Annotated in this window: 53 protein-coding genes and 1 riboswitch (1 of these 54 running past the window's edge); of the genes, 20 read left to right on the forward strand and 33 right to left on the reverse strand. The window is 64.8% G+C overall.

Features of this window, described 5'->3' with window-relative positions; genetic code table 11:
* Positions 1–479 precede the first annotated feature (479 nt).
* The gene (locus M2432_RS03110; RefSeq protein ID WP_280825306.1) at positions 480–3,656 is read left to right on the forward strand and encodes an adenylate/guanylate cyclase domain-containing protein; all 3,177 of its coding nucleotides are present in this window, start codon (positions 480–482) and stop codon (positions 3,654–3,656) included.
* A 277-nt stretch (positions 3,657–3,933) separates the two neighbouring features.
* Here M2432_RS03110 and M2432_RS03115 read toward each other — a convergent pair whose 3' ends face one another.
* Entirely contained in the window at positions 3,934–4,461 is a 528-nt protein-coding gene (locus M2432_RS03115; protein WP_280825307.1) for a hypothetical protein, read from the reverse strand.
* On the reverse strand, positions 4,445–4,816 hold the full coding sequence (locus M2432_RS03120) for a hypothetical protein (RefSeq protein WP_280825308.1): 372 nt from the start codon (positions 4,814–4,816) through the stop codon (positions 4,445–4,447). Before M2432_RS03120 ends, M2432_RS03115 begins: the two co-directional genes overlap by 17 nt.
* A gap of 249 nt (positions 4,817–5,065) precedes the next feature.
* Between M2432_RS03120 and M2432_RS03125 the strand changes: the two genes are divergently transcribed.
* The 4 genes from M2432_RS03125 to M2432_RS03140 all read left to right on the forward strand — a co-directional run bounded on the left by M2432_RS03125 (position 5,066) and on the right by M2432_RS03140 (position 10,386).
* Positions 5,066–6,379: an adenylate/guanylate cyclase domain-containing protein gene (locus tag M2432_RS03125; RefSeq protein WP_280825309.1), complete on the forward strand. Its 1,314-nt coding sequence runs from the start codon at positions 5,066–5,068 to the stop codon at positions 6,377–6,379.
* 218 nt (positions 6,380–6,597) lie between these two features.
* Positions 6,598–6,864 carry a hypothetical protein gene (locus M2432_RS03130; RefSeq protein WP_280825310.1) on the forward strand — a complete coding sequence of 89 codons (267 nt, stop codon included), beginning with the start codon at positions 6,598–6,600 and terminating at the stop codon, positions 6,862–6,864.
* A gap of 24 nt (positions 6,865–6,888) precedes the next feature.
* On the forward strand, positions 6,889–8,964 hold the full coding sequence (locus tag M2432_RS03135) for a serine/threonine-protein kinase (protein ID WP_280825311.1): 2,076 nt from the start codon (positions 6,889–6,891) through the stop codon (positions 8,962–8,964).
* 240 nt (positions 8,965–9,204) lie between these two features.
* On the forward strand, positions 9,205–10,386 hold the full coding sequence (locus M2432_RS03140) for a DUF4328 domain-containing protein (RefSeq protein WP_280825312.1): 1,182 nt from the start codon (positions 9,205–9,207) through the stop codon (positions 10,384–10,386).
* A gap of 421 nt (positions 10,387–10,807) precedes the next feature.
* On the opposite strand, the gene M2432_RS03145 is transcribed toward M2432_RS03140, so the two are convergent.
* Together M2432_RS03145 and M2432_RS03150 are read right to left on the reverse strand one after the other, a co-directional pair.
* Entirely contained in the window at positions 10,808–11,341 is a 534-nt protein-coding gene (locus M2432_RS03145) for a hypothetical protein (RefSeq protein WP_280825313.1), read from the reverse strand.
* Positions 11,325–11,696: a hypothetical protein gene (locus M2432_RS03150; protein ID WP_280825314.1), complete on the reverse strand. Its 372-nt coding sequence runs from the start codon at positions 11,694–11,696 to the stop codon at positions 11,325–11,327. Before M2432_RS03150 ends, M2432_RS03145 begins: the two co-directional genes overlap by 17 nt.
* A 217-nt stretch (positions 11,697–11,913) precedes the next feature.
* On the opposite strand from M2432_RS03150, the gene M2432_RS03155 reads away from it, so the two are divergent.
* Both M2432_RS03155 and M2432_RS03160 read left to right on the forward strand, forming a co-directional pair.
* Complete coding sequence (locus tag M2432_RS03155) at positions 11,914–13,218, forward strand: adenylate/guanylate cyclase domain-containing protein (RefSeq protein ID WP_280825315.1); 1,305 nt, start codon at positions 11,914–11,916, stop codon at positions 13,216–13,218.
* A gap of 173 nt (positions 13,219–13,391) precedes the next feature.
* A complete protein-coding gene (locus M2432_RS03160) occupies positions 13,392–13,859 on the forward strand; it encodes a DUF4333 domain-containing protein (RefSeq protein WP_280825316.1) in 468 nt (155 codons plus the stop codon).
* A gap of 329 nt (positions 13,860–14,188) precedes the next feature.
* On the opposite strand, the gene M2432_RS03165 is transcribed toward M2432_RS03160, so the two are convergent.
* Positions 14,189–14,689: a nitroreductase/quinone reductase family protein gene (locus M2432_RS03165; protein WP_280825317.1), complete on the reverse strand. Its 501-nt coding sequence runs from the start codon at positions 14,687–14,689 to the stop codon at positions 14,189–14,191.
* 494 nt (positions 14,690–15,183) lie between these two features.
* Between M2432_RS03165 and M2432_RS03170 the strand changes: the two genes are divergently transcribed.
* Positions 15,184–15,579 carry a DUF732 domain-containing protein gene (locus tag M2432_RS03170; RefSeq protein ID WP_280825318.1) on the forward strand — a complete coding sequence of 132 codons (396 nt, stop codon included), beginning with the start codon at positions 15,184–15,186 and terminating at the stop codon, positions 15,577–15,579.
* 34 nt (positions 15,580–15,613) lie between these two features.
* Here M2432_RS03170 and M2432_RS03175 read toward each other — a convergent pair whose 3' ends face one another.
* Entirely contained in the window at positions 15,614–16,639 is a 1,026-nt protein-coding gene (locus M2432_RS03175; protein ID WP_280825319.1) for a hypothetical protein, read from the reverse strand.
* 221 nt (positions 16,640–16,860) lie between these two features.
* Between M2432_RS03175 and M2432_RS03180 the strand changes: the two genes are divergently transcribed.
* Positions 16,861–18,009 carry a hypothetical protein gene (locus tag M2432_RS03180; protein WP_280825320.1) on the forward strand — a complete coding sequence of 383 codons (1,149 nt, stop codon included), beginning with the start codon at positions 16,861–16,863 and terminating at the stop codon, positions 18,007–18,009.
* Positions 18,010–18,050: 41 nt separating this feature from the next.
* Here M2432_RS03180 and M2432_RS03185 read toward each other — a convergent pair whose 3' ends face one another.
* The 4 genes from M2432_RS03185 to M2432_RS03200 all read right to left on the reverse strand — a co-directional run bounded on the left by M2432_RS03185 (position 18,051) and on the right by M2432_RS03200 (position 20,423).
* Complete coding sequence (locus tag M2432_RS03185) at positions 18,051–18,617, reverse strand: hypothetical protein (protein WP_280825321.1); 567 nt, start codon at positions 18,615–18,617, stop codon at positions 18,051–18,053.
* Positions 18,618–18,778: 161 nt separating this feature from the next.
* Positions 18,779–19,195: a hypothetical protein gene (locus M2432_RS03190; protein WP_280825322.1), complete on the reverse strand. Its 417-nt coding sequence runs from the start codon at positions 19,193–19,195 to the stop codon at positions 18,779–18,781.
* Entirely contained in the window at positions 19,192–19,773 is a 582-nt protein-coding gene (locus tag M2432_RS03195; protein ID WP_280825323.1) for a hypothetical protein, read from the reverse strand. The genes M2432_RS03190 and M2432_RS03195 overlap by 4 nt, the downstream gene beginning before the upstream one ends.
* 62 nt (positions 19,774–19,835) lie before the next feature.
* Positions 19,836–20,423: an MspA family porin gene (locus M2432_RS03200; protein ID WP_280825324.1), complete on the reverse strand. Its 588-nt coding sequence runs from the start codon at positions 20,421–20,423 to the stop codon at positions 19,836–19,838.
* A gap of 462 nt (positions 20,424–20,885) precedes the next feature.
* On the opposite strand from M2432_RS03200, the gene M2432_RS03205 reads away from it, so the two are divergent.
* Positions 20,886–21,626 carry a glutaminyl-peptide cyclotransferase gene (locus M2432_RS03205; protein ID WP_280825724.1) on the forward strand — a complete coding sequence of 247 codons (741 nt, stop codon included), beginning with the start codon at positions 20,886–20,888 and terminating at the stop codon, positions 21,624–21,626.
* 13 nt (positions 21,627–21,639) lie between these two features.
* Here M2432_RS03205 and M2432_RS03210 read toward each other — a convergent pair whose 3' ends face one another.
* Entirely contained in the window at positions 21,640–22,233 is a 594-nt protein-coding gene (locus tag M2432_RS03210) for a GNAT family N-acetyltransferase (protein WP_280825725.1), read from the reverse strand.
* Positions 22,230–22,673 (reverse strand): hypothetical protein, encoded by a 444-nt coding sequence (locus M2432_RS03215; protein ID WP_280825325.1) that lies wholly within the window; start codon positions 22,671–22,673, stop codon positions 22,230–22,232. Before M2432_RS03215 ends, M2432_RS03210 begins: the two co-directional genes overlap by 4 nt.
* A 74-nt stretch (positions 22,674–22,747) precedes the next feature.
* Between M2432_RS03215 and M2432_RS03220 the strand changes: the two genes are divergently transcribed.
* Complete coding sequence (locus M2432_RS03220) at positions 22,748–23,185, forward strand: cupin domain-containing protein (RefSeq protein WP_280825326.1); 438 nt, start codon at positions 22,748–22,750, stop codon at positions 23,183–23,185.
* A gap of 11 nt (positions 23,186–23,196) precedes the next feature.
* A complete protein-coding gene (locus M2432_RS03225) occupies positions 23,197–24,900 on the forward strand; it encodes an NAD-binding protein (RefSeq protein ID WP_280825327.1) in 1,704 nt (567 codons plus the stop codon).
* A gap of 58 nt (positions 24,901–24,958) precedes the next feature.
* On the opposite strand, the gene M2432_RS03230 is transcribed toward M2432_RS03225, so the two are convergent.
* The 6 genes from M2432_RS03230 to M2432_RS03255 all read right to left on the reverse strand — a co-directional run bounded on the left by M2432_RS03230 (position 24,959) and on the right by M2432_RS03255 (position 30,789).
* Entirely contained in the window at positions 24,959–25,720 is a 762-nt protein-coding gene (locus tag M2432_RS03230; protein WP_280825328.1) for a VOC family protein, read from the reverse strand.
* 86 nt (positions 25,721–25,806) lie between these two features.
* Positions 25,807–26,244, reverse strand: a complete 438-nt coding sequence (locus tag M2432_RS03235; protein WP_280825329.1) for an SRPBCC family protein — start codon at positions 26,242–26,244, stop codon at positions 25,807–25,809.
* A gap of 3 nt (positions 26,245–26,247) precedes the next feature.
* Positions 26,248–26,460 (reverse strand): antitoxin, encoded by a 213-nt coding sequence (locus M2432_RS03240; protein ID WP_280825330.1) that lies wholly within the window; start codon positions 26,458–26,460, stop codon positions 26,248–26,250.
* 56 nt (positions 26,461–26,516) lie between these two features.
* Positions 26,517–28,883: an HAD-IC family P-type ATPase gene (locus M2432_RS03245; RefSeq protein ID WP_280825331.1), complete on the reverse strand. Its 2,367-nt coding sequence runs from the start codon at positions 28,881–28,883 to the stop codon at positions 26,517–26,519.
* A 50-nt stretch (positions 28,884–28,933) separates the two neighbouring features.
* The gene (locus tag M2432_RS03250; RefSeq protein WP_280825726.1) at positions 28,934–30,052 is read right to left on the reverse strand and encodes an MBL fold metallo-hydrolase; all 1,119 of its coding nucleotides are present in this window, start codon (positions 30,050–30,052) and stop codon (positions 28,934–28,936) included.
* A 2-nt stretch (positions 30,053–30,054) separates the two neighbouring features.
* Positions 30,055–30,789 carry an enoyl-CoA hydratase gene (locus M2432_RS03255; protein ID WP_280825332.1) on the reverse strand — a complete coding sequence of 245 codons (735 nt, stop codon included), beginning with the start codon at positions 30,787–30,789 and terminating at the stop codon, positions 30,055–30,057.
* A gap of 27 nt (positions 30,790–30,816) precedes the next feature.
* Here M2432_RS03255 and M2432_RS03260 point away from each other — a divergent pair, with 27 nt between their 5' ends.
* Together M2432_RS03260 and M2432_RS03265 are read left to right on the forward strand one after the other, a co-directional pair.
* Positions 30,817–32,310, forward strand: coding sequence for a carboxyl transferase domain-containing protein (locus M2432_RS03260; protein ID WP_280825333.1), 1,494 nt, complete (start codon positions 30,817–30,819; stop codon positions 32,308–32,310).
* 14 nt (positions 32,311–32,324) lie between these two features.
* Positions 32,325–33,017 carry a hypothetical protein gene (locus M2432_RS03265; RefSeq protein ID WP_280825334.1) on the forward strand — a complete coding sequence of 231 codons (693 nt, stop codon included), beginning with the start codon at positions 32,325–32,327 and terminating at the stop codon, positions 33,015–33,017.
* Between the two features lie 10 nt (positions 33,018–33,027).
* Here M2432_RS03265 and M2432_RS03270 read toward each other — a convergent pair whose 3' ends face one another.
* Positions 33,028–33,570: a TetR family transcriptional regulator gene (locus tag M2432_RS03270; RefSeq protein WP_280825335.1), complete on the reverse strand. Its 543-nt coding sequence runs from the start codon at positions 33,568–33,570 to the stop codon at positions 33,028–33,030.
* 96 nt (positions 33,571–33,666) lie between these two features.
* On the opposite strand from M2432_RS03270, the gene M2432_RS03275 reads away from it, so the two are divergent.
* Positions 33,667–34,806 (forward strand): FAD-dependent monooxygenase, encoded by a 1,140-nt coding sequence (locus tag M2432_RS03275; protein WP_280825336.1) that lies wholly within the window; start codon positions 33,667–33,669, stop codon positions 34,804–34,806.
* Between the two features lie 46 nt (positions 34,807–34,852).
* On the opposite strand, the gene M2432_RS03280 is transcribed toward M2432_RS03275, so the two are convergent.
* From M2432_RS03280 to M2432_RS03300, 5 genes are all read right to left on the reverse strand, one after another.
* Entirely contained in the window at positions 34,853–36,535 is a 1,683-nt protein-coding gene (locus M2432_RS03280) for a divalent metal cation transporter (RefSeq protein ID WP_280825727.1), read from the reverse strand.
* 196 nt (positions 36,536–36,731) lie between these two features.
* On the reverse strand, positions 36,732–36,884 hold the full coding sequence (locus M2432_RS03285) for a hypothetical protein (protein ID WP_280825337.1): 153 nt from the start codon (positions 36,882–36,884) through the stop codon (positions 36,732–36,734).
* Positions 36,885–37,165: 281 nt separating this feature from the next.
* Positions 37,166–37,338, reverse strand: a riboswitch (M-box (ykoK) riboswitch).
* Positions 37,339–37,472: 134 nt separating this feature from the next.
* On the reverse strand, positions 37,473–39,086 hold the full coding sequence (locus M2432_RS03290) for an AMP-binding protein (protein ID WP_280825338.1): 1,614 nt from the start codon (positions 39,084–39,086) through the stop codon (positions 37,473–37,475).
* 18 nt (positions 39,087–39,104) lie between these two features.
* The gene (locus M2432_RS03295; RefSeq protein ID WP_280825339.1) at positions 39,105–40,919 is read right to left on the reverse strand and encodes an ABC transporter ATP-binding protein; all 1,815 of its coding nucleotides are present in this window, start codon (positions 40,917–40,919) and stop codon (positions 39,105–39,107) included.
* Positions 40,916–42,844: an ABC transporter ATP-binding protein gene (locus tag M2432_RS03300; protein WP_280825340.1), complete on the reverse strand. Its 1,929-nt coding sequence runs from the start codon at positions 42,842–42,844 to the stop codon at positions 40,916–40,918. Before M2432_RS03300 ends, M2432_RS03295 begins: the two co-directional genes overlap by 4 nt.
* A gap of 85 nt (positions 42,845–42,929) precedes the next feature.
* On the opposite strand from M2432_RS03300, the gene M2432_RS03305 reads away from it, so the two are divergent.
* On the forward strand, positions 42,930–43,631 hold the full coding sequence (locus M2432_RS03305) for a response regulator transcription factor (RefSeq protein WP_280825341.1): 702 nt from the start codon (positions 42,930–42,932) through the stop codon (positions 43,629–43,631).
* A gap of 163 nt (positions 43,632–43,794) precedes the next feature.
* On the opposite strand, the gene M2432_RS03310 is transcribed toward M2432_RS03305, so the two are convergent.
* Positions 43,795–44,799, reverse strand: coding sequence for an OmpA family protein (locus tag M2432_RS03310; RefSeq protein ID WP_280825342.1), 1,005 nt, complete (start codon positions 44,797–44,799; stop codon positions 43,795–43,797).
* Positions 44,800–44,934: 135 nt separating this feature from the next.
* A complete protein-coding gene (locus M2432_RS03315) occupies positions 44,935–45,300 on the reverse strand; it encodes an FKBP-type peptidyl-prolyl cis-trans isomerase (RefSeq protein ID WP_280825343.1) in 366 nt (121 codons plus the stop codon).
* Between the two features lie 31 nt (positions 45,301–45,331).
* On the opposite strand from M2432_RS03315, the gene M2432_RS03320 reads away from it, so the two are divergent.
* Complete coding sequence (locus M2432_RS03320) at positions 45,332–46,870, forward strand: NAD(P)/FAD-dependent oxidoreductase (RefSeq protein ID WP_280825344.1); 1,539 nt, start codon at positions 45,332–45,334, stop codon at positions 46,868–46,870.
* Between the two features lie 2 nt (positions 46,871–46,872).
* Here M2432_RS03320 and M2432_RS03325 read toward each other — a convergent pair whose 3' ends face one another.
* From M2432_RS03325 to pdxH, 5 genes are all read right to left on the reverse strand, one after another.
* On the reverse strand, positions 46,873–47,292 hold the full coding sequence (locus tag M2432_RS03325) for a MarR family transcriptional regulator (RefSeq protein WP_280825345.1): 420 nt from the start codon (positions 47,290–47,292) through the stop codon (positions 46,873–46,875).
* A complete protein-coding gene (locus M2432_RS03330) occupies positions 47,282–48,730 on the reverse strand; it encodes an MFS transporter (RefSeq protein ID WP_280825346.1) in 1,449 nt (482 codons plus the stop codon). The genes M2432_RS03325 and M2432_RS03330 overlap by 11 nt, the downstream gene beginning before the upstream one ends.
* A gap of 153 nt (positions 48,731–48,883) precedes the next feature.
* A complete protein-coding gene (locus tag M2432_RS03335) occupies positions 48,884–50,173 on the reverse strand; it encodes a citrate synthase (protein WP_280825347.1) in 1,290 nt (429 codons plus the stop codon).
* 119 nt (positions 50,174–50,292) lie between these two features.
* Positions 50,293–51,564, reverse strand: coding sequence for an MFS transporter (locus M2432_RS03340; RefSeq protein WP_280825348.1), 1,272 nt, complete (start codon positions 51,562–51,564; stop codon positions 50,293–50,295).
* Positions 51,565–51,580: 16 nt separating this feature from the next.
* Complete coding sequence (gene pdxH / locus M2432_RS03345) at positions 51,581–52,246, reverse strand: pyridoxamine 5'-phosphate oxidase (RefSeq protein WP_280825349.1); 666 nt, start codon at positions 52,244–52,246, stop codon at positions 51,581–51,583.
* 140 nt (positions 52,247–52,386) lie between these two features.
* Between pdxH and M2432_RS03350 the strand changes: the two genes are divergently transcribed.
* A complete protein-coding gene (locus M2432_RS03350; RefSeq protein WP_280825350.1) occupies positions 52,387–52,836 on the forward strand; it encodes a VOC family protein in 450 nt (149 codons plus the stop codon).
* Positions 52,837–52,943: 107 nt separating this feature from the next.
* Here the strand turns inward: M2432_RS03350 and M2432_RS03355 are convergent, their stop codons facing one another.
* Both M2432_RS03355 and M2432_RS03360 read right to left on the reverse strand, forming a co-directional pair.
* Positions 52,944–54,614, reverse strand: a complete 1,671-nt coding sequence (locus tag M2432_RS03355; protein ID WP_280825351.1) for a 4Fe-4S binding protein — start codon at positions 54,612–54,614, stop codon at positions 52,944–52,946.
* Between the two features lie 15 nt (positions 54,615–54,629).
* Positions 54,630–55,646 (reverse strand): diiron oxygenase, encoded by a 1,017-nt coding sequence (locus tag M2432_RS03360; RefSeq protein ID WP_280825352.1) that lies wholly within the window; start codon positions 55,644–55,646, stop codon positions 54,630–54,632.
* A 208-nt stretch (positions 55,647–55,854) separates the two neighbouring features.
* On the opposite strand from M2432_RS03360, the gene serC reads away from it, so the two are divergent.
* Positions 55,855–56,961: a phosphoserine transaminase gene (gene serC / locus M2432_RS03365; protein WP_280825353.1), complete on the forward strand. Its 1,107-nt coding sequence runs from the start codon at positions 55,855–55,857 to the stop codon at positions 56,959–56,961.
* A 134-nt stretch (positions 56,962–57,095) separates the two neighbouring features.
* Positions 57,096–57,671, forward strand: the 5' portion of a protein-coding gene (sepH, locus tag M2432_RS03370) for a septation protein SepH (protein WP_280825354.1). 339 nt of this gene lie beyond the right edge of the window; 576 of the gene's 915 nt are visible here — the first part of the coding sequence; the start codon lies at positions 57,096–57,098; its stop codon lies beyond the right edge, outside the window.

Here is a 57,671-nt window from a genome sequence, read left to right on the forward strand (position 1 = left end):
GACTGTGGCGAAAAGTGCTGATATAAAACAACTTTCGTGGTCAGCGGCATAACCCGATCATAGCACTGGGCAGATTCGAATCCTGCCGGGGGCACTCAAGTTTTCCCAGTTCAGACGCCATTTTCTGGCTTCGGATGAAACGATGGGCTACATATGGGCCACGTCGTTTCCCGAGGTCAGCGCCGCCAAGGCCCTGTGCCGTGTTTGCCGCCGAAGATCGGCCTGCCCCAAGGCCGGCGCCGAGAGGCCCATTCCCGGCCCCCAGAGCCACGTTCGCGAGTCAAACGACTGGCCCTCATCCAGGGCACGGGATCGTGTTGTACACCAATGGATGCTTCGGTCGTGCACCCTAGGTGGAGGCACCGCCACCAGCGCCACTTTCGGAAGTGCGCCCCAATAGGACGCATGGACGGAGAGTGTGGCCCAGCGGAGGGTCTAGCGCCCTATGATGGTGAACCGGGAACTCGGGGGGAGGTCGGATGACCGCAGCGTCCGAGTGCCGCACCTGTGGCACCGAGCCGCGTGAGGGTGCGCGATTCTGTGACGGCTGTGGTGCACCTGTCGCGGAGCGCGACGCCCGTGCGGAGTACAAGCAGGTAACCGTGCTGTTCGCCGACGTTGTCCGCTCGATGGATATTGCGGCAGCGGTGGGTGCCGAGCGGTTGCGTGAGATCATGACCGACCTGATCGACCGTGCGTCGGCAGTAGTGCAGCGTTACGGCGGCACGGTGGACAAGTTCACCGGCGACGGCATCATGGCCGTGTTCGGTGCGCCGGTCACGTTGGAGGACCACGCTATTCGTGCCTGTCTGGCGGCCTTGGGTGTTCAGGAGGAGGCCAAACGGCTTGCCGTCGAAGTCGGCGAGCGCGACGGCGTGGAGCTGCGGGTGCGGGTCGGGCTGAACTCCGGTGAGGTGATCGCCGGTGGGTTGGGGTCGGGCCAGTTTGGCTACACCGCCGTGGGCGAGCAAGTCGGCATGGCCCAGCGGATGGAGTCGGTCGCGCTGCCGGGTGGGGTGATGCTCAGCGCGTCCACCGCGCGGCTGGTTGAGGGCGCAGCGGTTCTCGGTGAACCGGAGAGGGTTCAGATCAAGGGTGCCAACGAGCCGGTGCCCGCCCGTCGACTGTTATGGATGGGCGATGGGTCTCGCGCTGGCGGGCGTGCTGAGTCGAATCTGGTTGGTCGGCAATGGGAAATGTCTGCGGTTGAGGGCTTGTTCAGCCGCGCCATTGAAGGCCACGGCGCGGTGGTGGGCGTGGTGGGCTCACCTGGAATCGGTAAGAGCCGTCTGGTGCGCGAGGTCTCTGCGCTGGCAGCGACTCGGGGTGTGGAGGTGTTCAGCGCCTTCTGCGAGTCGCACACCAGCCAGGTCCCCTTCCATGCCGTGGCGCGGCTGCTGCGTGCGATCACTGGCATCAAGGGTCTTGACCCGCAGGCCGCCCGAGCGCGGATACAGGCGCAGTTTCCCGACGCGGAGCCCGAGGACTTGGTGCTCTTCGACGACATGCTCGGTGTGGCCGATCCCGAGGTGGCGCTGCCCAAGATAGACCCGGATGCCCGGCGGCGGCGGTTGACCGCACTGGTCAACGCCGCCTCGTTGGCCCGCGAAACCCCGAGGGTCTACGTCATCGAGGACGCCCATTGGATCGATGAGGTCAGCGAGTCGATGCTGGCCGACTTCGTCAGGGTTATCCCGCAGACGCCCTCGCTGGTGCTCATCAGCTACCGACCCGAGTACGACGGGGCGTTGGCAAGGGTGCATGGTGCTCCAACTATCGCCCTTGCGCCGCTAAGTGATTCAGAAACCACAGCACTGGTCTCCGAACTGCTCGGCCCCGACCCCTCGGTTGGTCCGCTGGGTCAGACCATCGCTGAGCGGGTCGCCGGGAATCCGTTCTTTGCCGAGGAGATAGTCCGTGAACTGGCCGAGCGCACTGTCCTGCGCGGGCACCGCAGTGCCTACTCCTCGACAGCCGCTCTGGACAAGGTCAGCATCCCCGCCACCGTGCAAGCCACCATCGCCGCCCGCATCGACCGGCTTGACCCGCCGGCCAAACGCACGCTGAGCGCAGCAGCGGTCATCGGCTCGAAGTTCAGCCGAGACCTGTTGGAAACGCTGGGTATTGATGCCGTCCTAGACGATCTGGTGAGCGGGGAGTTGATCGATCAGATCACGTTCACCGACGATCCCGCGTATGTGTTCCACCACCCGCTGATCCGCACGGTGGCCTACGAATCACAGCTCAAATCCGATCGCGCCGAGCTGCATCGGAGCGTCGCAGCCGCCATCGAATCAGGTAACCCGGCAGCGGTCGAGGAGAATGCGGCCCTGATCGCCGAACATTTGGAGGCCGCCGGTGATCTGCAAGCCTACGGCTGGCACATGCGCGCGGCCACGTGGGCGAACAACCGCGACATCGCGGCAGCGCGACTGAGTTGGGAGCGCGCCCAAACGATCGCCGACGCCCTGCCTGCCGTTGACCCGCACCGAGCAGCAATGCGCATCGCCCCGCGTACTATGCTGTGCGCGACCGCCTACAGAGTCCACGAACATGTGGCCGGCGCCCCCTTTGATGAGTTGCGGGAGTTGTCCGCTGCCGCCGGGGAAAAGGGATCACTGGCCATCGGCATGGCCGGGCTGGTAACTGATCACGCGTTCCGGGGCCGGGTGCGCGAGGCGTCGCACCTGGCATCGGAAGCCTGGACCCTCGCCGAGTCGATCGGTGATCCGTCCCTAACGGTGGGACTGTCCTTCCCCCTGATCTACGCCAAGATTCACAACGCCGCGTGGACTGACGTGCTGTGGTGGTCACAGACAGTCATTGACCTGGCCGACGGTGACCCCTCAAGAGGCAACTTCATCATCGGGTCTCCGCTAGCACTCGCCTTTGCGTCGCGGGCTATGGCCGGTTGGTGCCTGGGTCGTCCGGGATGGCGTGACGACCAGCAGCAAGCCCTGGCCATGGCCCGCAGCGCCGACTCCATGTCGTACGCCTACGCGATGGTTGTCACCTATGTCTACTTCCCGGGAATATCCCTTGGCGTGCTGCGGGCCGACGATTCTGCGATGCGCGAGATCGAGGATGCCCTACAAGCAGCCGAACGATCCAGTGATGACCATGCGGTGCACATCGCGCAGATGACCCTAGGCATTGCGCTGGTACACCGCCAAACGGCTGCCGAGCATGACCGCGGACAAAAGCTGCTGGCCGAGCTCAGCTACGAGTTCGCGAGCCTGGAAACCCTGACGTCAGATTTACCGATCATCGACTTGTGCTTGGCACGTGAGGGGGCTCGGCGTGGGGATCGCAATAACGCCATACCGGCCATGCGCACCGCCGTCGACGACCTGGTCCGCGAGGGACAGCTGCTGCAGTGGGGCATTCCTGCGACGGGCGTTCTGGTGGACACACTGCTGGACCGCGGAGCTGAGAGTGACGTAGCCGAAGCCCAGGCCGCGATCACCAGGTTGTCGGACGCGCCAGCCGATGAGGGCCTGGTGATACGCGACATCTGGCTGCTGCGGCTCCGCGCTCTTCTGGCCCGCGCTCACGGCGATGACACGGCTTATGCGGACTTGCGGGATCGCTACCGCGAGATGGCGAGAACGCTTGGCTTCGAGGGGCATATCGAGTGGGCCGAGGCGATGCCATGATGGCGATCGGTCGGGAAGCATGCCAACCATGTGCCAAAAAAAGACGTGTGGGACGCTAAGTTCTCGCATCGGTAATTCTCCTGCCTCAGCGGGGTGGTCCGGCAACAATGACGACGTCGGGGTCGCGACAGCCTCACCGAGTGGAGATGATCCATGAGTGTCCTCGACGGGCTCGACTGTGAAAGTCGGCGCGTAGGGGGTCGTTCGCTCACCGGCTCCGTAGCTCTCGTTCCTCGAGGGGGTCGGGCCTTACTTACTCTCGCTGCTCGTAACTTGGTTACCACGCGATCACGTGGTCGTTGCGCGCTCCGGCGAGGTACTGCGCCATCGGCATGCCGGTGCCCGTGGTTTCGACCCCGTCCAGCTCCCAATACCGTTGCGGCCCAGGCGGTTCCCCGTAGTGCGCGGTGATGGTGTCTGTGCGGTCAACGATCCAGCCGGTGATCTCAAGCCCGACGTTCGGCACGGAAAGCCTTGGCCCGCAGAAGAAGTCGACACCGTCCAGCGCGGCGCGGCGCATCGACCCCGACCCGGACGAGTCGGGCCAGCCGCCGACGATGGCGGCGTGGGTGCGTTTCACCAGCACCGCCTCACCCGCCCTCAAATGCGGTAGGAGCCTTGATCTTTCGATGGGCCAAAGTTCACGTTCGGGGTCATCGGCATCGAGGTGGTTGATGCGCGGGTCTTGGTTCCCGTCGACCAGCTCTTCGAGGGCGGTCAGCTTGGCGTACACCCCGTCGAGGTGATGCGTCTCGGCCACGCCGGGTCGACGCCTGACGCTGCTGCCGTCAGCGTTGCGCGGCACGACGTGCCCTCTCGCGGTCCCATCGGGTCTGCGCTGCCTTGCGGGCCTTGATCGAGGTGGCGGTCAGCGGTGCGTCCTCGGGCACCTCGGTGTCGATGAGCTTGAGCAGCCGCGCTACCGACACCTCGGTCAGGCGCACCTCGGTCGCCAGCGCGATCTTCAGTCGGGTCTGATCGGCTTCGTCGTACCGCTGGGCCAGTTCCACCTTCCGGTCGATCTGCGCCGCGATCAGGTCGAGCACCTCGCGCTCAGCGGCGCTCCAAACCAGCTCTCTGCCCGCCTCTTTCGCCGCCTTCACCAGCTCGTCGTCCAGGGAGCGTAGAACACGTTGTGCCTCTTTGCTTTTCGCTTCCATCAGCCAAGCATACCGCTCGGCAGCTCAGCGCGGCGCCAGCCAGGCCCAGCCCCCTCTGACGCGCTCTCACGCGCGCTAACTTTGCGATCCCCTATCCGGTCGGGTCGCGGCGTCGGCGCGGCGGATGTACGGCCACGAGTTCAGGTCGTCTCTGACACCAACGGCAATCGCGCGTTGTTCAGCCGCCTGCCAAGCCTCGGCGGCGGCAAACAACCGAGCTCGACCCGCTCCTTGGCTTACACTTCTGCGGTGTTCTCCGAGACGCGCTATGCGCTGAACGGGGACTTGCGCGTCGCCTACCGCGCGTCGCCCGAGGGCGCTCGCGACATCGTGTTCGTCTCTAACTGGTTCACGTGCTGCGAAATGGTGCCGGAGCTGCCCTTCCTTCGAGGATGGGTCGAGGCGATGACATCGCTGGGTCGGCTCATTTTCTTCGACCAGCCAGGCACCGGGGTGTCCGATCCCGTCACGCCGGGTGCACTGCCGACCTTGGAGCAATGGGCCGACACCATCACCGCCGTGCTCGACGATCTCGGCAGCCGCGAAGCGGTCCTTCTTACCCATGACGGCGCGTTCGCGACGGGTGCGCTGTTCGCGGCAACACACCCATCTCGCACCACCGCGCTGGTTGTGCTCGATGGTTACGCAGAGGCGGGCGGCACCCCACTCGTTGAAGACGACGCAGCCCGAGCGGCGTTTATCGGCATGTGGGGCACCGGGGAGTGGCAACATCGGGTAAATCCCGATGCGCCGTGGAACGAGGACATCCGGGCAACGTGTGCCCGACACGAACGAATGGCAGCAAGCCCCGCGACAGTAGCTCAAATGGTCTCGCTCACAGCCGAATTGGACGTGCGGGCGGTGCTTCCCACAGTCCGCGTGCCAACCCTCGTGGTCCAGCACTCCGACGACCGGCTCGCACCGCCCGCGAAGGGCAAGTACATCGCCGAGCGCATATCGGGCGCAAAGTACGTAGAGCTGCCGGGGCGCAACTTCTACCACTTCGTCGAACCGTGGCGCGATTCGTTCCGGGAGATCGCTGAGTTCCTCACCGGCGAGCAGGCCGAGGTGGCCGATGATCGGGTCCTGGCCACGGTGCTGTTCACCGACATCGTGGACTCGACGCGCCGAGCCGCCGAAATGGGTGACCGTGATTGGCGTGCGCTGCTCGACGCGCATGACGCCATCGTCCGGGCACAACTCAACCGCTTCAGGGGCCGCGAGGTGAACACGTCCGGCGATGGCTTCCTCGTCATGTTCGACGGCCCGCAGCGAGCGATCCGCTGCGCCATGGCGATCCGCGACGCGGTGCAGGCACTCGGCATTCAGGTGCGCGCCGGGTTGCACACAGGCGAGTGCGAGATTCGCGGCGACGACATCGGCGGGATTGCGGTACACATCGGCGCGCGGGTGAGCACGTTGGCTGGGCCGAACGACGTGATCGTGTCCAGCACGCTGCGCGACCTCGTCATCGGATCAGGGCTTGAGTTCGAGGATCGCGGCGCTCACCAACTCAAGGGCGTGCCCGGCGAATGGCGGCTTTTTGCCGTCGCTTCTCCGTAGTACTGGGTTTCGGCGAAACTCGCCCCTCCCGCACGCCGATCCGGAAGCTTGCGAAACCCGCAGACCCCAACGGCCGGGCGCTCCACCAGCTCGGGCTCAGGAGAGCCGTCATGGCTGGCGATCGAACCACCGCACGCGCGCCTAACGTACCGAATTGCGCTATGCGGGCAGCGCGTTTGACGACCGGCCCGTCGAGGCTGCCTTGTTAGCTCCCGCCGATGCTGCTCGGCAAGCCGCTGATCTTCAACAACGCGGTGGGCCGTTCAATGGCCTGGCACAGCCGTTCCTCGAAAACCCACCGCACCAGGTTCTCGACGAAGTCATCATTCTGCGCGCCGCTGCGGATGACCATCGATTCACGCACCAGCACCGTGCCGAATGACCGTCGTGGAGATAACCGGCACACCCTAGGTCGGCGTCGACGGCTAGCGAAATACATGCTGCCAAAAGACATCGGTTTGGTTGAAATGACCCAGCCGGTGTGACCCAGGGTTTTATATCATTCGCCCATGCCGTTGGCCGATGGCGAAGTTTTCGCTGGATACACCATCCTGCGGATGCTGGGGTCTGGCGGGTCGGGCGAGGTCTACCTCGCCCAGCACCCCCGGCTGCCCCGCCACGACGCGCTGAAAATTCTGTCGTCGGCTGTGACAGCTAACACCGTATTCCGCGAACGGTTCACCCGCGAAGGCGACATCGTCGCCGCGCTCTCGCATCCGCACATCGTTGTTGTGCACGACCGGGGCGAGTTTGAGGGGCAGCTGTGGATTTCGATGGAGTATGTGGACGGCACCGACGCCGCCCGGCTGGTGCGTGACCGTTACCCGGTCGGCATGCCGGCAGACGAGGCAATCACGATCATCACCGCCATCGCGGGGGCCCTCGACTACGCCCACCAACGGGGTCTGCTGCATCGCGACGTCAAGCCAGCCAATATCTTGCTCAGCAAGCGAGACAGCGACGGCGAGCAACGGGTATTTCTGGCCGACTTTGGAATAGCGCGAGAACTGGCTCACTCCGGCGGACTGACAGCCACCAACCTAACCGTGGGAACGGTCGCCTACGCGGCCCCCGAGCAGTTGATGGGTGAAGACCTGGACGGGCGGGCCGATCAGTACGCGCTGGCTGCCACCGCGTTCCACCTGTTCGCCGGTGCGCCGCCGTATCAGCATTCCAACCCGGTTGCCGTGATCAGCCAGCACCTCAACGCGGCTCCCCCCAAGCTCAGCGACCATCGCCCAGGTCTGGCGAGCCTCGACAGTGTCTTGTCGACCGCGATGGCCAAGAATCGTGACGACCGCTTCGCACGATGTGGTGATTTCGCGAAGGCCCTCAGCGAGCACGTCAGCACTGGGCGGATCGGTGATCGCGGCACCGAGGCCGCCATCAGCGTGGCCTTCTCGGCAGCGGAGTCCGAGATCGACCGCAGCTCTCGAACCCACGCGCCGCGCTGGCGGCGTCGGATCGTCCTCGCGGCGGTGATAGCGGTGGCTGTGCTCACCGCCGTTGGCCTCATCGGCTATGTAATCCAGCGCAAGCACAACAACACAACCTCAACTCCGCCTGTTGCCGTGCTCGACGGCACCTATCGCCTCGACTTCGACAATTCCAAGCGGACGACCAACGGGTCGCCCAATCCGCCGCCGGCCTCTCAGCCTCAAACCGATACGGTTTGGTGGGCTTATCGTTCAACATGCACATCAACAGGATGTGTTGCCACCGGGACACCACTCGATAAGATCAACCACCAAATAGTGAGTACTCCAAGCGCTATAGCCGAATTTCACTTTGCCGATAAGCATTGGCAGCGCGTACCCGTGCGAGACCGACGGCAGTATGAGAAATGCTCGGTGCAAGACGATAAGGAGGCAGCGCATTCGGACACCGAACTGTACGCCTGGTCATTGGAGCCGCAACCCGACGGGACCCTACGAGGTCTTCTGACCAACACGGTTCTCACTAGTGAATGCAACTTGCAGGGTGTGGTAAGGCAGGCGCCGTTTTTGATGACGCGGATAGGTGATGTACCCCGCGGCGTCGCTGTCGCCGATCCAGCGACTGTTGCCCCTGCGCCGACGAGTACCTCCCCGCCCGCGGTTGTTGGTCCGGTGCTCGACGGCACCTATCGTTTGGACTTTTTGTTTTTGAACACGACAAACAACAAGGGGCTTCGGAATGACGCTTCACGCAATGACACAAAATGGTGGGCGTTCCGTTCGAGATGTACAGCTGCGGGATGCGTGGCCACAGGGGCAGAGGTGGACGCCGCCAACCGCCAAGAGCACACCGGTCGTGCAAAAGTGCTTCGCTTCACCGATGGCGACTGGCGAGATCAGCCCATACCTGACCGGATAGAGTGCGGAACAACCCGGGTAGGGACAGCCGCCGCCACGGACCAAAATACAGTCAGCTTCAGTTGGGCTTTGGAGCCTCAGCACGACGGCACACTTAAAGGCGTGGATACGCTTAAAACGGAAAGCGATGAATGCGGCTTTAGGGGGCTCGTGATGAGCGTGCCTTTGGTGGCGACGCGGGTTGGTGAGGTGCCACCCAGCGTCGTACTGGCCGATCCCGCGCTGTTCTAGGCCACCGGCTTGCGTGGCATGGTCTTTCGCTCATCGAATCTTGACCTTCCGCCCGTTGCGCCCGCTCGCCAGGTACTGCGCCATCGGCATGCCCGCGCCCGTGGTTTCGACCCAGTCCGGTTCCCAATACCGTTGCTGCCCAGGCGGTTCCCCGCAGTGCGCATGCGGCGAGCCGTTTGTATGACATCATCTGCCAACATACGCAGTGCCTGGGACTAGAGGAAGGGACTGTGGAAGGTCATGCCAGACGGTCCCCCACGGGTTTTCCTAAGTTATCGGCGAGAGGAAACGGGTCACCTAGCCGGACGGCTAAGTGACCGGTTGGTTGCTCGTTTCGGACCGGGTCAGGTTTTCACAGACGTTGATTCGATCGGGCCGGGAGTGGACTTTGCGCAGGAGATCGAACGCGCAGTCGGAGCCTGCGATGTGCTGCTCGCCTTGATCGGTAGGACGTGGACCACCATCCCCGACGAGCGGGGACATCGTAGAATCGACGATCCCGACGACTGGGTTGCGCTGGAGATTCGAACGGCCCTTCAACGCAATATCAAGGTCGTACCGGTGCTGGTTGACGGAGCTGCGATGCCGCGTCAGGACGAACTTCCCATCGCTTTGCAGAACTTATCATTGCGTCAGGCCGCCAAGATTCATTATGAAACGTTCCGATCCGATGTGGAAACGTTGTTGCTCGAGCTTGGCAAGAATTTGCCGGTCCTCAAATCCTCGCTAACCTCGCAGCGACCCATTCTGCGTCTCCGGAAATTAAGCACAGCCGTAACCATACTTCTCGGCCTCTCTGCCGCTCTTACCTTGATACTAGGGATTGTGAATCTCGGGTGGCCTGCTTCCGAGTCACACGGCGAGTACACCCTAGCGGACGTTATCCGGACGCAGTTTGGCGTAGTGGTCGGCTTTATTATCCCTTGTACGATCGTCCTATTTCTCGTGTACGTGTACCTCGCCCGTGTCAACGCTGAAGCCTTGGCTCCTTCTGCGAAGCATCGTCACGCTCGTCTAATGGTCGTCTTTGCCTGGTTCATCCCGGTCGTTCAGTTTTGGTGGCCCAAACAAATTGTCGATGACGTGTGGTGGGCTAGCCGCCCGGACACTCCGCGCAACGTCACCGATTTATCGGCTTTGCCCAAACCCGGCTTGGTTCGGGTGTGGTGGTTCTTCTTTGCGACATTGTTCTGGGGGGTCTTTTGGGTCGAATTAGCGATGTCAATGTTGGAGGATTACTGGACCAAATTGACCCACGTCGCAGAATCCGCACACCCGTGGACGCCGTTCTTGAATGCCGTGTTCGATATAGATATTTTTCTGTTATCGTCATTGGCTGCGATCCCGGCGATTCTGCTGGTTCATCGGATCACCGTCATGCAAGAGGCCCGATCGAAGATTATTGAGAGAATGCAACGCTGAATTGGGAACGATGTATGGATTCGTTCAAAGAATCCGCAAATCGACCCGATGTGCGCGGCGACGATGCCCGACACGCGCGCAGGCCTGGGCAGCCACAGCACAAAAGGATGGAAATCGCCGAAGGTCGTGCCGTTATTGGCCGCGATGGCCTCCTTGATACCAGTAAAGAAAGTTTTCACGCCTCCACTGTTTGACGCTGGGACTCAAGGGCTGTGTCGCGGCGCTCGTGAATTTACGAGAATTTTCTGACCGCAGCCGATGGGCCAGTGAGGTCGCGAAAGCCGTTGGCGTATTAGGGCGTTCGGTGCCCGACAGGGATCGGTAGGCCCCGCAAAGGCGACGAGAAAATTGAGGAGACTTCTCCTCAATTTTCCGAGCGCAACCCGCAGGCCCGCGAGCTGGACGCGAACGACGTTGCGGCTCAGCAAATCTTGACTTTCCGTCCGTTGCGTCCGCCCGCCAGGTACTGCGCCATCGGCATGCCCGCGCCCGTGACCTCAACCCTGTCAAGCTCCCAATACCGTTGCTGCCCAGGCGGTTCGCTGTAGTGCGCCGTGACGGTGTCGGTGCTGTCAACGATCCAGCCGGTGACCTCAAGCCCGACGTTCCGCACGGAAAGCCTTGGGCCGCAGAAGAATCCGATACGGTCCAGCGCGGTGCGGCGCATCGACCCGGCAGCGGACGAGTCGGGCCAGCCGCCGACGATGGCGGCGTGGGTGCGATTCACCAGCACCGGTTCACCGGCCCGCAGCAGCGGTAGCAGCCTGGATCGTTCGACCGGCCAGAATTCCCGCTCAGGGTCGTCGGCGTCGAGGTGGTTGATGCGCGGGTCTTGGTTCCCGTCGACCAGCTCTTCGAGGGCGGTCAGCTTGGCGTACACCCCGTCGAGGTGGTGCGTCTCGGCCACGCCGGGTTGCCGCCTGCGGATGCTGCTGCCGTCAGCGTTGCGCGGCACGGCGTGCCCTCTCCCGGTCCCATCGGGTCTGCGCCGCCTTGCGGGCCTTCATCGAGGTCGCGGTCAGCGGCGCATCCTCGGGCACCTCTGTGTCTATGAGCTTGAGCAGCCGCGCAACCGACACCTCGGTCAGGCGCACCTCGGTCGCCAGCGCGATCTTCAGCCGGGTCTGATCGGCTTCGTCGTACCGCTGGGCCAGTTCCACCTTCCGGTCGATCTGCGCCGCGATCAGGTCGAGCACTTCGCGCTCAGCGGCGCTCCAAACCAGTTCTCTGCCGGCCTCTTTCGCCACCTTCGCCAGATCGTCGTCCAGGGAGCGTAGAACACGTTGTGCCTCTTTGCTTTTCGCTTCCATCAGCCAAGCATACCGCTCGGCAGCTCAGCAGCTCTCACGCGCGCTAACTTTGCGACCTCCTATCCGGTCGGGTCGCGGCGTCGGCGCGGCGGGTGTACGGCCACGAGTTCAGGTCGTCGCTGACACCAACCGCAATCGCGCGTTGTTTAGCCGCCTGCCAAGCCTCGGCGGCGGCAAACAACCGAACTCGACCCGCTCCTCGGCTTACACTTCTGCGGTGTTCTCGGAGACGCGCTATGCGATGAACGGGGACTTGCGCGTCGCCTATCGTGCGTCCCCAAAGGGCGCACATGACATCGTGCTCGTATCCAATTGGTTCACCTGCTGCGAGATCGTTCCCGACCTGCCGTCCACACAGGGCTGGTTCGAGGCAATGTCGACTTTGGGCAGACTTATTCTCTTCGACCAGCCAGGGACGGGAGTCTCCGACCCAGTCGTGCCCGGTGCGTTGCCGACACTCGAACAGTGGGCCGACAGCATCACCGCAGTGCTGGACGCCCTCGACAGCACCGAAGCGGTTCTCGTCGCGTTCGACGGCGCCTTCGCCACTGCCGCTCTGTTCGCTGCCACGCATCCGTCCCGTACGACGGCGTTGATTGCGTTGGAGGGCCACGCCGAACCATGGCCGACCCTCCCGCCAGATGATCGCGGCGACGGCCCTGAGTTGTGGGGAACGGGGATGATTCAGCACCTCATGAACCCAGATATGCCGTGGAACGACGAGGTCCGTGCTGCCTGGGCTCGAATGGAACGTTTCGCGGTGAGCCCTGCCACCGCTGCGGCCTTGGTGCCATTGATACTCGACACCGACGTGCGTGCGGTGCTGCCCACGGTCCGGGTACCGACGCTTGTCGTTCAGCATTCCGACGATCCGTTCATCACGCCGGCGATGGGCAGGTATGTCGCCGACCACATATCCGGCGCCAAATACGTTGAGTTGCCAGGACGCAACATGTACCACCTTGTCGAACCGTGGCGGGATTCGTTCCAGGTGATCGCCGAGTTCCTCACCGGGAGTCACGCCGACGTGGCTGATGATCGCGTTCTCGCGACGGTGCTGTTCACCGACATCGTGGATTCGACGCGCCGGGCTGCGGAGATGGGTGACCGGGATTGGCGTGCCTTGCTCGACGCGCATGACGCCATCGTGCGCGTGCAACTCAATCGCTTTCGGGGCCGGGAGGTGAACACGTCGGGTGATGGTTTTCTGGTGATGTTCGACGGCCCGCAGCGGGCGATCCGCTGCGCCATGGCAATTCGTGATGCGGTGCAGGCGCTCGGCATCGAGGTGCGCGCCGGGTTGCACACAGGCGAGTGCGAGGTTCGCGGCGATGACATCGGCGGGATCGCGGTACACATCGGCGCGCGGGTGAGCGCGTTGGCTGGGCCGAACGACGTGCTCGTGTCCAGCACGCTGCGCGACCTCGTCATCGGGTCGGGGCTCGAGTTCGAGGAGCGCGGCGCTCACCAACTCAAGGGCGTGCCCGGCGAATGGCACGTATCGGTCGTAGCTTCTTCGTAGCGAAGTGGATGCCCGAATGAAGGGAGGTAGACGCGATCCTGCCGCCGCAACGTGCCCGCCGACGTGACGTGTTTCGGCCATGTGCGCGCTCGGGGGGGTCGGGGGGTCTGCCGGGGGTCTGGAACCAGGGGATGGTCCTACTGGTGATGGGGCGATCTGTCGGGGAGTGCCGAATGTCGTTGGGGTGGTGGGGAGTTGGCGCGTGCCGGGACGGTGCTCAGTGGATGGTGGTCAGTGCGGTCTCCCGGATGGTCGTCGCCTCCTCTAAGGTGCCCGTGGACTCGGTGTCATGCCAGTCCGGGCTCGACGGCAAGCCCGGCGCGGCCGCCTACTGCGACGTCACATCCCACGGTGTCACCACCCGGCGCACCGTCGAAGTCACCACAGTGACCGGCCTGGCGATGAGCTACCACGTGGTGCCGATCCTGCCCAAAGCCGTAGTCGAAAGCTCGCTGGTCTTCCAACTCAAACAGATCGGACAACACCCCGACTCGGCCACCTGCACCGACGACCTGGCAGGCAAGCCCGGCAACACCGTCGAATGCACCACCGTCACCGGCGGGCAACCCCAGACCTACATCCTCACCGTGTCCGCCGTCAAAGACGACAACATCACCTACAAATACGCGCCGAAGCCATAGGACAGCGAGTAGGGGCGTTATTCGCTTTGCAGTGAATGAGCCTGTCCCGCAATACTTCTACGAATCATCACGGACTGTCTTGTATGTGGTCCCGACTTGCCGGTGTCGCAGGTTCCAATCCTGCCGGGGGCACAGTGTGATGTCGCAGGACATCGGAATAGTCCCGGACCTAAAGTAGGTCCGGGTCCTGCGCGACTTCACCCTCGACCCCACCAGGGACTACCAAGCCACCGCGCACCCAACTTGCGTGCGAAAAAGTGCACTGCCGAGCAGCCCTGTAAGACGGCTGGCAGAGATGTTAACGGGGCCTGGGGTTCACATGGACGGCGCTAGCGTGGCTTGAGCCGAAAGACGGGGATGTGACGGCCAATCGGGTCTGTCTTCAGGCGATAGTCGCCCCAACCGGCATAGACGCCCTCCGCAAGACCATAAACCCGTGCGTAGTCATCGGGGTCGGTGATCTCAATCGCCAGAAACCTCTCGTCGCCTAGTTCACATTCGGGGTGTGCCTTGAGGTTGTAGTACCACTGCGGGTGTTTCGGGCCGCCGTAGTTTGAGGCGGTCACGATGGGATCGGGTCCGTCGTGAAAGTAGGTGATTTGGTGCTCTCGCGGTTGACCCGACTTTGCGCCCGTGGTCATCAATGGTGCTGAGGAAACCCCACCAAGGACCCATGGGTAACGCCCGCCGGTTGCGCGGTACAACCACGGGTCGATGCGGGGCGTGAGGTGGTGCGCTATGAACTGTCCTGGGCGCGACCGGCCAAAGTTCTCCAAGGCCGTATACCAGCGGCTGTGCTTCTTATGCGGATCCACGTAATGCAGAGGCATGAATGAGAAGGTACCTCCGCCACTGCGCTACTACCGGAAATCCGTCCAGGTCAGGACTTTATTGAGGGTGTCCCAGACGGATTTCCGTCGCGAACCCGAACCCGAACGGAGCCTCCTTCGCGTCGGCGGTCAAACGCCACCCTAACTACGCCGCCGATGCTACTTCGTGCCACTCTGCGCCCACTTCAATGGTAACTAAATACGTTGGTAGACAATACTTTTCGCAGATTGGCGACATAGGCTGATCGTAGCACCGCGCTGTTTCGAATCCTGCCGGGCGCACAGTTCGGCAGACGAGATTCACGAGGTCGGTGCCGATTCCCGTCATCGGCTGCATACATTGCGCCAAACCAGACCAGCACGAGCCCCATGATGACGGGCCTGTGCCATCGGGCCCGGTGATGGCATGGTTGTTGTTGGAGCACAAGGGCCCGGTGAGTGCGATGGGCGCGAGTGCAGCACGATGAGCAAGCGCAATCGTGGAAGAGAACATCATGAAGACTCTGAAGTGGGCGGTAGTGCTGCTGATGGCGGTACTGAGCCTGATGGCCGGCGCTCCTGCGCTGGCGCCCGCGGCCCCCGCCAACCAGGCCGACGCGAGCTATCTGCAGTTGCTCGACCAGAACGGGGTGTCCTACCGCGCTCCCGAGGCGATGGTCTCTTATGCCCATGACCTCGTGGACCAACTGAGCGCTTCCCCGCAGAACGACGCCAGTGTGGGCTCAATAGTCAACGCAGGCGAGGAGCGAAACTCTCAGCACGACATGGGCGTAATCATCGCCGCCGCAGTGATCGCCTACAGACCGTCCTTGATCCCGGTGGTTCGGCACTGGGCGGACAGCGCCGCCGGCTTCCCCTGTGGTGCCGCAGCGCAGCGGGTACTGCGATGAAGGAATTGACGACGCCCCGCGCCGTCAACTTCCGTTACGGGACAAGCGCCCACGTCTGAACGTCGCCGTCGATCTGCTGTCGCCCCTGCGGCGGTACGCCTGGACCGAACCCGGTGGATCCCCAATCGCCGAACTGCGACGCGGACTCGTGCCAGAGGTTCCCGTCGGTACCCAACACCAGGGCTTCGGTGGCTGACAAACCCTGAAACGCGGCGACGTGGCCGTCGACCTGCTGGCGTGTCGGTGGTATCCCCGGTCCCTCTGGTTCCGATCCCCACCCCTCGGCTTTTGTGTACTCGTACCAGAGGTTGCCGTCGGTGCCCAGCACATAGACAGCTGCAGAGGTCATCGCCTGAAACCTCGCCACGTGGCCGTCGACCTGCTCGCGCCCACGTGGGGGCACTTGTCCCCAGCTGTTCCCGATCTGCCGCGGCTGATTCTCGAACCAGAGATTGCCGTCGTCACCCAGTACCAAGAGTGCGCCTTTGCCGCTCGAACCCGTGGCGGACAGTACCTCAAACGCGGCGACGTGACCGTCGACCAGCTCACGCTTCGGCGGTACCTCCGGCCCCCAACCCTGCGCACTGGTCGTGTACTCGTACCAAAGATTGCCGTCCTTGCCCAGCACGTACGCGTTGAACATGTTGAACCCGTTGATCGTCACGTTATTGACTTGGAATGCCGCGACACTGCCGTCGACGTGCTGGCGCGGCGGGTGCCCCCACTCGCCGTCCTGCGCGAATTCCAACCAGAGATTGCCGTCCGTTCCCAGCACATACGCTGCTGACATGTTCGGTGACACCTGAAACGCACCCACGTGACCGTCGACCAGCTCACGCTTCGGCGGCACGCCAGGTCCCCAACCCTGGGCGCTGTCGGTGTACTCGTACCAGAGATTGCCGTCGGTCCCCAGCACGAATGCGGAGTAGCTGTCGATCGGCTGGAATGCCGCGACGTTCCCGTCGACGTGCTGACGCGGCGGCTGGCCCCACGTTCCATCCTGCGCGAATTCCAACCAGAGATTGCCGTCCGTTCCCAGCACAAACAACTGTGTCAGCATCGCTACGCACCTCTTCAGTGATCAAGAATCCGCGGTCGATCGGCAGTCCAAGGCGCCCGCCCAGGCTTCACGTCAGCATTCAGTTGCAGAGGGCGCTTCCGCGCCCAGCCCATTGGGCGTCCACGCTGGCGCTTTAGGCAATAGGCTGGTCCACTCGCCGGACCGCAAACTTGCTCCTGCCGGGTCCATCGGTGTCCAATTCGAGCTGTCTCGCCAGACTGATGAAAGGCAACGATGTGGCCGCGATCAAACCTGAAACAGGCACGGCCCTCATTGGCTACTGGGGCAGCAACACCAGTCAGCACGTCAACTTCATCGGCCTAGACGGCCATGTGCACGAGCTCTATATCGCTCCCGGCACCGGCTGGGTGGACAATGACCTGACCAAACTGGCGGCCGCCGAACCGCCCGCCCTCCAGTCCGGGCTAAGCGGATACTGGCGCGACGACAGTATGCATATCTTCCATTTCGGCGCCGACATCGACAACCACGTCTACCAGCTCCGGATCTTCCCAGGCGCTCCCGGCTGGGTCTGGGATGATCTGACCTCGTTGGCAGACGGGATCGTGCCCAAGGTCAGCAGAGGTCTGCACAGTTACTACGGCACCGACCAAAGTCAGCACGTCAACTACGTCGGATCCGACAACCATATTCACGAGCTGTACCGGGCCGCCGGCGCCAGCCCGACCGGCTGGACCGACAACGATCTCACTGCGCTGGCGGGTGCCGTTCCGCCGCACCAGAACACCGCGCTAGGAAGCTACTGGGGCACCAATAGCAGCCAGCACGTCTTCTTCCTAGGCACCGACTGCCACCTGCACGAGCTCTGCATGGCACCCGGCACCGCGGGCTGGGTCGACAACGACCTGACGAAGTTGTCGAATGCGACGACCACCCCAATTGTCAACGGGGCCATAGTCGCTATATGGAACGCCGACAGCAGCCAGAACGTGTACTACGTGGGCGCAGATGGGCACATCCATGAGATGTTCATCTATCCCGGCGGCCCCGGCTGGGTCGACCACGACCTGACAGCAGGCACACACGCCGTCGCACCCAACATCGTTGGGGCGCTTGATCTTTACGCGGGCAACGACGGCAGCGTGCACGTCAACTTCTTCGGCGTCGACGGCCATGTTCATGAGCTGTATAACCACCCCGGTGCCGCGGGCGCCAACTGGATCGACAACGATCTCACAGCGTTGGCGAAAGCGGTCGCGCCGGCCGTGGATGACAGTGCGCTGCACGGCTATTGGGGCACCGACGGCAGCCAGCACGTCAACTTCGTCGGCACCGACGGCGACCTACACGAGCTTTACATCGCTCCCGGCGCCAGCTGGGTGGACAACAATCTGACCCAGCTGGCCTGATCCGAGAGCCGTGGTCCGCTGCGGTTACACAGGGACCTTCCTTACGTGGTTGCGGCACCAGACCCCGTGGGTTTGGTTGTGGCCGTTACGGTCTGGGCCAGCGTCGCCACCGCCACCGGCGGGTTACCGTCCGGGTTGGCCTTACCGTCGGTCAGGTACGCCAGCACTGCCACGGAAGCGCCGGGCTTGAGCACCCAGTCCGCCGCGGTCGGGACCAGTTTGTTGGTGGTGATCACAACCGAGTGGGTATCACCGTCACCGGTGAGCGCGGTCGCCGATCCGCCCCACGAATTGCCCGGTGCCGCGGGATCAGACAGGGTGACCGACGCCATGCCGACGCTGCTGCCGCTGTAGGTCAGCCGCACCTTGATGGGCTTGGGCGGGCAACCGGACGTGCAGTCGGAGCCGTCGCCCTCCTGCCACACCGCATCAACGCCGAGGGTTGCTGCTGAAGAACCTTGTTGCGCGACACAGTAGTTCGTCGAAGTATCGAACGAGGAACCGGTCGCGCAGTGCTTGATGCCCACCGGGCCGGCAGGCCCGCACTTCTGGTAGGCGGTGGGATCACCGGGGACCGGAATGAAGGCTGCCGACGTGCCCGGACTCATGATCGACTCCGAGCAGCTTTGCGCCGGTGCTTGCGGGACATCGGTGCTCGGCCGCGCCGAGGCGGGTGCAACAACCAGACAGGACGTCGCCAAGGCCGCCGCGATCGCGAAACCTGTTCTGACACTAACTTTGAGCATCCCGTCTCCTATTCGTTCGCAGGTCAACAGCCGCCGCCGATTTTGTCCATCGCCCTTTTCAACGGCAGCGCCGGGATCTGGTTGACGTTGTAGCCGGCATTTTCCGAATCCCAACCGATCATGTAGCACACACCCGGGCCGTCGGACAGGCCTTCCGTCCAATTGTTCAGCGTAGGCTCACATTTCGTGGCATCTACGTCACTGACGCGATAGGCACGGTCGGGCTTGCCCGGCTCGTGCCGCCACTCGACCAGAAACCCGAAATGCGGTAATGTGCACGGCCCGGCCGCTGCCGCCGACGTGCTGGCAGCTGGCGAGCTCGACGACGGCGACGCTGCCGTCGGCGAGCCGCTCTGGTTGCCCGAGCAACCGGCGATGAGGACGGTACATACCGCCACAGAGCCGACCAGCCCGAATCGGCGCCTCACGAATTGACTCACGAGGCGGCCGGCACCTCCACCGGCGGCGGACCTGATGCCGGGGTCGGAGTCGGCGACGGTGTCGCCGGGGCCTGGGTACCACTGGCGGCCTCCAGGTTCGGCGCCGGCTGGCCCGGTACCGCAGGTGCGTTGGTCGGTACAGAGGACTCTGCGCCCGGAGCCGTCTTCGGCGCCGCGCCGCCCGGATCCTCCAACACAGGAGCCTCCATACCCGCCCCGATGTTCATACCCGGGTTGACCGTCGGCAGCGACGGATTGGGAACCAGGCCGGCCCCGATCCGATAGCGCGAGCTACTGGAGGTCAGGGCATTGGCCTTGTTCGGACTGAGCCCCAACGCACTACCCGGCAAACCACTAGCCGCAGCCGACGGATCACTGGTCACCGCCGCCCGGACTCCACGCGCGTCGTAGCCCGCCGGCGGCGGGACCGCGATGATGTTGGGCGCGAAGGTGTAGCTACCCGGCGTGGCGTTGACCGGCACCGGCGGCCCCGGCATCCATGGCAGCACCGGCGGTATCGCCGGCTGTGCCTCGGCAATGCCAGGCGCCAGCGGCAACCCCACCAAACCGAGGATCACCCCCAGCACCTTAGGCCTTATTCCTTTAAGCGACATGATTATTCGCCTCTCTGAGATCCGCGTCAGATCTTGCTCGGATCACCGTAGATGGCGAACTCCGTGTGCTCCTTGGCCGTCGAGATCCGCAGGTACGCGTACGAACGAATGTTCACGTCACCACCACAGGCGTCCGCCTTGATGTGGATGTTGTCGATGTCGAGCATCGCCGTGCCACTGTCATCGAGCGACATGTTCGCCAACGGCAGGTCGACGATCACGCCGGGCTGGACCACCGTCTGAACGAAGCCCGCGATACCGGCCGTGCCACCGATGGCCGTGGTGCTACCGATCGAGGCCGCAGGTGCCACACCCGCGGTGCCACCGAGCTGCAGACCGGTGGACACGTCCGACTGGCAACCCAACTGGTATCCCAGAATGAAGATACTGTCGGTGATGGGGCTCGACCCACCGGTCGCGGTTGCGGTCCCCGATGCCGTCACGAAGCCCTCCCGGGAGTTGACCGCTGCCGCCAGGTTGGGCACCGAGTTGATCGACTCATCAGAGATCTTGATCTGCATGTGCCAACCGTCCCGGCTGACCTTGGTGTACACCTGCGGCGCCATCGGGACGACATCTGCGTGCGCCGGTGTGGACTCCACGGCTCCTAACATGCATACAGATGCTGCAGCGACCGCTGCAATCCTTTTGGGAGACAGGGTGACTGGCCTCAGGGGAGACAGTTGTGCCATGCGATGCCTCGGCTTTCCTAGCGGCCCGACGCGCCTGGTGCGTGTCCGGTCATTGCCGCAAGCAAATAAAGCCAAGTGTTTGTTACGGCACTGTTATCTAATAATTTCGGCCTGGCTAATCTTGAACAGTCGATCAGCCCACCTGAACAGATTCAGCAAACATGAGCACACCTTTAAGCGTGCCGCCAATCAGGTATTTCACCCAATCAGCTGAGCTTCCCCGCGCATTATCGCCCACTCGGATCGGACCTCACAGCCAGTCTCGAGCATCCCTGAAGGACCCGCCCAGCCGCCCGCCGCCGATCACCTCGACCCCCATCGCGAGCCTCCGGTTCTATGTGTAAGTTCACCGCAATGTGGCGCCCCCGAGTTCTGTTGGCTGCGATGCTCGCCGTGAGCATCGCGACCCCGGGCGCGTGGGCCGATCCCGCGCCGGTCGCTCAACTGCGCCCGACCGTGTTGGACCGCATGTACCACGACCCGGCAGCGTTCACCGAGGGCTTGTTCCTCGATGGCACCAGCCTCTACGAGAGCAGCGGTCAGTTCGGGCGTTCGCAGTTGCGTGAGCTCGACGCCACCTCCGGCCAGCTGCGGCGCGCGGCAGCACTACCGCCCACGTATTTCGGCGAGGGCATCGCCGACGCCGGCGACCACATCTGGCAGCTGACCTATCAGAACGGCATTGCGATCGACTGGGACAAAGCGGCCTTCACCGTTCGACGTGAGGTCCCGCTCTCAGGAGATGGCTGGGGACTGTGCCGAGACGGCGACCGCTTGATCCGTAGCGACGGCTCCGCACAGCTGCACTTCCACCGCATCGACGACATGGCCGAAACCGGGTCAATGACGGTGACCTACAACGGAACTCAATTGCCCGGAATCAACAGTCTGGACTGCTCCGGTAACGAAATCTGGGCCAATGTCTGGCCCACGAATCACATCGTCCGCATCGACGCCACCACCGGGTCGGTGCAAGCCGTGGTGAACGCCGACGGCCTACTGGATACCCCCCATGCGAACAATGTCGACGTGCTCAACGGCATCGTCCGCCTGGACGACGATCAGTTCCTGCTGACGGGCAAGAACTGGCCGACCATGTACCGGGTGCGGTTCACCCCGGCTTGACGCACACACTGCGCTACAGCCGTCCCAGCCGGAACTCCAGGTTGGTGCGTACGGCGGGCCATTCGATATCCAGGATCGAATACACCGCGGTGTCGCGCCGTACCCCGTCAGCCGATATTTGATGCGACCGCAGCACCCCGTCCAGCTTGGCACCCAACCGCTCGATGGCCGCGCGGCTCTTTGAGTTGAAGAAGTGCGTGCGGAACTCCACTGCGATGCAGCCCAGAACCTCGAAGGCATGCCGCAGCAGCAGCAGCTTGGCCTCGGTGTTGACTCCGGTACGCCGCACCGACGAGACGTACCAAGTGTGCCCGATCTCCAGCCGCCGGTTGGGTCCGTCCACGTTCATGTAGCTCGACGAGCCGATCACTTCGCCGGCCAAGGACCGCACCACGAACGTCAGGCCGGTGACCGGGCTCTGCGCGGCCAGCCGCGCGCCCACCCAGTCCGCGACGGTCGTCGGCGACGGCGCAACCGTGAACCACAACCTGCCGGTCTCACCATCGGCAACTGCGGCCGCGATCTCCGGTACATGGTCAGCAGTCAAGGGTTCCAACGAAACCCATTGATCGCCGGTCAACACCACCGGTTCGACAAAGCCCATCAGCGCACCCCTATCGGCGGATGCCGGTCGACGGGCGCGCTCCAGGCCACCACCATCGCCAGCACAGACAACACCACGGCCAACCCGGCCATGGACAACCCGAGATACAACCCGTACGCGGCAGATACCGCACCGTGCACGTACAGCCGGTAATACCACGCCGCCAGCGCCGCCAGCCCCAGCGAAAGCACGAGGGCCGCAATCGACGCGATGCGCGCTGACAACCGGCGCGCGGTCATCGCCGCGGCCACGATCAGGCACGACGACAGCAGCACCAGCAGCTGCCCCACCCCGAACCCGGGCGGAGGCACCGCGATGTGACCGACCTTGCCGCCGATGGCGTTAGCCCGCCCCGCTGAACTGGTCAGCCAGGGCAACCAGGCACTGACCAGCAACACCGCCGCGCACAGCGCAACAATCCAGGCCGGCCGTAGGCGTTCCACGGCATGAGCGTATCGACCGCTCTGGTGATCAACACAGCCGAACATGCCTTCAATCAGTCGTAACCTGGACTGCCATGACCGATCTCCCCGACTGGGCCCGGCGACTCGACCTGGTCCCACACCCCGAAGGCGGTTGGTACCGGGAGACCTGGCGGAGCACGCTCAACGTCCCACGGGCTGCGCTGCCGCCGGAATACCCCGGCCCACGCAGCGCCGGTACCGCCATCCTGTTTCTGCTCATGCCAGGCCAACAATCCTCGTGGCACACCGTGCGCGGCACGGAACTATGGCTGTTCCACCGCGGCAGTCCGCTGTTGCTAGAGGTCGGACCTGAACGAGCTACCGCTGACACTCTGGTGCTCGGCGCCGACATCGCTGCGGGTGAAGAGCCACAGCTATTGGTTCCACCCGGCCACTGGCAGCGGGCCAGGCCCCGAGACGACGAACCCACACTGGTCAGTTGCGTCGTAGTGCCGGGATTTGACTTCGCCGACTTCGCTCTCAGCCCTTAGCGTTAGCGCTCATGGACGGCCACACCATCGTCTGCGGTTCTGACGCACTCGTAGACCGCATCACCGAAGGCCTGTGGGCAGCCGGCGCCACCGTGGTTCCGCTGCTCGACCCCGCCGGCTTGGAGGGCGCAGGCATCACCACCGCCGACGCCATCGTCTGTGCCGGTGATGACGACGCCATGAATCTCGAAATCGCGCTACTGGCGCGGGAACTCAACCCAACCGTGCGGGTGGTGACCCGACTGGCCAACAGCGTGCTGCGCGAGGCGGTGGCGCAGGACAACGGTCCCGGCGCGGTGCTGGACGTCGCCGACCTGGCCGCTCCGTCGGTGGTGGAGGCCTGCCTAGCCCGCACCACTCACACCGTCACCGCGGCGGGCGTGGATTTCGTGATCTCCGGTGCCTCGGCACCTGAGGACACCACCTTGCGCGACATGTTCGGCGACCTAGCGCCGGTCGCCGTCATCCGGGGCGAGAAATCCGACTGTCCAGGCGAGGTAGTACCCTGCCCTGGAAGGGATTTCGCTGTCCACGAGGGCGACTGGACCGCGATGATCGGCACCGCCGACGAGTTGACCGCCGCAGGGATCCGGGTGCCGCGTCCACTACCCCGCAGCCGCGACCGACATCCGTGGCCACGGCGCGCCATCGACGCGGTGCGCATCGCCCGCGACAGCATGAACCCGATGTTCTATCGGGCCCTGGCCGCCTCGACCACCCTGTTGATCGGCTCAACCATCCTGTTGCGCTTCGCTTATCACAGTCCGCGTGGCATGAGCTGGATCGATGCGTTGTACTTCTCCACCGAAACCATTGCGACAGTCGGCTACGGCGACTTCAGCTTTCTGCTGCAGCCAACCTGGCTGCGTCTGTGGGGTATCGGCCTGATGTTCGCCGGCGTCACCACAACCGCCATCCTGGTGGCGTTCGTAGCCGACGCCCTGCTGTCCCGTCGCCTCAGCCAATACGCCGGACGGCGCCGCGTCCAGCACCTGCACAACCACGTCATCGTCGTCGGGCTGGGCTCGTTCGGCATTCGAGTGGTCAACGACCTGACCGCAGCGGGCTACGACGTCGCGGTGATCGAACGCGACGAGGGCAACAGGTTCCTATCGCAGGTCGGCCAACTGGACGTGCCCGTGATCTTCGGCGACGCCACCCTGCGCCAGACCTTGGAAATGGCCCGACTCGACGAGGCCCGAGCCATCGCGGTGCTGACCCAGGACGACATGGTCAACATCGAAACCGGCATCGTGCTGCGCGAAATGCTCAGCCCGCGAGTGCTTCCCGAGATCCATCGACCGGAAGTGCCGCTGGTGCTCCGCATCTACGACCGCACCCTGGGCGCCGCTGTCGCACAACGGTTCGGCTTCGACAACGTGCGCTCCACCGTCGAATTGGCCGCGCCGTGGTTCATCGGGGCCGCGCTGGGGCTGCAGGTGTTGGGCACCTTCTCGGTGGGGCAGCGCTCGTTCATGGTGGGCGGTGTGCACATCGAGCCCGGCAGCGTGCTGGACGGCATGCGGATGGAACAGATGCCGACCCAGACCCGTGTCATCGCGATAACCCGGCCCGGTACACCCACCCAACTGCATCCGCGGCGCGGTGCCCGCATGCTCGCCGGGGACACGGCATATCTTGTGGGTCCCTACCGGGAGTTGGTCAAGACCCTGCTGACAGGGCGGCGCCCAAACGTGAAAAGCAGCCCAATGTGACGAAGATGGCGAAGAATCCGCAGATCCTCGCCATCTTCTTCACCTTGGGCGCCGGACTTCAGCCTCGCAGGTTGAACGCAGCACCGGTCGTGTCGGTGACCGCCGCCAGCCGGCCATACGGGGTGTCCTCAGCGGGGCGCACCACGCTGCCGCCATTGGCGGCGACCAGTTCGATGGTCTTGTCGACGTCGTCGCTACCCCAGAAGCCGGTCCAAGTAGAACCTTCCAGCCCGGGGATGACTGAGCCATCCATCACGCCGATCAGTGGGGTCCCATCGAAAACAGCATTGCTGTAACGGAATTCATCGGAGTCAGCCTCCACCGACAGCTCCCAGCCGAACACCTTGGTGTAGAACGCGGTGGCCGCGGCGAAGTCGGTGGTGGTCAGCTGGAACCACGTCGGTGCACCCGCCTCGTCGTACGCTTCGAATCCCCGGTGCCCGGTCGGCTGCCAGAGCCCGAAAAACGCACCGGTCGGGTCGGTGAGCATGGCCATCCACCCCTTCTCTGGAACCTCCATCGCCGGTATGCAATTGGTGGCCCCAGCGGCTACCGCTGCTTCGATGGTGGCCTGGATATCAGCGGTGTGCAGGTACACCGTCCAAGCATCTGGCGCGTTCCACGCCGGGTCACTGGCCATCAGACCGCCGACGTAGTGACCGTCACGCCGGGCATTGATGTAACCGCCGTAATCGGGGCCGGGGTTTTCATAGTCCCAGCCGAACACGCTGCGGTAAAAGTCCTGTGCGCGTGTGAGATCCGAGGTGGCGAGGTCGGTCCAGACCGGAGCGCCCAGCGGGGTGACGGTACGAGTAGTCATGATCTTCTCCCTATACGAGTAACGGGGTGGTCATCTGTGTAGACAACCACCCCGCCGAAAACTCATCGCGAACCCATCGCAGCGATTCAGACCGGTGCGAACACCGCCTTGAACTGCTCCAACGACTGCGCGATGTCGCTGCGCAATGCGGCCGCCACCACCATGCCGATGGGGCCGAACAGCGCCGGACCGCCCAGGTGGACGTCGAACACCACCATCGAACCCGTGGCGGTGGGTTTGATCTTGGCCAGCAGTTTGACCTTCACGCCGCCTTTGCCGTCACCGTTGAGCGTCAACGACTCCGGCGGCTTGTAATTCACGATGGTCCAGTTGATCCGGTTCATCATGCCTTTGACCTCGACGATAGAGGAGATTTTGGTGCCCTTCTCCAACGTCTCGGGTAGCACGCTGCGCCACACCCGGTGGATGCTCAGCCACTCCTTGAACCGGGATAGATCAGAGGCCGCCGCCCAGGCTTCATCGGGCGACAACGGAACATCGATGGAATTTGACAGCTTCGCCATGTACTACTGCGCTGGCGGGGCTTGAGGCGCCGGGGGCGCTGGGGGCTCTTGGTTCCCCCCGACCGCCTTCTTGGCGGCTTCTTGAGCAGAGTCAACGACGCCCTTGTACTTGCCTTCAGTCTTCTCGTCGACGACGTCACCGGCCTTGTCGATGGCCGTGTTTACCGCGTCGGAGTTCTGCGACAGCAGGCCCTTCACCTTGTCCAGAAAACCCATGGTTCCCACCCTTTCTGTAGCCGGATTTACAAACCGAACGCGCTTATTCTTCTCCGCTAGTCGGTTCGCCACAACTGACGGGGTTCGCCCAGTACCCTGCCCTGCCACCACCACAGCGCCTCGATGGCGCCGGCACCTACCAACCCGATCCCCAGAGCAGCCGACGTCAACGCCACATTCGACGGGTCGAGCATGAATTCCCGCTGCGCCCAAGGAATCGAAAAAATCACCAAGTAGGCCAACCCTGACACGGACACCAATGCCACTCGCCACCACTGATACGGCCGCGCCACCACGGCCAGCACCCACACCGCGGTTACGAGCAGGGTGATCAGTGCTGACGTCGATGCTTGCACCTGCTGGACGGGGTCGGCTGATTTGCCGTGGTAGGCAATCAGATACGAAATGAACGTGGCGGTGCCGACCACCAGTCCGGACGGCAACGCCGCTGTCATCACCCGCCGCACAAAGCCGGTATGCGCCCGTTCGTTGTTGGGTGCCAGCGACAGGATGAACGCCGGGATACCGATGGTGAACCAGGCCGCGATGGTGGCATGGATGGGCTGGAACGGATACAGCACCGGCTCGGTATGGAAGAACTTCGCCGAAAGTCCGGCCAGCCCAACCAGAATCGCCAGCAGCACCGAATAGACCGTCTTGGTCAAAAACAGGTTGGATACCCGCTCGATGTTGCCGATGACCCGGCGACCCTCCCCCACCACATACGGCAGAGTGGCGAACTTGTTGTCCAACAACACGATCTGCGCAACCGACCGGGCGGCTGAACTGCCCGACCCCATCGCCACGCCGATGTCGGCGTCCTTGAGCGCCAGCACATCGTTGACGCCGTCACCGGTCATCGCGACGGTGTGGCCGCGAGACTGCAACGCATGCACCATGGCTCGCTTCTGATCCGGGCGCACCCTGCCGAACGTGGTGTATTCACTGAGGGTCTCGGCCAACTGTTCGGGATCCGTGGGGAGTTGGCGGGCGTCCAGAGCCTCACCGTGCAGCCCCAGCGACCCGGCGACGGCACCCACCGACACCGCGTTGTCACCGGAGATTACTTTCACCGAAACCTTTTGTTCGGCAAAGTATTCCAGAGTCTGGCAGGCGTCCGGCCGGACCCGCTGCTCCAGCGTCACCAACGCCACCGGGGTGACGTGCCCGGGCGCATCAGCGGCATCCACTGACCGATCCGACGAGCCCAGCAGCAGCACCCGCAGCCCCTGCGCACCGATCCGCTCGGCCTGTTCAGCCTCGGCCGAACCGGGTGTCAAAAGCACGTCGGGCGCGCCCAGGACCCAGTTGCCGTGCTCGCCATAGGAGACCCCGCTCCACTTGGTAGCCGACTTGAACGGCGCGGTGGCGGTTTGAGTCCAGCCCGGCGGCAGCTTGTAGGCCTCCTCAATTGCGGCCATGCTGGCGTTGGGCCGGGCGTCATCGGCGGCCATCTGGGCCAGCACATCGGCAGCCGGATCATTCGTGAAGGTGGTGAGATCGCTTACCCGCATACCGTTTTCGGTCAGGGTCCCGGTCTTGTCAGTGCACACCACGTCGACGCGGGCCAGCCCCTCGATGGCCGGCAGTTCCTGTACCAGACATTGGCGCCGGCCCAGCCGGATCACCCCGACCGCGAAAGCCAGCGAGGTCATCAGGACCAGACCCTCGGGCACCATCGGCACCAAGGCGCCGACCGCACGCAGCACTGACTCCCGCCAGCTCACGCCGGTTGTGGTGAACAGCTGGGTATAGATGATCAGCGCGCCGGCCGGCCAGAGCAGGTAGGTGATGAACCGCAGGATGGTGTTGATACCACTGCGCAGTTCGGACTTGACCAGGGTGAATTTGCTTGCTTCGTCGGCCAATTGGGCGGCATACGCCTCGCGCCCGACCTTGGTGGCCCGGTAGGCCCCGGTTCCCGCCACCACGAAACTGCCCGACATGACAGGGTCGCCGGCATTCTTGTCGATCGCGTCGGCCTCACCGGTGAGCAGCGATTCGTCGATCTCGAGATTGGCCGCCTCGATGATGACTCCATCGACAACGATCTGGTCACCCGGCCCGAGTTCGATGACGTCGTCCAGCACCACCTCGCCGGGTGCCCTGGCCTGGGTTCCGGACTGCCGGCGCACCAATGGTTTTGCCTGCCCAACGATGGCCAGCTTGTCCAGCGTCTGCTTGGCCCGCAGCTCCTGGATGATGCCGATCGCGCTGTTGGCGATGATCAGCAGCCCGAACAGGCCATTGATCATCGAGCCGGTGATCAGCACGATGAGAAAAAGTGCGCCCAGGATTGCGTTGATCCTGGTGAACACGTTGGACCGGATGATGTCCTTGACACTGCGGGCCGCGCGACTGGGTACGTTGTTGGTCTGCCCCTGCCGGACCCGCTCCGCAACATCGGCATCGGAAAGGCCCACGTTGCGTGTCGGACTATCTACGACCACGAATCACCGCCCTGAGTTCGACCTCACGACCCGGTTCCTGGCCGCCACCACACATCCAACCCTGGTGGGGCCGCCGTTTCCAGCCGTTGCCCAGGTTTGGGCACCGCCGCCGAGACTCCTTCCGCCTGCGCCGCAGCCAGCATCCGCTCAACAGGCTCGGCCCACGGATGCGGCGCCAACCGGAACGTCGCCCAGTGGATCGGCACCAAAAGCCCGTTGTCCGCCATATCTCGGTGCGCGCGCACCGCGTCCTCGGGGTTCATGTGGATGTCCGGCCAGCCCAGGTGATAGGCGCCGATCGGCATCAAGGTCAAGTCGAACGGCCCGTGATCGGCGCCGATGTCGGTGAAACTCTTGGTGTATCCGGTGTCGCCACCGAAGAACGCGCGGTGCCGCGGGCCGATCAATGCCCAGGACGCCCACAACGTCGTGTTCCGGGTCAGGAACCGGCCGGAGAAATGTCGGGCCGGGGTGCACACCAGCGTGAGCTCGCCGAGCTGCGCGCTCTGGTTCCAATCCAGCTCGACGACCCGCTCGCTCGGGATGCCCCAGGACCGCAAGTGCGCGCCGATGCCAAGTGGCACAAAGAATTTGGCGCGCTGGGTGCGTGCGAGGCCGATGATCGACTCGATGTCCAGATGGTCATAGTGGTCGTGGCTGATGATCACCGCATCGATCGCGGGCAACGCCTCGAGCGGAGCGGGAACCGGATGCATTCGTTGCGGTCCGACCGTCTGGGACGGCGAACACCGCTCGCTCCACACCGGATCGGCCAGCACTCGGTAGCCGTCCACCTCGATGATCGCGGACGAGTGCCCGTACCACGTGACCGCCAAGTCGCTCGGGGTCGCTCCGGGATCGGGCTCAACCAGCGGAATCGGTACTGGCGGCTTCTGCGCCGAGCTGCCGCTCAGCAGGTCGCGCAGCAGCTCGGCCTGCTGCTCGCGCGTCAGACCGGCTCCCGACGGCATTTCGAGGTTGACGAACACCCCGTCCTGGAAGTTCGGTGACGCGCCTGCGGCCACCGCGATGTCCATCGGGCTGGCGCCAAGTGCGGACGGCACGCCGTTGAGCGCCCGCAGCGCCCAGCCGCCGGCCACCAGCGCCGCCGTTCCACCTGCCAGCCGCACCGAACGCCACAGCATCAGATGCCCAAAAACCTCGGCGGCCGCTTCTCGAACCGCGCGACCTGCGCCTCGATGACGTCCGGGCTGGCCCAAGCCCTGTTGAACATCCGGGTGTGGTCGCCACGAACGGTGTCGTAGGCGCCGTCGTCGTTGAGCACCCGCTTGGAGTGCGCCACCGACAACGGTGCGTAACCGGCGATCTCGGCCGCCCAGGCCTGGGCATCGGCCAGGTTGCCGGCGCGGTTGACCATGCCGGTCTGCAGTGCGGTGTCGAAGTCGAGCCGCTCGGCGGCGATCAGCATGCCGCGGGCCCGGCCGTGCCCGACTAGTGAGGTGAGCCGGCGGATACTCCAATTATCCAGTGCCAGACCGTATTTGGCAATCGGGAACTGAAAATAGGCACTCGGGACCGCGACCCGCAGGTCACAGATCATGGCCAGGATCACCCCGGCGCCGATCGCCGGGCCGTTGAGCGCCGCGATGATGGGGATGGGGCTGGCGTCAATGGCCAGGTTCAGGGCCAGCGCCTTGTCCGGCAGTTCTTTTGCCACGCCTTCGGCGTCGGACAGGTCGGCGCCCGCACTGAAGACTGTGCCCTGCGCGGTCAGCACGATCGCGCGGGTATCCGACGGTGAGGCCTTCTCGATCTCTTCACGCAGGCCGTCGACGAGGGCACCATTGAGGGCGTTGCGTCGCTCGGGTCGCTGCATCTCCAGGGTCAGGACGTTGCCATCTCGCGTCACACCAATCATGCGACCCACCCTATATACGCTTCCTGTATGAGCCGGACCGGTGCTGCTGAGCTGCTCGACGCGATGCTGGACAACGGGTCATTCCGTAGTTGGGACGGGCCGCCTCTGGGGGTGGCCACGTCGCCGGAGTACCGCGCCGAACTCGCCGCCACCACGGCCCGCACCGGACTCGACGAGTCTGTGGTCACCGGGGAGGGCACCGTCATGGGACGCCGCGTGGCCATCGTGGCCTGCGAATTCGACTTCCTGGCCGGGTCAATAGGAGTGGCTGCGGCCGAGCGCATTACCGCCGCGGTGCAGCGCGCGACGGCCGAGAAGCTGCCGCTGGTGGCCTCACCATCGTCCGGGGGTACCCGGATGCAGGAGGGCACCGTCGCGTTTCTGCAGATGGTCAAGATTGCCGCTGCGGTCGAGCTGCACAAGCGGGCGCACCTGCCCTACCTGGTGTACCTGCGGCATCCGACCACTGGCGGGGTGTTTGCTTCCTGGGGTTCGCTGGGGCACCTGACCGCGGCCGAACCCGGTGCGCTCATCGGGTTCCTGGGTCCTCGGGTCTACGAGCATCTGTACGGCGAGGAGTTTCCCGCAGGCGTGCAAACCGCCGAGAACCTGTCCGCCCACGGCGTGATCGACGGTGTGGTGCCCCTGACGTCGCTGCGCGGTGTGTTGGACCGCGTGCTCACGGTGCTCACCGACCCGCCCTCGTCTCCCGTGATTTCGGCGCGCTGGGTCACGGCGAGCAATACGGCGCGCGCCGAAATCCCGGCGTGGGAGTCGGTGGTGGCGTCGCGGCGGCCTGACCGCCCGGGCGTGGATTACCTGCTTGAGCACGGTTCCACCGACCGGGTGCTGCTGTCCGGAACCGGGCGCGGCGAATCGGGAACGACGGCGCTGGCACTGGCCCGGTTCGGCGGGCAGCCCGCGGTGGTGGTCGGTCAGCGCCGGGTGTCCGGCGGCATGATCGGCCCGCGGGCGCTGCGCGAGGCGCGCCGGGGCATGACGTTGGCCGCCGGCCTGCAGCTGCCACTGGTGCTGGTGATCGACACTGCCGGGCCGGCTCTGTCCCAGGAAGCCGAGGAGGAGGGTCTGGCCGGCGAGATCGCCCGATGCCTGGCCGAACTGGTCACGCTCGATACGCCGACGGTGTCGGTGCTGCTGGGCCAGGGCAGCGGCGGACCTGCGTTGGCCATGGTGCCCGCCGACCGGGTGCTGGCTGCACAGCACGGCTGGCTGGCGCCCCTGCCCCCGGAGGGGGCGAGTGCCATCGTCTACCGCGACACCGATCATGCGGCGGAACTTGCTGCCGCCCAAGGTGTTAGGTCCGCGGACCTGTTGCGCGACGGCATCGTCGACGCGATCGTGCCGGAACGGCCCGACGCCGCCGACGAACCGGCAGAGTTCACCGGTCGGATGTCGGCTGCCATCGCCGAGGAACTGCAGCGTTTGCATACCGTGCCTGCGGCCCAGCGACTCGGCGTGCGGTTGCAGCGGTACCGGCGGATCGGGCTGCTCGGCAACTGAGCCTCGGCGATGGCATGCTGGACAGGGTGCAGATGGCGATGCACTTCTGGTGGCTGATTTTTCCGCTCGGCGGCATGATCGGCGGTGCGGTCCGCGCGCTTGCCGTGGCCAACGACCGTCGCGCGGAACGCCGCCTCGAACGCTTCCGAATCAAGCAGCAGACCAAGATCGCGGTGGCCGAAGCTGCCGGCCGGGGCCGCACCGATGCGGTCACCGACCGCCGCACCGTCACCAAAGTGCTTACCCAACATGACGACACCGACGCCCGTTGGCTGAGCTACGAGATGGATGTGGCCAAGCTGCTGGACTTCCCGGCGATGACCAATCTGCGCGATCCGCTGACCGTCGCCTTCCACAAGGCCAAGAGCCGCGCCGATCTGCTGCGGCCTGCGAGCGCTGACGATCTGGTGGGCGATCGCAATGCTCAGCTCGAATACCGCGACGCGGTGCACGAATACGCCTCGGCCTTCGACGTCGCCGAGGCCGAGGCGATCCGTCGTCGCCGCAGCGACTTCTCGGCAGATGACCAGGAGCGGCTCGCTCGTGCACAGCACCTGCTGCGGGTGGCGGCTGATCCGTCTGCCACTCCTGGCGAACGGCAGAACGCCTACGGCAAGGCCCGCCACGAACTCGACGGACTGATCGCGCTACCGGCGATCACCCGGGCCGCAATCGAACGCCGGGTGGCCGGCGAGATCGAGGCCTGAGCTGCAGCGCTCAGTCCTCGTCGAGGTAGCGCTGCAGCGTCGGCCCGAGCCAGTGGACCAGGTCGTCGTCGCTCATATCGACGACGGGCGGGAGCTTCAAGACGAACCGGCACAGCGCCATCCCGAGGGTCTGGGTGGCGATCAAGCCTGCGCACCGCTGGGGGTCAACCGGCTTAAGGCGCGCGATCGCCGGCCCCAATTGCTCCGCGAAGATGCCGCGCATGCGTTGTGCCGCTTCAGCATTCGTGGTCGACGAGCGCAACAGCACGATCAGGCCGTCGTCCTGGGTCCACCGCTTGAGGAAATGCCTCACCAGCGACCCGCCCAATTCAGCCCTGGGCACATCCGACAGGTCCGGGAACCTTAGATCGAATTCCACCGCGGCGGCGAACAGCTGGTCCTTGTTGCCGAAGTACCGCATGACCATCGACGGATCGATGTTCGCGTCCGCGGCGATGGCCCTGATGGTCGCGGCCTGGTAGCCGGTTTCGGCGAACCGTTCCCGGGCCGCCGCCAGGATCACCGCCTTGGTTTCTTCCGACGATCTGCGCATGCCAACAAGTGTATGCCAACACTTGTTGACTTTTAGTCCGAAACGCGCGACCCTGGTTATGCCAACAAGCGTTGGCATTCGCGGAAGGAGACGCAGATGACTGACACCGATGTGCTGATCGTCGGAGCCGGCCCCACCGGACTCGCCCTGGCCGTCGCACTCCGGGCCAACAACGTCCGCGCCACTGTGGTGGACCGGCTGACGGCCGGCGCCAACACCTCGCGGGCCGCGGCCGTCAGCGCACGCACGCTCGAAGTCCTCGAACCCGTGGGCGTGTCGAATCGACTGGTCAAACAGGGCATTCAGGCACCGCTCTTCACCATCCGGGACGGCCACCGGACCCTGATCCCGGTCGATTTCAGCTGGTTGCCGACCCGCTATCCCTACATCCTGATGGCACCCCAGTCCACTACCGAACGACTGCTGCTGGAGCGCCTGACCGAGCTCGGCGGCGAGGTGGTCCGGCCGAAAACTCTGACCGGCATCACCCAGGACGCCCAGGGCATCACCGCGCAATTCGACGACGGCGAGCCCATTCGGGCGCAGTACCTCGTCGGCGCCGACGGCATGCACAGCGTCGTCCGGGAGCAAGCCGGGATCGGGTTCCACGGTGGGCAATACGGCGAGTCCTTCGCCCTGGCCGACGTACGTCTGACCGGTGAGGTCACCGACGACGAGGTGATCCTGTTCTGGGCCTCCGACGGCATGACCGTGGTCGCCCCACTTCCGGGTGGCACCTACCGGATCGTCGCGCCCGTGGACGAAGCACCGGAGCTGCCGTCCGCCGGGTTCATCCAGGAAATGCTCGACGCCCGCGGATTCGGCCCGGGCCGGGTGACAGTGACCGACGTCGCGTGGGGATCCCGGTTCCGGGTCCACCATCGGATCGCCGACAGCTACCGGGCCAGCCGGGTGCTGCTCGCCGGCGATGCCGCACACGTCCACAGCCCCGCCGGCGGTCAGGGCATGAATCTGGGCATCCAGGACAGCATTGCGTTAAGCGAAGCCCTGACAACGGCTTTGACAACCGGGCGCGACGCCGTGCTCGATGAGTACAGCGCGGCGCGGCGCCCCCTGGCGCAAAAGGTGGTGACGCTGACCGACCGGCTGACCCGACTGGCGACGCTGCCCGCAGCGGCCCGACCGATTCGCAACGTGATGACCACAGTGGCCGGCAAAATCCCGGGCGTGCAGCACCAACTGGCCTGGCAACTGTCCGGCTTGGGCAACCGTTGAACAACGGAAGACCGGCCCCGACAAGGTGATTCGCTCAGCTAGACACTCAGCTGACGATCGCCTCGGCGATCTTCACCCCGACCAGCGCCACGGCAATCAGCAGATAACCGCGCAACGCAACCATGCCTGCCATCCGCAGCGGCGAGAACACCGGTCGCTCAAGGGTTTCCAGCGCCGGAGTACGGAAGGTTTCCCGTTCCTGCTCCAGCAGGGCCTTGCGCACCGTGCGGTCGTGCGGCTGCTCGTCCAGGTCGGCAACCTGGTCCGGATCCAGGCCACCCAGCTGGACCGCGACCTCGACCGCGGCTTGTTCCCGGTCTTCCCGCCCGGACCGACGGACGGCCAGCGCGACCGCCACTCCACCGAGCAGCCCAACTGCAACACCCACACCAAAACCCAATTCCAGTTGTCCGGCAGTCAGGTTCGGGAAGAACGTCGCCGCGGTCAGCGCCAGCGACAGCAGCACCAGACTCCACACGATGGCGCCCGCCACGATGTTCTGTCGCATGGTGTTGACCCAAGGTCCCAGCACCGCCTTGTCGTTGCACAGCAGCACCAGGAACACCGTTGCCGACGGCAGCAGTACCCCGGCGAGAGCCTGCACGCCCTGAGTCAGCAGACCCAGCACGTGATCCGGGCTGAAGGACACCGCGCCGGCGACCACCAGCAGCGCCGCGTAGCCCAAGTAGAAAGCAGGGGCTTCGGTAACTTTCCAGTGCAACGAATGCCGCTTGCCCAAGGTGTCACCGAGCGCATAGGTGGTGGCCAGCCCGACCGCGTTGGCACCGATCAGCGACGCGTCCAGCAGCAGGATGGCGAACAGCGCGCCCGCGGTGTGAGAAACGTGGTCGCCCAACTGCTTTGCCACATCGCCGGCGTCGGTGAAGTTACCGACGACGTCGGTGCCGGCCAGGCCGAAGGCAGCCGCAGCCATGACCGCCACCGCACCGACCATCACCACCACGATGCCGATCCACAGGTCGACCCGCTCGTAGCGGATCCACTTGGGAGTCAGGCGCTTGTCGACGATGTTGGACTGCTGGAAGAACAGCTGCCACGGAGCCACAGTGGTGCCGACCACCGCGACGATCAGTAACAGCAGCGTCGAGTTCAGCCCGCCCGGGAACGTCGGGATCAGTCCCTTGACGGTCTCGGCCGCTGACGGATGCACGATGAAGGCCAGCGGGAACATCACGATGTTCACCGCGATGAGCGCGAAAATGAAACGCTCCCAACGGCGGAACGAACCGCCGGCCACCACCGCGAACAACAGCACCGCGGCCAGCGGTACCGAAATGGACTTGGGTAGCCCGAAGTAGTTCAAAGCCAGTGAGACACCGATGAATTCGGTGACGATGGTGAGCGCGTTGACGACAAACAGGTCGCCGACGCTGAAGGCACCCCAGAACTTGCCGAATCGGGCGAAGATCAACCGGGCATGGCCGACCCCGGCGACCGCACCGAGCCGGACGACCATCTCCTGGTTTACGTACAGCACCGGGATCAGCAGCGCCAGCGTCCACAGCAGCGCCATGCCGTAGTTCTGGCCGGCCTGTGCGTAGGTTGCGACGCCGCCGGCGTCGTTGTCTCCAACCATCACGATCAGGCCGGGACCCATGACGACCAGCAGCATCTTGAGCCGCTGCAGCCAGCTGCGGCCGGTGGCGGTGTCGTCGACGCGGATGGTGCCCAAGGCGCCGACGATGTCGCCGACGTGGGCACTGTCCAGCACCGCGGTACCGGTCGAATCACGTTGTGGCACAGCGTTATTTCCGGCTGCATTGCGCGGGACGCGGGCAAAGAAGGCCATGTCGGGTGTCCTCTCGGGGTGTTCGCGGCACGCCACGGGTCCGCCCACCGGCGGGTGGACGGACCGTGGCGCCCTAGGCGACTGGACGGTCAGGAGTCGGGGTGCGACCGGACGGTCAGAAGTCGGGGTGCGCCCCGATGGAAGCCGAGATCACCGCGATCGGCGTCTGGGACATCCGGAGGTTGTGTCGTTCCTGCGGGGTCAGGTGTGTGCGAGCGTTCACCAACCGGGCAACACGACGTACTGCGTGGGTACGAAAAATGGTCATGACAGGCTCCTGTCGGGTTCAGCCCCGAGTGCCTGCCTCAGACGGCGTGGTCAGCCAGACCCTTCGCATGACGACGGCACAGCGGGGACTCCAACAAGCATTGGAAATGCTTGATTGCATTACGTTTTCGTTCCGGACTGGAACTCGGACCATCGCCAGGTTTCATGTCGTCCCTCACCTCCTCGCCGTCGGGCCCCATCAGGGCAGTGCCTCAATGACAACACAAAGGGGAGAAGGCGGCGACCGATCCAGGCCTCAAGGACCTGTTAAAAGCGGTGCCACGTACACCCCTCTCGTCAGAGCTTCGGCACTGAACGACGTAATCCGCTGAGGCGGATAGCCACTTCGAGTCACCCCTTAATCCGGGGAGACCTGTCCTAACCCTGGGCGTCTCTCGACGTCGTCGGATCAGTGGCTTCTGTTCGTCCAGGAGCCTCGCCTAGCGAGGTGCTGACCGGATGAACCATAGACCTGCGCCTACGGTGGCGTCAACACGAGGGGTGACCTGCGGGGTTCACGTCGCCGAAATCGACGAAATGGCCGCTTCCACGCGAACTTTGCGGCCCCGTTTGCCGTTTAGGCGGGAATTTACAAGCCGAGAAAGCGGATGCTCTCGGTGCGCATGTCGACTTTGCGTACCTTGCCGGTGACGGTCATCGGGAACTGGTCGACCACGTGCACATAACGGGGAATCTTGTAGTGCGCCAGTTGCCCGGCAGCGAACTCTCGGATTGCGTTGGCATCCAACGGTTTCGATCCGGGTTTCATCCGGATCCAGGCGCAGAGCTCCTCGCCGTACCGGGAGTCGGGCACTCCGATCACCTGAGCGTCCTCGATGTCGGGGTGGGTGTGCAGGAACTCTTCGATCTCACGCGGATAGACGTTTTCACCGCCACGGATCACCATGTCCTTGATGCGTCCCACCACCGCGCAGTAACCGTCATCCCGCATCACCGCCAGATCGCCGGTGTGCATCCAGCCGTCAGAATCGATTGCCTCTGCAGTCTTTTCGTCGTCAACCCAGTAGCCCAACATCACCGAGTAACCGCGCGTGCAGAATTCCCCGGTCTGGCCGCGGGGCACGGTCTCGCCGGTAACCGGGTCGACGATCTTGACCTCGAGATGCGGATGCGCCCGACCGATCGTCGCGGTGCGTCGGTCCAGATCGTCGTCGATCAGCGTCTGGCAGGACACCGGCGAGGTTTCGGTCATGCCGTAGGCGATCGCCACCTCGGTCATATTCATCTCTGCGACACAGCGTTTCATCACCTCGACCGGGCATACCGAGCCCGCCATGATGCCTGTGCGCAGACTGGACAGATCCCGCTGGGCGAACGACGGGTGGTTCTGCATGGCGATGAACATGGTCGGCACCCCGTACACGCCAGCGCAGTGCTCGGATTCGATGGCATCCAGCGTCGCGCCGGGGTCGAACCCGGGCGCCGGTATCACCACGGCCGCACCGTGTGTCGTGCAGCCGAGGGTGCCCATGACCATGCCGAAGCAGTGGTAGAACGGCGTTGGGATACACAGCCGCTCCCCCGGCTGCAGCTTGATGCCCTCCGTGACGAAGTAGCCGTTGTTCAAGATGTTTCGATGCGACAGCGTTGCACCTTTCGGGAAACCCGTTGTGCCCGAGGTGTATTGGATATTGATGGGATCGGTGTTGGTCAACATGGCCTGCCGGGCGGCCAACTCGTCGGCGCTGACTAATGCGCTGTCGGCACGCAGCTGCGCCCAGTCCGCACTGTCCAGGAAGATGACGTCACGCAGACCGGGAGCCTCCGGACGGACTTCGGCGATCATCGTCGCGTAGTCGGAGGTCTTGAAGGCGGTCGCCGAGATCAGCATCTGCGCGCCGGATTGGCCCAGCACATAAGCCAATTCGTGCGTCCGGTAGGCCGGATTGATGTTGACCAGGATGGCGCCGATCTTGGCAGTCGCGAATTGCGTCAGCACCCACTGCGCACAGTTGGGCGACCAGAGGCCGACCCGGTCCCCTTTGCCGACACCCCGGGCCATCAATCCGCGGGCCATCAGGTCGATTTCGGCGTTCAATTCGGCATACGTGTACCGCAACCCCTGAGCGAGGTCGACCAGCGCCAGGGTGTCGGGATGCTCAGCGGCGGTGCGCTCGAAGTTCGCCCCGATCGTCTCCTCCAGGATCGGGGCGTCAGTGGGCCCGGCGTCGTAGCTGTGCACTCAAACTCCTCGTAGCGGTTACGCGAGCGACTCGATCCAGGCCCGGTGCAACGCGGCGTACCGCCCGTTTCCGGCGATCAGGTCAGCAGGGGCACCGTCCTCGACGATCCGGCCACCGTCAAGTACCAGCACCCGGTCAGCGGACTGCACGGTCGAGAGCCTGTGCGCGATCACCAGAGCGGTCCGCCCGGCAAGCACGGTCGTCAGGGCCCGCTGCACCAGGCGTTCGGTCGGAATGTCCAGCGAGGACGTGGCCTCGTCGAGGATCAGCACCGCCGGGTCGGCCAGGAATGCGCGGGCGAACGCCACCAGTTGCCGCTGGCCCGCGGACAGCCGACCGCCGCGGCTGGCGACATCGGTGTCATAGCCTTCCGGCAGTCCGTCGATGAACCGATCGGCCCCGACGGCGGCTCCGGCCGCCCGGATGTCACCGACGGTGGCGTCAGGCCTGCCGAACCTGATGTTGTCGGCGACGCTGCCGGCGAACATGAAGTTCTCCTGCGTCACCATCACCACGTGCCGGCGTAGCTCGAGCTCGGCAATGGACCGCAGATCCACCCCGTCGAGCGTCACGGCTCCAGACACCGGGTCGTAGAACCGGGCGATCAGTTTGGCGATCGTGGTCTTCCCGGCGCCAGTGGCACCGACCACGGCGACGGTCTGACCCGCGGGCACCGTCAGATTGAGGCCCGGCAGCACCGGATGCTCTGCGGTGTAGCCGAACACGACATCACGGAAAGTGATGTCGCCCTTCACATTCCCGAGCGTGACCGGATCCGTCGGGTCTGCGATCGCCGGCCGCTGAGCAAGTACCCCGGCAAGCTTCTCCAGTGCTGCAGCCGCCGACTGGAAGGTGTTGAAGAACTGCGAAATGTCTTGCATCGGTTCGAAGAACATCCGCAGGTACAGCAGAAACGCCGTCAGGGTGCCGATGGTCATCCGGTCGTGCAGCGCCAGGTAACCGCCATACAGCAGCACCACGGCGGTGGTGACGTTGCCGACCAGCTTCACCCCTGGCATGAACACCGCCAACAGGGTGAGGGTGCGTTCGTTGATCACCCGGTAATCGTCTGCAACAGCGTCGAAAATCTGCTGATTGCGCGGTTCGCGGCGGTAGGCCTGAACCGCCTTGATGCCGGTCATGGTCTCGACGAACTGGACGATCACCAACGCAGCCTGTTCGCGAACCTTGCGGTAGGTCTTGGTCGATTCGCTGCGGAACCAGCCAGTCAGCAGGATGAGGAACGGGAACGCGATCAGGCAGGTCAGCCCGAGGTGCAGATCAAGGGTGACCAACAGCACCGCGGTGCCGCCGAGGGTGAGCACGGCGGTGATCAGGCTGTCGAATCCCGTCGACAGCATGGTCTGGATGGCTTCGATGTCGTTGGTGGAACGGCTCACCACCCGGCCCGAGGTATAGCGGTCGTGGAACGCGACGTCGAGTTGCTGGAACTGCCGATAGACCCGGCGTCGCAGTTCCAACAACACCTTCTGCCCGATCCGGCCGGATCGATTCAGGAAGAACATGCGACTGGTCGCCTGCAGCGCCACCACCGCACACAGGGCCAGGACGATCTGCACCAATTCGCGGGCCGATCCGCCGTGCACGATCGGCGGGATGCCTCGGTCGATGCCACGCTGCACCAGCAGCGGAACCGACAGCCGCGCAGCGTTTTCCACCACCACAACCACAGCCAGCAGCACCACGACAACCCGGTAGGGCACCAGGAGCGAACCCAGCAGCGCCCTGGCTTCGCGGCGGCGCGGCACGGTTTCGTCGAAGGGTAGGTCAGCGGTCGCGTCGACGGCCCGACCGCGCCAGTCTGTGCTCATCGCCGCCTCACTTCGGCGGGCTGATCAGCCTCAACCGGCTGCTGCTCGAGATACAGCTGCTCGAACCGCTCCCGGTCGGCGTCTTGTTCCCAATCGCAACTGCGTTCAGAGCCGTCGTCCAACTCGTCGTCAGCGGACAGCAGGTAGCGGTACTCCGGCGCCTGCGCCAACAGTTCGGCATGGGTGCCTATCCGGGTGATGGTGCCGTTCTGCAGCAGCGCCACCCGATCAGCCAGCAGCACGGTGGACGCGCGGTGCGCCACCACAATCCCAGAAACGCCCGGGCCGGACCGCAGCACCCGCCGCAGCGCGGCGGTGACCGCAGCCTCGGTGTGCATGTCCAACGCCGAGAGGGTGTCGTCGAGCACCAGCACTGACGGTGCCGCCAGGATGGCGCGGGCGAGTGAAAGCCGTTGGCGCTGCCCACCCGACAGGCTCATGCCCTGTTCCCCGATCCGGGTGTCCAGACCGTACGGCAGGTCGTAGACGAACTGTGCGACCGCGACGTCGATGGCCGCGCGGATCTCGTCAGCAGTCGCGAGGTTATCTGGGCCGCGGCCCAGGGCCAGGTTCTCGACGACCGACATCGAGAACAGCGTCGGGTCCTCGAATGCGGTGGCCACAGCCGACCGCAGCGCGGGCAACGACAGTTCTCGGATGTCGCGGCCGTCGAGCAGGATCGCTCCCTCAGTGACGTCGTACAGTCGGGAGAACAGTGCGGCCAGAACCGATTTCCCGGAGCCGGTGGCGCCGACCAGCGCCAGCGTCTGACCCGGCTCCACCGTCACCGAGACATGGCGCAGCGCCCAATCGTCGGGCTCTGCGTCTGGAAAACGGAAGCCGACGTCACGCAATTCCAGCAGACCGCCCCGAGGCACCGCGGTCACCGGACCGTCGGTGATTTCCACTGGCGCATCGAAGATCTCGGCCACGCGATTCGCCGCAGTCATCGACTCCTGCATCATCGACAACAGAAAACCCAGTGATGAAATGGGCCAGACCAGCGATAGCATCATGGTGATGAAGGCGACCAGCGTGCCCATGGTGACCAGGCCGTGCCCGGCGGCATAGGCGCCGAAGCCCAGCACCACGATCAGCGTCACATTGGGGATGACCTCCAGCAGGGTCCAGAACCGCGCGGACACCGCCACCTTGCCGACCTCGGCGCCGTACAGTGCCACGGCACGCTCATCGAAGCGCTGGTAGACGTAGTCCTCTCGACCGAACGACTTTATCACCCGCAGACCCAGCGCCGATTCCTCGACATCTGTTGCCACGTGGCCGGATTGGTCCTGCGCCAACCGCGACAATCGGGTGAACTTCTGCTGAAAACGAAGCACCGTGACGGTGATCGGCAGCACCGACGCCAGCACCACCACACCCATGGGCCAGTACATGGACAACAGGATGGCCGTCACCACCACGATCTGTATTCCGTTGAGCGCCAGGAACAACAGACCGAACGACAGGAACATCCGGATGGTGCTCAGATCGTTCATCACCCGGGACAGCAGCTGCCCCGACTGCCACTGCCGGTGGAACGACATCGGCAGAATCTGCAACCGCGCGTAGAGATCCTTGCGGATGTCGGCCTCCACACCCATGGTCGCCCGGGCACCGAGCCAACGACGGATGAACCACAGCACCGCCTCGAGCAGCCCCAGCGCCAAAGCTGCGGTGCCGAGCACCCACACACCGCGCTGATCGTGGTGGCGCACCGGTCCGTCGATGACCGCCTTGGTCACCAGCGGGATGGCCACTGTGGCACCCAACCCGACCACCGAGGCCACCACCATGCCAACCCAGCGGCTGCGGTAGGGCTGCAGGTACGACAGCAATCGGACCAGGTCCGATGACGCACGCGTCTGCCGCGGCGCGGGCGCAATCGCCGGCTCCGACCGTAGGGGCGTGGCTAATTCAGTCACAACACCATCAATGCTTGCACGCCAACCGCAAATCCCACTGCGTGCCGGACGCCTGCGTCGCGGATCTATCGGGCAAGATGGCGTTATGGATAGCGGCAGTTCCTCTCCCCGCCTGCTGGTAGTCGACGACGACCCGGACGTCCTGGCGTCCCTGGAACGCGGGTTGCGGCTGTCCGGCTTCGACGTGTCCACCGCGGTCGACGGTGCCGAAGCACTGCGCAGCGCCACCGAATTTCGGCCGGACGCCATTGTGCTGGACATCAATATGCCTATATTGGACGGCGTCAGCGTAGTCACCGCGCTGCGCGCCATGGACAACGACGTCCCGGTGTGCGTGCTGTCGGCCCGCAGCTCGGTTGACGACCGAGTCGCCGGACTGGAGGCCGGAGCCGACGACTACCTGGTAAAGCCGTTCGTACTGGCCGAGCTGGTAGCCCGGGTCAAGGCGCTGCTGCGTCGCCGCGGCGCAACGGCGACTTTCTCCTCTGAGACCATCCAGGTCGGACCACTGGAGGTCGACATCCCGGGCCGCCGGGCCCGGGTCAACGGCGCCGACGTGGACCTGACCAAGCGCGAATTCGACCTGCTGGCCGTCCTGGCCGAGCACAAGACCGCGGTGCTGTCCCGGGCCCAACTGCTGGAACTGGTCTGGGGCTATGACTTCGCCGCCGACACCAACGTGGTGGACGTGTTCATCGGCTACCTGCGCCGCAAGCTGGAGGCCAACGGGGCGCCGCGGCTGTTGCACACCGTCCGCGGTGTGGGGTTTGTGCTCAGGCAGCAATAGGTCTCCCTTGGCCTGCCACTCGTGCGGTCGCACCGAAGTGGCCGACACTCTCCCACCGGCACCGCTGGTCCGGAGTGGTCAAGTTTCCTTGACGTCAAGGGAAGTTAACCACTCCAAATCGCAAGTGCCATAAGGCCGGCCGACTCGCCAGACAATCAACGGGTCAGTGTGTGGTGATCTCGACCCGACGGTTCTGCGCCCGGCCTGTCGGCGTGTCGTTACTGGCGACCGGATTGGCCGACCCGGCGCCGCGCGATGTCACGTGGTCGATCCGCACGCCATCGGAAACAAGAAGAGCAGCAACGGATTTAGCGCGCGAGGCGCTCAGGCTCAGATTCGCCGCGGCACTGCCGACATTGTCGGTGTAGCCGACCACGCTCACTGATACCGCCGGGCAGGCCTCAATCTTGCCGGCAACCTGCGCCAGCTCCTGGCGAGAATCGGCGGTCAGTTCAGAACCACCGGTGAGGAAACTGATCGGGGTGCGCAATGTCCCGGTGATGTCTGACTGCAGCGTCGCGCAGTGATTCGAACCGGCCGCGGCCGCTGCGCTCGGTGGGGTTGCCCCCGTGGGCGGCGGTGCCGGACCACCCAGCGCCGGAATCTGAATGTTGTTGGCCAACTTTGTGTTCGGGAATGCCAGGCTGGCTGCTTCCTGCACCTGGGAGGCAACCTCCAGCGTCGGCGCAGTGCCCACCAGCGTGAGCGTGTCGCCGCTGAGAGACAGGCTGAAATCCGGAATGGAATCCGCCGCCGAGAGCACCCCACCGATTGCCGAAAGGTCCGGTGCCGATACCCCCTCGACCACGTTCAACTGGTCGACGACATTGGCGTTGATCCACTGGGCCTTGACGGCGGAGTCCAGCACCGACTTCGAGATGCTGTCAGGGACGTTGCCAGAAAGGGTGAAGGTGTCACCGTCACGGGTTATCCCCAACTCCGCCGCATTCGCGCCCTGGGTTCTGGGCCCTGGCGTCGGGACCGGGACGGTGGTCGTCTCCGTGCCGCGCCTGCCCTCGGCATCGGCCGCAGGGCCGCTGTCACCGCGACCGAACGCTGTCCAGCCGACCGCAGCGAGAACCAAAGCCACCAAAACCAGCACCAGCAGCCAACGGTGCCCACCGAACTGGCGGATGAAGCCGGCGGTGGGTGCATCGGATTTCGGCATGTAGACCTCCCTGCCCGGCCGCTAGTGGCCCGAGAAGCAGTTCGAGCCTAGAGCCGACCGGGTCGGGTACCGCACGTTGGCGCCACAACACGCCGCAGTGGCCCGCACAGGGCCACTGGGTGGGTCAGGAATCGGTCAGCGCACGCCGAGCAGGTCGATCACGAAGATCAGCGTCTTGCCGCCCAGCCGGTGCCCCGACCCCGCCGGTCCATAGGCCTGAGAGGGCGGGATGGTCAGCTTGCGCCGCCCACCGACCCGCATGCCGGGGATACCGTCCTGCCAACCCTGGATCAAGCCACGCAGCGGGAACTCGATGGTCTCGCCGCGGTTCCAGGAGCTGTCGAACTCTTCACCGGTGTCGTACTCGACACCCACATAGTGCACCGTCACGTTGCCGCCGGGCACGGCCTCCGGGCCGTCTCCGACGATCACGTCCTCGATGACGAGGTCGGCCGGCGCGGGGCCGTCGGGAAATTCGATCTCAGGTTTTGTGTTAGCCACGAACCCCACCGTAGTCCGGCAGACTGACCGGGTGGACGAGAACCACACGACTTACGACGCCGTCATCGTCGGAGGCGGCCACAACGCGCTGGTGGCCGGCGCTTACCTGGCCAGGGCCGGTCGACGGGTGCGGGTGTTGGAGCGTCTTGGACACATCGGCGGAGCGGCAGTCTCGGCCCATGCATTCGCCGGGGTGGAGGCTCGGCTGTCACGCTATTCGTACCTGGTGAGCCTGTTGCCCCGACGGATCACCGAAGACCTGGGCGTACGAATCCGGTTGGCACACCGCAGATATTCGTCTTACACGCCGGACCCGGCGACCGGCGGGAGCACCGGGCTGCTGATCGGTCCGCACAGCACATTCGATTCGATCGGCGCCGGCGCAGATGCCGGCGGGTTCGCCGAGTTCTACCGGCGCATGCATCTGGTCACCGACCGACTGTGGCCGACGCTTCTCGAGCCGCTGCGCACCAGAAGCCAAGTCCGCCAACATGTTCTGCCTTCAGACCCGATTACCGCCGACACCTGGCAGGCACTGACGGAACGACCCGTGTCGGCGGCAGTCACCGCGGCCGTCGACAACGATCTGGTCCGCGGCGTCATCGCCACCGACGCACTGATCGGCACCTTCGCTCGCAGTGATGACCCGTCGCTGATCCAGAACATCTGCCTGCTGTACCACCTGATCGGCGGTGACTGGGAAGTCCCGATCGGTGGCATGGGCGCGGTAACCGGCGCGCTGGCAGGCGCCGCCACCAGCTTCGGCGTCGAAATAACCACCGACGCAGAGGTTTACGCCGTAGATCCGGACGGCGAAGTGCGCTACCGCTGTCTCGATGAGGAACACCGGGTGCACGGACGGTACATCCTGTCCGGGGTGACGCCGGCAACGCTGGCCGGACTGCTCGGGGAGGCGGGCCCGCGGACCGAACCCGGAGCCCAGGTGAAGGTCAACATGATGCTGCGTCGCCTACCCCGGTTACGGGACGAAAACGTCACTGCTGAAGAGGCTTTCGGTGGCACGTTCCACATCAATGAGCGGCTCAGCCAGCTCGACGCAGCGTACGACGCCGCGGCAGGCGGACTGATGCCGGACCCATTGCCGTGCGAAATCTATTGCCACTCACTGACCGACCCCACTATTCTGTCCAGACGTCTGCAGGAGTCCGGCGCCCAGACGCTGACGGTCTTCGGCCTGCATACGCCACACACGTTGCCTGCCAGCCGTGACGAATACACTGCAGCGGTCCTGGCATCGCTGAATTCTGTTCTGGCCGAACCGATCGAGGACGTTTTGCTCACCGACGCAACCGGCGCGCCGTGTATCGAGACCAAGACGACTGCAGACCTGGAAGCCGCCCTGGGCATGACAGCGGGCAACATTTTCCACGGCGCCTTGCAATGGCCGTTCACCGAGGACGACGCTCCGCTGGACACTCCCGCCCAGCGCTGGGGTGTGGCCACTGACCACGATCGAATTCTGTTGTGCGGATCAGGAGCTCGGCGGGGTGGTGCGGTGTCGGGTATCGGTGGGCACAACGCTGCGATGGCGGTACTGGCGGGCGCTTGAGGCTACTTGCCGCGAACCTTGGCCAAGATGGCCTGCAGTGCATCGAGTTCGTCGGCATCAAGTACGTCGAACGCCGCCGGCGCCGGGTCGTCGGCCTGATCGATGCGATCAATCATCACCCGGCCCGCGTAAGTCAGGGACACCAGCTTGCACCGCCGATTCGCCGGATCCGTTTCTCGCGCAACCAGTCCGCGTTCCTCGAGGTCGTTGATCACCACCGTGGTGGCCGGCGCATCCATCGCGGTGGCCTCGGCCAGTTGTTTGGCGGTCATCGGCCGGATCGCCACCCGGCGCAGAATTCGAACTCGACTGAACGGCAACCCGGACTGTTCCACCACGGTGCGCTTCCAGCCGTCACGGTGCTCGAAGACCACTGCGGCCATGGCCTGCCACGCCTTGTCGGCCAACGGGTTACCTGACATCGACCAGCTCCCGCTTACCTTCCACCAGCGGTGCCAGCCGCTGTGCCGAGGCCAACGCCCGCGGAGACGTCGAGACCAAGCCCAGAATCGTGATGGTCACCCCCACGCCAACGCACACCCACCACATCGGCGTCGTGTTCGCCGCGAAATCGACTCCACCACCGACCAATGCCGGCCCGGCCAGCGAACCACACAGGGCCACACCGATGCTCACGCCCACTTGCCGACTGGTCGAGGTGACCGCCGCCGCGGCCCCGGCTCGATCCACCGGCATGCCGCTGACCGCAGCGTTGGTCACCGGAGCGTTCATCATCGCGAAGCCTATGCCGAACACCGCGAAGATCAGTAGCACCCGCCACAGCGGAGTGGTTGCGGTGAGCGTGGTCAACATGGCCGCGGCGGTAGCCATCAGCACGCCCGCGGTGACCAGCGACGGACGCGAGCCATACCGGCCCACGATCCGTCCGGACAGCGGCGAGAACACCAGCGCACCGATGGCAATCGGCAGATAGATCAGGCCGGTGTGCATCGCCGAGAAATGCCGCTCGTTCTGCAGGTAGAACGACATGAGGAACAGGAAGGCGCCCCAGGCCGTCAGCGCCGTGACCGCGGTCAAAGTGGCTGCCGCGAACGGGATGCTGCGGAAGAAGCGCAGGTCGATGAAAGGATCCTCGCGGCGCCGCTCGTAGCGCAGGAACGCCACGAAGGCCACCGCAGCCAGCGCGGCAACGGCCACGGTCCGCGGGTGCGTCCACCCCATGCCGGGCCCCTCGATCAGGGTGAACACCAGGCTGAACAGGAACGTCACCGCGAGGCCCTGGCCGATGGGATCGATGTTGCGCATGGTGGCCGACTTGGACTCCGGGACGAACAGCGCGGTCAGCACGATCGCGGCCACACAGATCGGCAGGTTGATCCAGAACACCGCGCGCCAGCCGACCGACTGGATCAGTAGCCCACCGACAGTCGGGCCCAGCGCCATCGAAATGCCGACCACGGCGCCCCAGAATCCGAGCGCCCGAGCCCGTTCCACCCGGCCCGTGAACACCTGCGAAATGATCGACAGCGCAACAGGATTGAGCATCGAGCCGCCGATACCCTGGACCAGGCGGGCGCCGATCAGAAGTTCGATACTGGGCGCCAGACTGCACAGCAGCGACCCGAAGGCGAACACCACCAACCCGATCTGGAACACGCGCCGACGGCCGAATCGATCACCGGCGGCCCCGGAGAGCATGAGAAGCGATGCCAGCACCAGTGTGTAGACGTCCACCACCCACTGCATCTGGTTGGTCGAGGCGTCGAGGTCTGCGCGGATGGACGGGATCGCGACATTGACGATGGTGGCATCCATCGACACGATCAGCAGGCTCAGGCAGCAGGAGATCAGGATGATCGTCTTTCGCCGTCGACTGAACGCACCGATAGTTGCTTTCACCTAACTATTGTGAAACTACAACTATCCCTCGAGCAACGTCGACCAGGGTGACGTTGCTGACAGTCAGCGCACATTGAGCGGCACAAGCGACGCGGAATTGCACACCAAACCCAGCGTGTCTCGGTACAGACACGCCCGCTCGCGGGGGAAAGGTTAGGGGTAGTTGCGCTCGGTGTAGCCGGTGTAGACCTGGCGCGGACGGCCGATCTTGGTGCTCGGGTCGGCGCTCATCTCGCGCCAGTGCGCGATCCAGCCCGGCAGCCGGCCCAGCGCGAACAGCACGGTGAACATCCGGGTCGGGAAGCCCATGGCCCGGTAGATGACGCCCGTGTAGTAGTCCACATTCGGGTAGAGCTTGCGCTCGATGAAGAAGTCGTCGGTGAGGGCGATCTCTTCCAGCGACTTGGCGATGTCGAGCAGCTCGTCGTCGCCGCCGATCTTGCCGAGGATCTTGTCGGCCTGCTCCTTGACGATGCGCGCACGCGGGTCGTAGTTCTTGTAGACCCGGTGACCGAAGCCCATGAGCTTCACGCCGTCCTCGCGGTTCTTCACCTTCTTGACGAAGTCGCGCACATCGCTGTGCTCGCTGCGAATCTTCTCCAGCATCTCCAGCACGGCCTGGTTGGCGCCACCGTGCAGCGGGCCCCACAGTGCGTTGATGCCACCGGAGATGGAGGTGAACAGGTTGGCCTGCGACGAACCCACCAGACGCACCGTCGAGGTCGAGCAGTTCTGCTCGTGGTCGGCGTGCAGGATGAACAGCATGTCCAGCGCCCGGACGATCTCCGGGTCCACCTCATAGGGCTCGGCCGGCAGGCCGAACGTCATGCGCAGGAAGTTCTCGACCAGGTTCAGCGAGTTGTCCGGGTACAGGAACGGCTGGCCTACCGACTTCTTGTACGCGTAGGCCGCGATGGTGGGCAGCTTGGCCAGCAGCCGGATGGTCGACAGCTCGACCTGCTGGGGATCCTTGGGGTCCAGCGAGTCCTGGTAGTAGGCGCTCAGTGCGTTGGCTGCCGAGGACAGCACCGGCATGGGGTGCGCGTTGCGCGGGAAGCCGTCGAAGAACCGCTTGAGGTCCTCGTGCAGCAGGGTGTGCCGCTGAATCTTGGTGGTGAACTCACCCAACTGCTCGGCCGTGGGCAGCTCGCCATAGATCAGCAGGTAGCTGACCTCGATGAAGGTCGACTTCTCGGCCAGCTGCTCGATGGGGTAGCCGCGGTAGCGCAGGATGCCGGCATCGCCGTCGATGTAGGTGATGGCGCTCTTGGTCGACGCGGTGTTGACGAACCCGCCGTCGTACGTGGTGTAGCCGGTCTTGGCCAACAACGAGCCCAGCTCGATGGCATTCGAACCCTCGGTGGCATGCACGATGTTCAAATCGAGCTCCCCTCCGGGATACCGGAGGGTGGCGATGTCGTCAGTGCTGGAGGCGTCGGCCACTAGAACCCCTTCTGCGGTCGTCGACACGGGATCGACAGGAGAAACGTCCGGTTGTAGACGGTAGTCGCTAGCACAATCGCGCGCTTGCGGGGGTTGGGTTAGACGCATTGAACCTGCCGTCAGGGGCGCGTGACCTGGTACCGGACGAACGCCGGCACCACTATTACCGAGATCAGCACACCAATCACCACCAGGGCGCCACCGCCTGCTGCGGCCGCCGTCGTGCCCATAATCGCCGCCGCCGCGCCGTGCACCGCATCGGCGATGCGCGGTCCGCCCGCCACCACCACAGTGAAGACGCCCTGCAGGCGCCCGCGCATCTCGTCGGTGGCCGCCTCCTGCAGGATGGTCGACCGGAATGCCGCCGACACCATGTCGGCCGCACCACCAATAGCCAAGAACGCCAACGCAATCCACATAGTGCCGCGGGCACGCCCGGCGGAGTGCCCGGCGGCCAGGCCGAACCCGGTCATCGCCAAGCCCCACACCACAATGGCGATCACCACGGCCAATCCCTGCCGCCGCACCCGCGACAGCCAACCCGAGAACACCCCGCCGGCCACCGCACCCACCGACATCGCAGCCGAAAGCAACGCAATGGCCGTGCCGCCCTCCACCGGCCCGTCGAAGTTCTGGTGGGCCATTTGCGGGAACAGCGCCCGCGGCATGCCCAGGATCATTGCGATCAGGTCGACCACGAACGACATCAGCACGACTCGGTTGCCGGCCAGATAGCTGAAGCCGTCGAGCACCGCGGCCCAACCCCAGCGGGAACCGTCCGAATCCGCCGACGGTTCCGGCGGCATCGGCGCCAACCGCAGCGTCGCCCAGATCGGCGCCAGACAGGTGATGGCGTCGACCAGATACAACGTCGACAGGTCCACCCAGCGCAGCAGCACACCGGCCAGCAGCGGCCCGATGATGGCCCCGGCCTGGGTGACCGTCATGCTCAGCGAATTGGCCGCGGGAAGCTGTTCGGCCGGCAGCATCCGCGGAATGGCCGCCGAGCGGGTCGGTGAGTTGATCGCGTAGAACGCCTGCTGCACCGCCAGCAGGCACAGCACCAGCCATACGTTGTTGAACGCCAGCGCGGCCTGCGCCCACAGCAGCACCGAAGACAACGCCAGCCCTACCGACGCGATGATCAGCAGCAACCGACGGTCCATCGCGTCGGCCCAGGCGCCGCCCCACAGGCCGAACACGATCAGTGGCACCACGCCGAAGATGCCCGCCAGCCCCACGTACGCCGAGCTCTGGGTCAGGGCGTACAGCTGCACCGGCACCGCGAAGATGGTCAGGTTCGCGCCGATGACGGTCGGGATGCCGGCCGTCCACAAGCGGCGGAAATCTCTGCTGCGTAGCGGTGCGGTGTCGGCTATCAGCTTTCGCATGTCACCGCTGGATGGGTCACGGCTGTAGACGTTCGATTCGCCCGATCGCCGGTGTCACCCGGATGCGGTTGTGCACCCGGTTCTCTCGGCCCTGCCAGAACTCGACCACCTCGGGCGCGATCAGGTACCCACCCCAGTTCGGTGGTACCGGAACCTCGTCGTGGTCGGCGAATCGCGCGGTGACGTCATCGAGCTGACCCAGCAGCACCGCCCGCGACTCGATGGGCCGGGACTGCAGCGATGCCCACGCTCCCAGTTGCGATCCGCGCGGCCGCTTGGCCCAGTAGGCCGCGGTGTCCTGCGCAGAGACTTTGGTCACGGCACCACGCACATGGATCTGCCGGCCCAGCAGGTACCAGGGGAAGGTGACCGAGGCGTAAGGCGTGGCGGCCAACTGCTCCCCCTTGTCCGAGTCGTAGTTGGTATAGAACGCCACCCCGGTCTGGTCGACCGCCTTGCACAGCACCGAGCGGGTCGTCGGGTGGCCTTGCGCATCGACCGTGCCCAGCACCATGGCATTGGGTTCGGCCACCCCGGCCCGCTCCGCGTCGGCCAGCCAGTCCCGGAAAAGCGCCAGCCAGCCGCGGTCCAGCCAGTCGATGTCCAGGTCGGCGCTGCCGTCCTTCTCCGAGCCGTACTCGGCCCGCATGTGGGCCAGGAATTCGCTGCTTTCGGGGGCCATGGAGCCTGACGCTACCGCGCAAGGTTGCGACGGGACCGACGGCCATCTCGCGTCAGCTTTTTTGTCACCGATGAGAAGTAGCGTGGGGAAGAGTCAGATCAATTGACCCGATTTACCCGATGCGTATCAAGGAGAAACTCATGACCGAATCACCGACGTACCTTGCCCCGCACCTGGTCGTCGACAACGCCGCGGCCGCAATCGACTTCTACGTCAAGGCATTTGGCGCCACTGAGCTCGGCCGCGTGCCCGGACCGGACGGACGGCTGATCCACGCCGCCCTGAACATCAACGGCGCGAATGTCTTCCTGGTCGATGATTTCCCCGAGATGTGTGGCGGCAAGTCGCAGACCCCGAAGGCCCTCGGCGGCACCCCGGTCACCATCCACTTGCAGGTGGCCGATGTAGACGCGGCATTCGCCCGTGCCATCGAGGCCGGCGCCACCGAATTGGCCCCCGTGAGCGACATGTTCTGGGGTGACCGCTACGGCTCTCTGGCGGACCCGTTCGGCCACCAGTGGTCGCTGGGGCAGACCGTGCGTGAGGTCAGCCCGGATGAGATGGCTGCTGCACTGGCAGCGATGAAGTAGTGATTTGGGCGCGCTCCGTACCGCTCAGCGTGACGGAGTCGATTTGCCGCGCTCCTCAACGCGGCTCGTGCCTCGCCGCTTGATCGTCACACGGCGGCGCGCCCAAATCATATGAACGACGCGAGAAGGCGTTGCCGCAGTGTGGGTTTCGGTGCGGTCGACGCCACGGCCACCATGTCGGCCACGTCGATGAACTTGTCCCGTGGCCGGTCGGCTCCACCGCGCGCGATCTCCGCCGCGTCGATGGCCTGCCAGCCCACCATGTCCACCGCTTCCGGACGTCGGGTTTGGATCAACTGCTGCAGCGACTTCGCACTCGGCTCACGGAGCCGCCCGGCGTTGTAGTCGTCCACCAGCCGGTCGACGGTGTGAGCCGCGCACGACTTGTTGGTGCCGATGAAGCCGGTCGGTCCGCGCTTGATCCAGCCGGCCACGTAACTGCCCTGGACGGGCCTGCCGGTGGCCGGGTCGACGACACGGCCCACGTCGTTGGGCACAACGCCAGCGGCGTCATCGAACGGCAGGTCGGCAATTGCCTTGCCGTGGTAGCCGATCGAGGTCAGCACCAGACCGGCGTCGAGCTGACGTACCTCGTCGCTGCCGGCCACGGTGAACTCGATACCGGTGACCTTCTCCTCGCCGAGCACCCGCGCTGGGGTCAGCTGGTAGGCGAGCCGGATTCGCGGGCGGGTTGCCGGGGCCGAGCTGTCACCGAGCTTGGTCAGGATCTCGAGCTTGCCGCGGGTCAGCGCGTCCGACACGGTTACCAGGTCGCGCTGGACCAATTCGTGGTCGGCAGCGTCCAGCACCACGTCGCACGTCGAGGTCAGGCCGATCAGCTCGGGCAGGGTGAAGGCCGAGTGGATGGGACCGCGCCGCGCGACGATCACCACTTCACGCACCTTCGAACTGCGCAATGCGTCCAGTGCGTGATCGGAGATGTCGGTGCGGGCCAGCGCATCTGGATCAGTGACCAGGATGCGCGCGACGTCCAACGCCACGTTGCCGTTGCCGATGATCACCGCTCGCTGGTGGCTCAGATCGACTGGCAGATAGGAGAATTCGGGATGCCCGTTGTACCAGGCGACCACCTCGGTGGCCGTGCCGGTGCCGGGCAGGTCCATGCCGTCGATGGTCAGCCGCTTGTCGTTCGGCGCACCCACCGCGTAGAGCACCGCGTGGTGGTGCTGCAGCAACTCGGCGTGCGTGATGTCCCGTCCCACCTCGACGTTGAGGTAGAAGCTGAAGCCGCGACGCTCGGTGATCTGATCGAACAGCCGGGTCACGCCCTTGGTGCTCTGGTGGTCCGGCGCAACGCCGGCACGCACCAGGCCGTACGGCGTCGGCAGCTTCTCGAACACGTTGACCCGAACCCCGCGCTGCGTCAGCAGCTCGTCGGCGGCGTACATTGCCGCCGGACCGGATCCGACGATGGCCACCCGTAGTGGCCCGTTCGGCCGGCGGTCAATCGCCGGCGCATCCGGCACCGGAGCCAGCTTGGACGTCGGCGGCAGCTTGCCCTCGACCTTCGGGTAGAAGGCCGCATTGAGCTCGATGAAGGGCAGCTGCGCCTCGGTCAGCTTGGTGTCCGGCTTGATGGCCCCGACCGGGCAGGCCGTGATGCAGGCACCACAGTCCACGCAGGCAGCGGGATCGATGAAGAGCATTTCGGCGGTAGCGAACCCCGGCTCGTCCGGGGACGGGTGAATACAGTTCACCGGGCATGCGAAAACGCAGGACCCATCGCTACAGCACGACTGTGTAATGACGTGCGGCATAAGTGAATTCCAGGATCAGGCGGCGACCACGACGTGCTGACGCTGCGGCTCGCTGCGGTACCGGCTGGGCGGGCCATCGATCTTGCAGATTTTCCACATGATCTTGGCGATCGGGTTCATCAGACCGGTGTCGTAAGACAACATCCGGACATCGGAGAACATGTTGCGCAGGAACATCCGGGACTCGGGAGCGTCGAAGAACAGCTCGTCGCGCACCGACTGCGGGATGTCGAACGTCTTCCAGAACGCCCGCGGCGGCACCACGATGGCTGAGCACAGGACCCGCATGGTGACCGGCACGAACAGTGACAGCCAGAACTTCTTCCAGCGAGTCAGTTCCGGAACGCGCTTGTGCAGGTACTCGTGTGCGAAGGAGATGTGCCGGGCCTCTTCGGCCACGTGGATCGCCATCACGCGCTCCATGATCGGGTGCAGTTGCCGGCCCTCGCGCAGGATGTTCTTCTGGGTGTGGTCGATGGGCTCCTCGCCGGCCAGCACGCCGAAGAAGAACGGGATCGGAGCCGGGCCCGCGGCCAGCGGAATCAGCGGCTGCAGCCACTTGAGCAGTCGCGGCATGCCCGGGACGTCAACGCCCATGCGGTTGACCATCTCCTGGAACATCAGGGTGTGGTTGCACTCCTCGACGGACTCGTGCAGGCAGTAGCGGTACTCCGGTGAACCGTTGGGCACCCAGAATGAGTACTCCATCAGGCCACGGATCAGGATGTTCTCGAAATGCAGACCGACCTTGGCGACGTTGGCCTGACGCCAGATGCCGATCTCGATCTGCTTGTCCTTGGGCTGAGCCTGGTACCACGTGTGCCCACCGAGCGGGTCGGTGTCCGGCAGAATCCAACGCTCGTCGTTGGGCACGACCGCGAACTCCGGGGAATCCCACTCGATGTCGACATACGGGTTGAAGTTGCGCCGCACAGACCCCTCGGACAGCGTGGCAAGCTTCTCTACGTAGACCTTGTCGTCAAGCACGTCCATGTTCCGGCGCCAGCGACGAATCATGCGGGTACGAGCCATTTCAAGCCTCCCAGGGCTATGGTGCGAGCTTTACATCGAGCCGTTCTGTGTCGAAACGGTACCGCAGGTATCACCTTCAAACCAGGGCTGCTAGCTCACAGCTTTATACCCGTTGTGTGGCAGATCACACCTACCGGCTTGCGAGATCAGGCCGACCTGCCCGACCTCCCCAAACAAACCGTTTCGACCTGCAACTACGCTAAAGGTCATGGCTGAACTCACCATCCCCGCCGACATCAAGCCCGCCGACGGACGATTCGGCTGCGGACCGTCCAAAGTGCGCCCCGAGCAGCTGGCCACGCTGGCCGCCTCCGGCCACCTGTTCGGCACCTCGCACCGCCAGGCCCCGATCAAGAACCTGGTCGGCCGAGTTCGGGACGGCGTGCGTCAGTTGTTCAACACCCCCGAGGGTTATGAGGTCATCCTCGGCAACGGCGGCTCCACCGCGTTCTGGGACGCCGCTGCTTTCGGCCTGGTCGACAAGCGCTCGCTGCACCTGACCTACGGCGAGTTCAGCAGCAAGTTCGCCTCCTGCGTCGCCAAGAACCCGTTCGTCGGCGACCCGATCGTGATCAAGGCGGACGCCGGCAGCGCTCCGCCGGTGCAGTCCGACCCCGGCGTCGACGTCGTGGCCTGGGCCCACAACGAGACCTCGACCGGTGTCGCGGTGCCAGTGCAGCGCCCGGCCGGTGATGCACTGGTGGTCATCGACGCCACCTCGGCCGCCGGCGGCCTGCCGGTCGACATCGCCGACACCGACGCCTACTACTTCGCCCCGCAGAAGAACTTCGCCTCCGACGGTGGCCTGTGGATTGCGGTCATGAGCCCGGCCGCACTGGCGCGCGTCGAACAGATCGCGGCGACCGACCGCTGGGTGCCCGACTTCCTGTCGCTGCCCATCGCGGTCGACAACAGCCTGAAGAACCAGACCTACAACACCCCGGCCATAGGCACGCTGATCCTGCTGGCCGAGCAGCTGGACTGGCTCAACGGCAACGGCGGTCTGGACTGGGCCGTCAAGCGCACCGCAGACTCGTCGCAGCGGCTGTACTCGTGGGCCGAGGCGTCGTCGTTCGCCACCCCGTTCGTCACCGACCCGGCATTGCGCTCGCAGGTGGTCGGCACGATCGACTTCAACGATGACGTGGATGCCGCTGCGGTGGCAAAGGTGTTGCGCGCCAACGGAATTGTCGACACCGAGCCGTATCGCAAGCTGGGTCGTAACCAGCTACGGATGGCCATGTTCCCGGCCGTCGACCCCGATGACGTCAGCGCTCTGACCGCATGCGTGGACTGGGTCGTCGAGAACATCTGAAGACTCGAACACAGCTCTGAGCACCGGGGTTTCGGCGCGTCCCGAAGACGGCGCCCGAACCCCGGTGTGTCAGCACGATTACGACCCGACAACGCAGTAGGGTGATCCGTTAAGCCGCGCCTAGGAGGTCACCAATGAGGGAACTCAAGGTCGTCGGACTCGACGACGACGGAACCCGCATCATCTGCGAAACCGTCGACACCGCAGAGAAATTCGTGGTACGCGTCGATGAACGCCTCAAGGCAGCCGTCCGCGGTGACCGGGCCATCAGCAACCAGACCCGGATCGACGTGGAGCTCCCGGGCTCGCTGCGCCCCCGTGACATTCAGGCCCGGGTCCGGGCAGGCGCCTCGGTGGAACAACTTGCCGCAGCCTCCGGAGCCAGCCCGGAGCGCATCATGCGCTTCGCTCACCCGGTGCTCCTGGAGCGCTCCCGTGCTGCCGAGCTGGCCACCGCCTCGCATCCGATGCTGGACGACGGTCCGTCGGTGCTCACGCTGCTTGAGACAGTGACCGGGGCTTTGATCTCCCGCGGGCTCGACCCCGACACCACCAAGTGGGACGCCTGGCGCAATGAGGACAGCCGCTGGACGGTGCAGTTGGCGTGGAAGGCCGGCCGGTCGGACAACGTGGCGCACTTCCGGTTCAGCCCCGGTGCGCACGGCGGCATCTGCACCGCTTTCGACGAGTCCGCAGTCGAATTGATCGAC

It is taken from the genome of Mycobacterium sp. OTB74, assembly GCF_029892685.1.
Classification (GTDB): Bacteria; Actinomycetota; Actinomycetes; order Mycobacteriales; family Mycobacteriaceae; genus Mycobacterium.

Bases quoted from the DNA above. Each gene is read 5' to 3' on its own strand.
- serC (WP_280825353.1), top strand. From the start codon at position 55,855: ATGGCTGAACTCACCATCCCCGCCGACATCAAGCCCGCCGACGGACGA.
- M2432_RS03260 (WP_280825333.1), top strand. From the start codon at position 30,817: ATGAGCCGGACCGGTGCTGCTGAGCTGCTCGACGCGATGCTGGACAAC.
- M2432_RS03295 (WP_280825339.1), bottom strand. From the start codon at position 40,919: ATGAGCACAGACTGGCGCGGTCGGGCCGTCGACGCGACCGCTGACCTA.
- M2432_RS03350 (WP_280825350.1), top strand. From the start codon at position 52,387: ATGACCGAATCACCGACGTACCTTGCCCCGCACCTGGTCGTCGACAAC.
- M2432_RS03140 (WP_280825312.1), top strand. From the start codon at position 9,205: ATGCCAGACGGTCCCCCACGGGTTTTCCTAAGTTATCGGCGAGAGGAA.
- M2432_RS03160 (WP_280825316.1), top strand. From the start codon at position 13,392: ATGTCGTTGGGGTGGTGGGGAGTTGGCGCGTGCCGGGACGGTGCTCAG.
- M2432_RS03275 (WP_280825336.1), top strand. From the start codon at position 33,667: ATGACTGACACCGATGTGCTGATCGTCGGAGCCGGCCCCACCGGACTC.
- M2432_RS03150 (WP_280825314.1), bottom strand. From the start codon at position 11,696: ATGGAAGCGAAAAGCAAAGAGGCACAACGTGTTCTACGCTCCCTGGAC.
- M2432_RS03130 (WP_280825310.1), top strand. From the start codon at position 6,598: ATGCTGCTCGGCAAGCCGCTGATCTTCAACAACGCGGTGGGCCGTTCA.
- M2432_RS03135 (WP_280825311.1), top strand. From the start codon at position 6,889: ATGCCGTTGGCCGATGGCGAAGTTTTCGCTGGATACACCATCCTGCGG.
- M2432_RS03325 (WP_280825345.1), bottom strand. From the start codon at position 47,292: ATGTCAGGTAACCCGTTGGCCGACAAGGCGTGGCAGGCCATGGCCGCA.
- M2432_RS03170 (WP_280825318.1), top strand. From the start codon at position 15,184: ATGAAGACTCTGAAGTGGGCGGTAGTGCTGCTGATGGCGGTACTGAGC.
- M2432_RS03205 (WP_280825724.1), top strand. From the start codon at position 20,886: ATGCTCGCCGTGAGCATCGCGACCCCGGGCGCGTGGGCCGATCCCGCG.
- M2432_RS03200 (WP_280825324.1), bottom strand. From the start codon at position 20,423: ATGTTAGGAGCCGTGGAGTCCACACCGGCGCACGCAGATGTCGTCCCG.
- M2432_RS03285 (WP_280825337.1), bottom strand. From the start codon at position 36,884: ATGACCATTTTTCGTACCCACGCAGTACGTCGTGTTGCCCGGTTGGTG.
- M2432_RS03110 (WP_280825306.1), top strand. From the start codon at position 480: ATGACCGCAGCGTCCGAGTGCCGCACCTGTGGCACCGAGCCGCGTGAG.
- M2432_RS03340 (WP_280825348.1), bottom strand. From the start codon at position 51,564: ATGCGAAAGCTGATAGCCGACACCGCACCGCTACGCAGCAGAGATTTC.
- M2432_RS03220 (WP_280825326.1), top strand. From the start codon at position 22,748: ATGACCGATCTCCCCGACTGGGCCCGGCGACTCGACCTGGTCCCACAC.
- M2432_RS03270 (WP_280825335.1), bottom strand. From the start codon at position 33,570: ATGCGCAGATCGTCGGAAGAAACCAAGGCGGTGATCCTGGCGGCGGCC.
- pdxH (WP_280825349.1), bottom strand. From the start codon at position 52,246: ATGGCCCCCGAAAGCAGCGAATTCCTGGCCCACATGCGGGCCGAGTAC.
- M2432_RS03225 (WP_280825327.1), top strand. From the start codon at position 23,197: ATGGACGGCCACACCATCGTCTGCGGTTCTGACGCACTCGTAGACCGC.
- M2432_RS03180 (WP_280825320.1), top strand. From the start codon at position 16,861: ATGAAAGGCAACGATGTGGCCGCGATCAAACCTGAAACAGGCACGGCC.
- M2432_RS03310 (WP_280825342.1), bottom strand. From the start codon at position 44,799: ATGCCGAAATCCGATGCACCCACCGCCGGCTTCATCCGCCAGTTCGGT.
- M2432_RS03230 (WP_280825328.1), bottom strand. From the start codon at position 25,720: ATGACTACTCGTACCGTCACCCCGCTGGGCGCTCCGGTCTGGACCGAC.
- M2432_RS03355 (WP_280825351.1), bottom strand. From the start codon at position 54,614: ATGCCGCACGTCATTACACAGTCGTGCTGTAGCGATGGGTCCTGCGTT.
- M2432_RS03265 (WP_280825334.1), top strand. From the start codon at position 32,325: ATGCTGGACAGGGTGCAGATGGCGATGCACTTCTGGTGGCTGATTTTT.
- M2432_RS03185 (WP_280825321.1), bottom strand. From the start codon at position 18,617: ATGAGTCCGGGCACGTCGGCAGCCTTCATTCCGGTCCCCGGTGATCCC.
- M2432_RS03120 (WP_280825308.1), bottom strand. From the start codon at position 4,816: ATGGAAGCGAAAAGCAAAGAGGCACAACGTGTTCTACGCTCCCTGGAC.
- M2432_RS03360 (WP_280825352.1), bottom strand. From the start codon at position 55,646: ATGGCTCGTACCCGCATGATTCGTCGCTGGCGCCGGAACATGGACGTG.
- M2432_RS03240 (WP_280825330.1), bottom strand. From the start codon at position 26,460: ATGGGTTTTCTGGACAAGGTGAAGGGCCTGCTGTCGCAGAACTCCGAC.
- M2432_RS03165 (WP_280825317.1), bottom strand. From the start codon at position 14,689: ATGCCTCTGCATTACGTGGATCCGCATAAGAAGCACAGCCGCTGGTAT.
- M2432_RS03235 (WP_280825329.1), bottom strand. From the start codon at position 26,244: ATGGCGAAGCTGTCAAATTCCATCGATGTTCCGTTGTCGCCCGATGAA.
- M2432_RS03305 (WP_280825341.1), top strand. From the start codon at position 42,930: ATGGATAGCGGCAGTTCCTCTCCCCGCCTGCTGGTAGTCGACGACGAC.
- M2432_RS03255 (WP_280825332.1), bottom strand. From the start codon at position 30,789: ATGATTGGTGTGACGCGAGATGGCAACGTCCTGACCCTGGAGATGCAG.
- M2432_RS03175 (WP_280825319.1), bottom strand. From the start codon at position 16,639: ATGCTGACACAGTTGTTTGTGCTGGGAACGGACGGCAATCTCTGGTTG.